Here is a 56037-nt window from a genome sequence, read left to right as displayed (position 1 = left end):
GGGCTGCCATTCCGGTTACTACTACTCTTCTTCTTTGCATTAGTTCTCTTTGTTTGTTAAAAATTAGTAAAAGCTGCATACCGGTACCTCCATTTCCACCGGGGAAAAAGTAATCCCGGGGTGTTCCGGTGTACTGCTTCTAACAATTATTAAATATATAAATCCTCAACCTGTAAATTTAAATCTTTTTTTCATTCTAATCAAACCGGGCAGCATTAAAGATCAACTTATCTTCTTAAAACTCCCACATTCCAAAAAGAAATTCCTTGTCGAGTGGAAGATTCACCGATTTCAGTGTGACCACTATCTGACCTCTGTGATGTGCCTCGTGCGAGACAAGATATACCAGAAAAGAGTTTATCCCTTTTGGATATCCCTTCACCTTCATGTCCGTTCTGATACTCTTCTCTATCAGACCGCCAAATCTGTCAGATGAAATCCTCAGTGCTTCCGATATCTTTGTTTTGTAGGTTTGATCATCCTTCTGAAGTTTTATCAGACCCTCGGGTTTGGCTGTGCCTATTGCCATTAACCATTGAACCCTCACATTATTTATGTGACAGAATTGCGAACCGACACTTCTTCCACCGTATGACGGTTTCACATTCAAATAATGCTCCGGTATTTTTTCAAGAAGATCCAAGGTTATTTTGTTGGATGCATCCCACGATTCTCGAAGACTTAAGACCATTTTATAACTCTTATTTCAATTTTTGGTAAATTGCAGTCAGTTTTTTTTAATTGATCACAAAATACGGTAAATTTTATGAACATCAAAGGAAAAATTGTATTTATTACGGGTGCCTCTTCCGGAATCGGACTGGAAACAGCCAAAGCCTTCGCCCGTGAAGGATGCAATCTTATTCTTACTGCTAGAAGAATCGAAAAACTTCACTCCCTCTCTTCATCCCTTTCATCTGAATTTGGCATAGAAGCCCTGCCTCTGCAACTCGATGTCCGGAAAAGGAAGGAAGTTTTCACTCTAATAGAGGGACTGCCCGACAAATGGAAAAAAATTGACATCCTGGTTAATAACGCCGGTCTCGGAAGAGGGCTCTCGCCCATCCACGAAGGAGATGTCGATGGTTGGGACGAAATGATCGATACAAATATTAAAGGACTCCTCTTTGTTACCAAAGCTGTGGTACCCCTGATGATCGCAAACGGAAGCGGACACATTATCAATATCGGTTCTGTTGCCGGGCGTGAAGTGTATCCTAACGGAAATGTTTACTGCGCTACAAAATTTGCGGTTTTTGCTCTCTCCAAAGCATTGAGACTGGAACTGTACGACAAAAACATCAGAGCCACAACGGTTGATCCGGGAATGGTCGAAACTGATTTCAGCATCGTAAGGTTTCGCGGAGATAATGAACGGGCTGCAAATGTTTACAAAGGCCTGACACCACTTCATCCCGCTGATATTGCTGATACCGTGGTTTTCTGTGCAACCAGACCTCCTCATGTAAATATTTCCGAGATTGTAATCTATCCTTCGGACCAGGCAAACACTACAACAGTAAAAAGAGTCTAAACACCAAAGAGATATGCCCGACAAACTTAAAGGCGAAATTGAACGCATAACCTTTTATAACGAAGATACCGGATTCGGGGTCGTAAGGCTCCGTTCCGGGAAAATAATTACGGGCACCCTTCCAAAACTCTCCGAGGGGGACAGGGTTGAAGCTGAAGGTGAATGGACAGTCCACCCCAAATTTGGCTCCCAGCTTAAGGTGAGCAAAATTGTTATCATGAAACCTGAAGGAAAACTCGCCATATTGAAATACCTCTCCTCAGGCGCTCTTAAAGGTCTCCCAAAAAATTCGGCTAAATTCATCGTCGACTACTTCGGCGAAAAAGCACTCGAAATTATTGATAAAGACCCGCAAAAACTCCTGAAGGTTCCGGGTATCTCTGCTAAAAAACTGCAAAGAATTCTCGAAAGCTGGAACGAACAGAAAAACCTTCACAAGCTCGTCATCTTCCTTCAGAACTACGACATCCCCCTGACTCACGCCAATAAAATACTGCAAAAGTATGGCGACAAAGCTGAAACGGTTATTCTTACCAACCCCTACCAGTTAATTTTTGATATCAGAGGTGTCGGATTCAAAACGGCTGATACCATCGCTCAAAAGATCGGTCTGAATCATGATTTCCCACCGAGAATCAAAAGCGGTGTGCTCTATATTCTCGAGAATGTGGCAAACAGCGACGGACATGTTTACCTTCCCTACGATCAATTGGTCACTCTCTGTCAAAAAAATCTTTCGGTCGATCTCACTTCCTATGAAAAGCAGTTCAATGAACTGATTGCCGAAAGAAGAATCCTTGTGGTTAATGATAATGTCTATCTTCGCGAGGTTTATGAGTCAGAGAGAATTATCGAGACTAAAATTCTTGAGCTTTCCCGTCCAAAACACGATGACACCACCGATTTTTTCAAAAACTTTGTTCATACTCTGAAACACTTTTCGGAAGAGCAACTTGAAGCGGTAAGATACAGCACCGAGAATGGTTTCCTCGTCCTCACAGGTGGACCGGGCACGGGAAAGACAACCACTCTAAAAGGAATTATCGATCTCTACAAGAAGTGTAAATTGAAAATTGCCCTCGCTGCACCGACCGGAAGAGCCGCAAAAAGAATGACTGAAGTCATCGGTCTGGAGGCCAAAACCATCCACAGGCTTCTGGAATACGATTCTCAAACAGGCAAGTTTGTACATAACAAAAGCAATCCGATAAAGGCGCACCTCCTCGTTATAGATGAAGTCTCGATGATTAATACTTTCCTTATGGCATCTCTTCTCTATGCAGTTGACAGTGAAACCACGGTAGTTTTTGTCGGTGACAAAGATCAGCTCCCGGCAATCGGACCGGGAAACATCCTCCATGATATCCTCGAATACAATCAGATTCCGATTATCAGATTAAACAAGATTTTCCGTCAGGCGGAACAAAGCAGAATCATCACCAATTCACACAGGATCAACCAGGGACTCATGCCCGATCTCTCAAACTCGAAGGAGAGCGATTTCTTCTTTATGGAAGAGGATGACAGCAACAAAATTCCCGATCTGCTTCTCGACCTCGTAAAGAACCGCCTCCCTGCGAAGTATAATTTTAATCCTTTCACGGATATTCAGATTCTTGCACCAATGTACAAAGGAAATGCAGGTGTCGACGCAATCAACAGCCTGTTACAGGAGGGACTGAATGAAGGGAAGGTAATCTATACAAAGGGTGATGTTTCATTCAAGTTGAAAGATAAATTCATGCAACTCGTAAACGATTATGAAAGGGACATTTACAACGGTGACATTGGTTATCTGACAGGTCTGGATGATGAAGAGGAAGAACTGATCTTCAATTTTGGAGAACGGGAAGTGAAATTCAGCAATTCATCCCTCGATGATGTTACCCTTGCATATGCTTGCACCATCCACAAAAGTCAGGGCTCGGAATACCCCTGTGTAATAGTGGTTCTCACAAATGAACAGTATTACATGTTGAAAAGAAACCTGATTTATACCGCCATTACCAGAGCTGCTGAATTGCTGATAATCGTGGGAAGCAAAAGAGCTGTACAACTGGCGGTTTCTAACAATGCGGAACAAAAACGCTATACCTCTCTCTTCAAATTACCCGGTCAGACCGAGACAACCCTTGCCCCAACTTACATGTTCTAAGTGGGCCTGCTCAAAATATAGACCATCTCATTCGGAAAGACTAAATCTGTCTTAACCAGCTCCATCCCCTCAATCAGGCCGTCAAGAAATACTGCATAGTTTTCTGCCATCCCTTTTTCCCTGCCACCAATTGATTTCGACGGAAAACTTACCACCACATGCTTTGCGGCCAGTGCATTTTTAAGAATCAAGGCGGCACTTCCCTTTTCCTGCCTCTCGATGCAAGATAAAGTCTTGAAAAGAAACACGACATCATAATCAGCAAAATTGATTTGATCCACCGTCAAATCCTTGTTCTCACTCGAAAAATTAACCAGTCCCGCATCGCAAAAAAATTTATTCAAATTATCATTCAAAACCACATCAATGTCAGAACAGTGATACTCCCCAACCCAATCCTTAAAATATCCCGCCGAAAAAGGATTGAACCCGCAAGCCGCATCATAAATTTTATACTTCCTCTCACCCCCCAACACCCCGAATATTCTCCCGTAAAATTCCTCATAAAACCCCGTCCTCTCCGCCGTCGATACATGCCCCTTCAGTATTTTTTCAACATCCAACGACCCGTTACCATCCACTAATAACTCATAATTCATAACTAATAACTGATAAGCTCCATAAATCTGATGCAGCTTTTTCTTCACATTTTTTTCAATCTCTTTTTCCTTGCCGTAGCGGGTGATCATCATGTCGATTATCTTCCGGACCGTCCCTTCATAGACATTGGAATATTTGCCCGATTTTTTGATCGAGGAGTAAATCTTTTCCGAAAGAAGCTGTTTATCCATTTATCTGCCGCAGTTTGTCGGTCAGTCTGGTGTAAAACCGGAGATTGTGAATTGTAGCGAGTCTGTTGGCGAGAGTATCCCCAATTCTGAACAAGTGATGCAGATAACTTCGGGTGAAGTGGCGGCATGTATGACAGTCGCATCCCTCCTCAATCGGTCTGAAATCCTTTATGTGAATGTCATCCTGCATATAAAGATATTTGTAAAACCCGTCTGCAAGATCGTCTATATTTTCTATCGAATCGTAGTTTTTGAATGTGTATAGCCTTTTATGCCGGGCATCGCGGGTTGGAATCACACAATCGAATATTTCATAACCGGCTATAAATGCCCTTACAAGATTCTCCGGCTTCCCGATTCCGAGTGCATGTTTCGGGTAGCCTGCTCCCACAAGTTCAGCTACGAATCCCACCATCTCAAGAAGTTTTCCTTCATCGTCAATGGGCCAGCCACCAAAACCATAACCGTCGAATCCAATTTCCATTAGCGCATCGACACACTTTTTCCTAAGCTCTTTACTGTTGCCCCCCTGAACTACCCCAAAAATCAGCGGTCTTTCCTCATCGGAAATCTTCCTGATTTTAATCTGATTTTCATACTCTTTTTTGCATCTTTTTGCCCACTTAATGGTGAGCTCAACGCTCTCAATCTGGGTTTCATCGGGTGCCGAGGGATGGGTGCAGTAGTCGAGGCAATATATTATGTCCGCACCTATTCTGAACTGGTGCTGAATGCATTTTTCAGGAGTGAGTGTCTGTTTCTCTTTTTCCTGTTCAAGTTTGTAGGTAAAACCGTCTTTGTGAATTGTCCCCGCCTTCGATTCCGTAATCAGGGAATAGACCTGAAAACCACCTGAATCCGATATCACCGAATGATGAAAATTCATAAACTCGTGGATGCCCCCGATTCCGTTCACGGTTGTCAGTCCGGGCTTTGTGGTCAGGTGAAGTGTATTCACAACAATAGCCTCGATTCCACAGGCTTCCAAATCGGATGAATCAACACTTCTTACGATTCCTCTGGTACCATCGGGCAAAAACACGGGGAAATGCATCTCACCGGAACGGGTTTTAAGACTCTTCATCTTCCTCCTCACTCTCCATTTTTTTTAATTTATATTTTGAAACCCGTTTCTTTTCTTCGAATTCTTCACTCTCAATTTCATCGGGATCTTCAAATTCTGAGTCATCCTCCTCATCTGTGAATTTTGGATTCGCACCCGCTATCAGAGCGGTTATCTCTCCCCGTAAATCACTCTTTTCCAACATCTCCCTCATTTCTGATAGAGGCGCCCTGATAATTGTTTCATACTGCTTGGTAAGTTCAAGACAAACAACCGCTATCCTGTTGCCAAGCACCGCATATGCCGATTCCATTGCCTTGATTATTCGGAATTTCGACTCAAAAAATATGATAGTATGCGGAAGGTTCTTCTCATCTTCAAAAAACTTTCTTCTTTTTCCCTCTTTTCTCGGAGGAAATCCCTTGAATGTGTAGCTCGAAAACGGCAGTCCCGAAGCTATTAGCGCAGTCTGAACCGCGGAAGCCCCCGGCGCAACTTCCACCTTGAATCCCTCTTCAACTGCGCGGGAAATTACCCTGTAACCGGGATCGCTGATTCCGGGCATCCCCGCATCCGAAACCAGCCCGACATCAATACCCGAGCGTAAAAGATTGAGCATCTTTTCCGTCGCTTTTATCTCGTTATGCTCATGGTATGAAAAAAGATGGTGATGCAATTCTATTTCAAGTTTTTGCATCAATGACCTCGTTGTTCTTGTGTCCTCACACGCTATGTGTTCGAGAGTTTTAAGGAGCCTCAAACTCCTCAGGGTAATGTCCTCAAGATTTCCAATCGGAGTGGAAATCACATACAGCGTTCCGCTCATTTCCCCTCCCCCGTCACCGGTTCCTTGTCAACCACTACCACAACTTCATTTTCAAATTCGATATATCCCAGCTTCCACCCAAACTCCTCGGCACCTTTTTTAAGGTCCTCTTCATGGTTTCCAAGAATGTCGGTTTTCTTTGCAACCAGATTCAGAGTCGGGAAGGAAATTAAAACCTTGCGGGCAGGAACATTTTTAACGACTTCAAGTCCCGCTCCCGTCAGTCTGTGCTCCAGACAATAGTACATCTTAAATAAAAACGCAACATCTACCGGTATCTCAGGGGGACTCGAATAAACATCCCTTTGTATTCCCAGTGGTTCCAATCCCTCCAGTTCAAAATAAAAATTGATCAGATCAATAAACTGCTCATTTACATCATAGGCATAAAATTTTACGGAATTGTCCAATCCCATCCATCTGAATGACAATGGATTCAGCGCACACGCAAGATCTGCTATCGATTCAGGTTTCCCCGTCACATCAAAAAGTCTGTTGTAATATTCCCCCAATAAAAGATTCCTCTCACGGGTTGAGGCATGTTTCGAAAATATCGACCAGCAAACTCCCCTAATCTCTTCATCGTCATTCTTTTCAAAAGCAACAGACAGCGCCTCTTTCACCTTTTTGTAGTTCGGCTCCCCCAGATATTCCGCACGAATCCTGTGAAGTTTCTTTTTCGCCGCCTCCTCTGCAATCTTCAAACTCTTGTGTCGTTCCAGTTCCTTCACAATCACATCACGGATCGTCTCTTCAAGAATAATCTTATACTTTTTCGAGGCTTTTATCTTCTTTACAATGTCGTCTATTTTCTGCTGCATCTCATTTTTCATTTTAACACTGCAAATTTAACGATAATATTGCGAATTTGGGGACGATGATGGAAAATGGAACGCGGATGGAACGGATTGTTTTTGAAGGACGCAGATACACGCAGATTAAACAGATGAACGCAGATGAAAAAATGGAACACGGATGAAACGGATGCAACAAAGATTTCCACGGATGGGAAAAAGCCCTTGCGGCGACATATGGGTAGAACCTAATTCCGCGCTACGATCTTCCCCCCACCTTTATAAGGAGGGGGGTTAGGGGGGCGGTACAGAAGGAGGGGCAAGGGGTCTGTATACCAGAAAGAAATAATCTCACCCCACCAACTCCATAAATTCACCGTAATTTGTGGAGTACTATTCCATAAATTTACCGTAATTTGTGGAGTACAACTCCATAAATTCAGCCTAATTTATGGTATCTATATCCATATTTTTTACTATATTTGCGGAGTTAAACTCCATAAATTTACCGTAATTTGTGGAGTATGAATAACCATTATCTTAAAACTGATATGAAAACCTATTTAAAACGAAAACTGGACTCCCCTGCACTTCTCAAACCGAATAAGGTGCTTGTGATTTACGGACCCCGCCGTGTCGGAAAAACGACTCTGATGGACTCCCTTATCAGCGGAGTAACGGGCAGGATAAAACGGGTTACGGGCGATGACATTTCCGTGCAAAACACTATCGCATCGCGTAGACTGGATGTACTAAACCCGTTTCTTTCGGAGATTAACCTTCTCGCTATTGATGAAGCACATGAGATAAAGGATGTGGGAAAAGGACTTAAACTGATTGTTGATAATATTGAAGGCATAACAGTGGTTATTACAGGCTCATCCTCTTTCAATATCGAACAGGCAACAGGCGAGCCTCTGGTAGGAAGAAAGACCGTTGTAACTCTCTACCCTTTTGCGCAACAGGAGCTTTTGGCTTTACATCAAAACGCCTGGGAGCTAAGCCGGAAACTGCCCGAATACCTTGTTTTTGGTTCCTATCCCGAAGTGGTGCTGGCTAAAACTGTCCGTGAAAAGATGGAAATCATCCATGGAATAGTAAACTCATATCTGCTGAAGGATATTCTTGCATTCGCCAATCTAAGAGGCTCGTTGCCGATATTTAATCTGCTGAAACTGCTGGCTTTTCAGGTTGGAAGTGAAGTGTCGATGAACGAACTTTCGGACAAGGTGGGAATAGATGTTAAAACGACTCAAAGGTATCTCGACCTGTTGGAAAAATCTTTCATAATCAAAAGATTGACTCCATATTCAACCAACAGACGCCGTGAGGTTACTTCCAAAAACAAATACTATTTTATCGATAACGGTATAAGAAACGGAACAATCTCACAGTTTAACAGTCTCGAAAACCGAAATGACATCGGCGCCCTTTTTGAAAATTTTATCGTGATGGAATTCTTCAAAAAGCAGGCGAACAACCGAGACTATGGTGAGTTGTATTTTTGGAGAAATTATGATAAACAGGAAATAGACCTTCTCCTGATCAAGGATGGATTTATTCAACCTTTTGAGATTAAATATAATCCCAAAGCGAAAATAAAAAAGACTTCATTCACTGACAGTTACCATGAAGTGTTGCCTGTGAAAGTCATTCACTCCGAAAACTACCACGAATATCTGCTGGATTGATATCCCTTCCACGGGGTATCAATCCCGGCGATTCTACCCCCCGAACTCCACTGCCTTCTTCACCATTTCGTCATACCAGAACGGCTTTCTGGGGCTCTCCTTTAATCCCTCCATATCGAGATGATTAAAAAGCAGTTTAAATTCATCAGCGGAAAGATACGGTAATATGGTGGTCGGGAGATTTAAAATTTTCTTTGAGGAAAGCACTTTCTCAACCATATGCGGAAAAATGTACCCCAGTTGCTTCAATTCACCAAAGACAAAAAGCAGGTCGTAAAGATTTGTAACCCCCTCCTCAAATTCCCTGAGCAGCACATCCACCAAACCGGGAATTTTCTCAACAGGAATCTCCTTTACCTCATACCAGATATTATCAACCTTCCTCTTGCCGTCAGGTCGCTCCTTTGAAGTGAAAAAGAGGAAAAAATCGCCCCGCTTCAGCTTCGTAAGCTTGGCAAGCAGTTCTTCCCTCTTTATCTGACTGAAATGAAAAAAAACATCGTTCCTGTAGTGCAGACTCTTCAGAAATCCGTAGCCCTTTTCATCTATTTTCTTTACCCGGCAAAAATCCACGGGTTCATTTATTGCTGTTCTATCTGGCAAGTACAATCCTTTTCGCTTTATATAACGCCTCCTGCATGTGTCCCATAGTAACTCTTATCGAGGCAATTCCTTCCCTCAAATCCCAGGCATTTGTGTAAATTACAAGAGTCACATCAGTCACAGGATCATGTATCATCTGAGAAAGATATCCCTCGTGCGCTCCTGTGTGTCCATACCCGAGCATATTGATGCTGTTCACTCCGCAACCGTAAAGAGAAAGGCTGCCCGGTGCTGTCGGCGGACAATTCAACATTGTGGAATAAACAAGATTGGAGCTTAAAACACCTTCTCCTCTCAAAAGTTTTCTGATAAAAAGTGACAGGTCTGCAGGTGTCGTGACTAGGTTCCCCTCGGCTACATTTCCTGAAACATTTGACATCGAAACATTCTGAATGCTTCCTGGAATATGAACAAATCCGGGTGCGAACGGAGCAGGCAACTGCTGATCACTCCCCTGATCAGGCATCGAAGATGAGGTCATCCCCATCGGTTTAATAATCTCATCTGTAATGAACTGACCGTATGATTTTCCAGAAACCCGCTCAATTATTTTACCAAGGATTGAGTATCCCGTATTGCTGTAATGAAAATCCGTTCCGGGTCTGAAATAATAAAGCCCTGTTGTGGCAACAACTCCAACAAGCTCATCAAATGTGAATGTATAATTGGGATTTGTAGCCTTCACATGTTCCATATACCAGTCACCTTTATAGGGAACGGGTGCACTCACCGTATCAGGAATCGGATCATTAGCCACATCAAACACCCCCGCACGGTGCTGCAACAACTGCAGAATGGTAATCTCGTTTTTGAATGGAATGGCATAATTTTGATCGCCGGGCACATAAGTGATATTTGTTCCGGGAATAGTGTCGGTTATTTTATGATTGATGTTCAGCTTCCCCCTCTGATGCAAAAGAAGGATAGCGGCAGCAGTGAGTGTCTTCGTGTTGCTCGCAGCCCTGAAATGTGTACCTGTAGTCACCGCATTTGTGAAACCCGTCTGCTGAAATACCTGTCCTCCGGGATATATAACCTGAAGCGCCAGTCCTCCGGGAAACTGCGGGTCTGCCCTCCTGATCGAATCAAGAGCCACATCCAGCACCTTTTTGATTTCATCAGAATAATTTTTGTGCATCGCTTCATTACTGTTCTCATCCTTGCAGGAAACCAGCAACATGGAAAGAATCAACGACATTACAACCAAAAGTAACCTCTCAGTGTAATTGCGTGTTCCTCTAACGGATTTTAAGATCGCCATACAATCTCCGGTCAAAATGTTTAATAGTGGACATCTATTGCGATTAAATACTTTGTAACATCATTATTAAAAACTGTACCTTCAAATTAAAATTAATTCCATTAATAAACAAATAACCACATCACATTGCCCCGAAATAAAAAAAGCTGCCCCGTTTCCGGGACAGCTTTTTTTTAATTATTAGGTATTAGGGTTTAGGTATTATTTTCATACCTCAAACTTCTTACCTCAAACTTCAAACATCATTGCATTACTGCATTACTGCATTATTGCATTACTGCATTATTTATTAAGTATCATCTTCTTTGTTGATTTGAAGTTTGAACCGTCAACGCCGGCAGCTTCAATGGAATATACATATATTCCGGAAGTCAGGTTGGAAGCATTGAAATTCAGATTATGTGTACCGGCAGCATAAGTTGCGTTGGCAAGTACACTTACTTCCTGACCAAGTGCGTTGTAAACTTTCAATGTCACTTTTGAATCAACTGCGAGATTGAAGCTGATGGTTGTAGAAGGATTGAAAGGATTCGGGAAATTCTGAGCAAGACCGAACTGTGAAGGAGCTGTAACATCAACTTCAACTATCGAAGAGAATGCATAGCTGCCGTCAAAATCGATCTGACGCAGACGGTATGAATTCTGACCGTTTGGTACATTCTTGTCAACAAATGAATAGTTGTGAGGATTCAGTGTGGTACCGTTACCGTTGATGTAACCAACTGACATATACTCGCCATTTCCTGATTTTCTCATAACTTCAAATCCCTGATTGTTCTTTTCTGTAGCGGTTGACCAGCTCAGAAGAACATCATTTCCATTTGCAGCAGCACTGAAAGATGTAAACTCTACAGGAATTGTTGCATTTGGCAACTGGTAACCTGAAAGGGCGAGGTTCTGGAAGTTCAAAAGAAGAAGTCTCTGTCCGTTCACGATACTGATATCTGCACCACCGGCAATTCCAATGCTGGCACCGGGAAGTGTGAAAGAATATGAAGCTTCTTCAAGTCCGGTAGCTACATTATATTTGTGCAGTGTATTTAATGTGGAAGCCTGATTCCAAGCCCATACATAAGCAGGCTGTCCGGGGATACTGTCGAAAGCAAGACCATATTTACCGGTAAGTGTACTGGTAATTGTCATCATTAATGCACCGGTAGTGTCATGAAGGAAAATGTTTCCTCCAAATCCGGTGTTCCAGAATCCTTTTCTCGTAGCGTCCCATGCAATTGCTCTTGTGGATCCGCCGGTGAGGGTGTAGGATTTAACGGTTGTACCGGTATTAGGATCGATTTCGATAATTCCTGTCGCAGCATTTCCGCCCCACAGTCTTGTTCCGTCAGATGTAAGATCACGAATTGATCCTGCATAAGTGAGTGAATCGAATACAGTACCCGGCCCGTTACCCGGTCCGTCAGGATTGTAACGGTAGATGGCAGTACCATTCCAACGGTTGAAGTAATACTTCCCGTTAATGAACATGGCACCAACGGTACCACCGGTCATGTTTGGTGAAGTTACACCGGTATAGTTGAAGTTGAACTGTTTGGGTAATGGGAAATCAACCGGTGGAATTGTGTCCATATGAACACCACCCAAGGGGTTTCTGGGTGCCATATCAACCTGACCATAGGTCAAGGTAACAGCAAAAAGAAAAACGAACAAAAAAGAAGCAAGTTTCATGGCGAGATCTTTCTGATTAAATTATTATTACGGGAGATTATTAAAGAACCATCTGCAAGATAGGGAATGTTTTTTTTAATTGCAAATGGTTTTTTATTTTTTTTAATTTTTTTATCGAAGTGTTGTTTTGTTGTTAACTCCGTTTCCATTAACTTCGCATTTTAATCGAAAATCTTTTCCCAATCCATCCACGAGGAACCACATGAAATACAGCAGCGAAATAGAAATCAATCTCCCTGTAAAAAAAGTTGTTGAACTTTTCGACAATCCCGATAACCTGAAACACTGGCAACCAGGTCTGCAAAGTTTCCAGCACCTCAGCGGAACTCCCGGTGAACCGGGAGCAAAATCAAAACTCCACTTCAAGATGGGGAAACGGGATATCGAAATGATTGAAACCATCACCGTCAGAAACCTCCCCGAAGAATTCTCCGGAACCTATGAAGCAAAGGGTGTCTGGAACGAAGTGAAAAATCACTTCATCCCCCTCGACGAAAACCGCACCCTCTACCGCTGCGAAAACGAATTTCAGTTTTCAGGTTTCATGAAAATCATCGGTTTCCTCATGCCCGGTGCCTTCAAAAAAGAAAGCATGAAGTATCTGCAACAGTTTAAGGAATTTGCAGAAAAAGCGGGGTGAATCTTTTTTTTGATTTTGGTAAGAATATAACTACATTTCCATCGTTACTGATAAAAACTTTTCCATCGAGGTTAACATGGATCGTAATTTATTTTTATCATTATTCTTCCTCGCACTCTCTACAACAATCCTGGGCCAGACCCGGTTTAACACCACCTCCGACTACAACACTTCTCCGTCAAAAGGAAGGGCTACTTTTGCGGCGATTGCCGTTGACAGAAATGGCGACAATGTGATTGTGGGTGCCGTTACCGATTACAACAGCCTGCCCGAAGCGTGTGCAAGAGCAGAGGAACAGTGCAAATTGCGTGGCGGTTACTACCCGACTGTGGTACTTGCCTGGGAAGGCGGGGGCTGTGCCTACATCGTATTTCAAAACAAATTCGCAGGCATCTACTCCTGGTCTCTGAGAGAAACCGAAGCACAAGCTAAATCCGAAGCAGTAAACGCATATTTGAAACTTACGGAAGGAACTGCCTCTGATATCGGTGCCGGAGTCTGTAACGGCGGATATATCTCCAATCTGAAAATTCACATCAGACCAAACGGAGGTTTCTGACCTAGCTTAGGTTTCCTCGAACTGTAAGATTGTCAACATCCACCGGCAATTGAACAAATTTAGCTAAATTCGTTCAATTCATTGAATGAATTTGCGTGAATTGGTTGAAAATTGGGGTAAAAGTGTGAATTGTGTTCAGTAGTAACAATGATATTCACATCACAAATTCATGGTAATTCTTAACCGATATGACACGAAACTCCGAATCAGGATATGCAGTTGAAAACGCAACGGGAAATTTTGCTTTCTCCTTGTTGAATTTGAACTCATACGCAAAAAGTTTACCTTCTCTTTCTTCTATCCAGTCAATCTCCTGTTTGTCATAGGTGCGCCAGAAAAAGTTGTTCGACAGGATATCATTATATTCCTGATACTTGACTCGTTCACTTATAACAAAATTCTCCCAAAGACTGCCCGTATCGTTTCGAAGTTCGAGAGGATTAATATTTGCCACCAGAGTATTTCTTATCCCGTTATCGTAGAAATACCACTTTGCATTCTTGGTGATTTCCTTCCTGAGGTTCCTGGAGAAACCCTCAACCTTGAAAATCACATAGACCTTCGATAAAAGATCAAGATATTTTTCTACTGTGTTTCTCGAAATCCCAAGATTTGATGCCAGTTCACTCATCGACACTTCCGCTCCTGCCTGGAAAGCTACAAGCCTCAGAAGATTTTTGATCACCCCGGCATTTTTTACACCCTCAAAAGACAATAGGTCACGCAAAAGATAATCATTAACCAGCTCTTTGAGATACTTTGCCTTCGCTGCACTCCCCTGAAGTGAAATAACTTCGGGATAAGAACCAAAAACAAGGCGTTCCTCAAGTGCAGATCTTTTCTCAACAAGTCCATAAAGGGGATCAAGTTCCTGCTCGCTTAACGGAAACAGACGAAATGTCTGGTTTCGGCCTGTGAGGGGCTCCCCAAGTTTTCCGGTCAGGTCAAATGCCGATGATCCGGTAACTATTACTCTTAAACCGGGTATTGAGTCAACCATCAGTTTCAATATTTTCCCGATATCAGGTATCTTCTGAGCCTCATCAATCACCAAAAGTCTTGAAGTGCCGAGAATCTTTTCGTAGTTTGCCACCGTTCTGTTCTCTAGCAACCTCTGTACTTCAAAATCCTCACCGTTAAAGAAAATGTACGGCTCAGAAACCATCGAAACGATTTTGTTCAACAAAACCGTCTTTCCCGTCCTCCTTGCTCCAAGTAGGATTACCACCTTTCCCGGAACAAGCGACTCAAGAATATAAGACTCAATTTTTCGGGCTATCATAAATTTCTCCATTCAATTGAACAAATTTAGCTAAATTCGTTCAATCTATTGAATGAATTTGGGTAAATTGGTTGAAAATGGTGATTAAACATGAGGTTAAAAGTAAAAGTGTGCAAAAAAAATATTACCAGTCCTGCCTTTTAATTCTTATATTTTCTTGTCTTCAAGTAGAACTCGAGTTATTTTTTTAATACGATGAAAAACAGAATAAATACTGCGGACGAGAATATTATACTCATTACAAACATGATAGTTTTAAAACTGCGCAAGTAATTATCCTGAGATTCTATCCTCTTTTTTGTCTTGTCCTCAATATCAATAAGTTGATTTTGAAGTTTCTGATGATTTTTCTCAACAGTTCCGGAGACAGATTCAAGTATAGACTTCAGACTAATAATTTCACTATCAACCTTTTCCAGAATATCCTTATTCTCAATAATGTGGGAATCAAAATCATCTGAGATTTTTACAATATTGCTCTGAATAGATAAGAACTTTTGATCAACCATTGAGTTGAGTTCGGTGATATCTTGCTCTTGTTTTAGAAATAGTGAAACTATCGATTCATTTTTCTGATTTATTTCATTTTCTAAAACTGTTAGTACCTTTTTTAGATTTTCGACAGTCTGGATCACTTCATACCCGCGAGAATATTCCTGATGTATTGTCTCAATATCTGTTTTTAATTTGGTAACAGAATTGTTCAGTCCGTCTTTTGAGGTATTAAATTGTTCTATCTGACTACTTTGTGACTCTATTTGAGTATTTATTCGCTGAAGAGATTCCCTTACTTCTTGAATTTCTTTGACAGCATTTATGGCAAGTTCCTGAATATTTACGGCAAGCAAAGCTACATCATATTTGTTCGCCCTGGCTTTTTTGAGTTCACTCTCAGCTTTTGCAATTTCTGTTTTCATGATAGTTGTTTCCGTTTCAAGTATTTCAATTTTTTGATTTATTGATGAGAGTTTTTCAATCCAAAAATCCTTCTCCGCTTTTAGAAGATTGCTTATCTTTTCAAATCTTTCCATGCCACTCAGGTCCTGAAAAAGGTCATTATTTAAAGAATCACTTAAAGCTTGAATCTGGTTCTTTAAATTTTTTCTTTGAGCCAAACCTTTGAAGAAATTCAAGATTGCACCGACGCCTATCATCTCATTCCTTTTGGTGGTGGCAGTAAACCAAAATAGGATGATGAATTATCAAGCGCCTTAATTCGCTCTTTTAGCAAAGCTGCTGGAAATCCTTTTTTACAAAGTTGCGTTATTTCCTCCCTCTGCAACTTGATTGTCATAAGTCGGGTGACCCGATTCCTCTCTGCTTCGTTATAAATGCTAAAGATACCTTTGACTGCTTTACCCAACAGAATACCCAATCCCAGAGTGGCAGCCCCATCCAAAATGTCACCTATATCGGCTATCCAATCCCCTGCATCCGCTACATTATGTGCTGCCTCGACACCGTTCAATAAAGTATCAGCCAAAATCAATTTGGTATCAAAACTTGTATTTAACAGATCGCCAGCTACTTCCATAATCGATTCGTTCAAAACTAATTCTGTAGAGACCCCGGCAACAAAAGTTCCAACACAGATTTTTCCGGCAACTCGAATGACTTTTCCTGAAATATCTTTGACTTTTTCGCTTGCAGATTCTGAAACAAAGTTATATTTCTTATTGACATCTGATGCAACTTTAATTGCCATGTATCCTACTAAGAGAGGATTATCGTCGACAATACCTTCAACACCTGCGATGGTTTGAACAGCTACTCTCAATTTAGGATTATTATTCAATTTTTTTTCGATCAGGTTCAACGCTCCTGCTGAAAGCCCGAGTGCTAAAACATCTGTTGCATCTACAGCTAACCATTCGACTGCTTCTTGGTAGTCCATCCCTGTTAGGTTTTGAACAAACTCCGCTCCTGGTAGTGGTAGGCCATCATGGGAAGTAAAATCCTTCATCATATGATCGAACCAGGAGGTTATGCCCTCTATACCATCTATCTCAAAAGACTCAGACAATCCCTCAAAGTTATGTCCGAACTTGATCCTGTGTCCAAGTCCTGACACACTGTCAATATAGTCATTCACTTCAGAGCTGTTTTTAATTCCTTCGAAAATCAAGAAGTTATCATGACCGAGTTCGTGGTATTGCTTGGTGAAATCAATTAAAAAATCTTTGAGCATACTTTTATCTTATTCTAATTTCTTTTTTGATTAGATATGTAAGTTTTTCAAATCCATCTCGTTCAATCCATAAATCCCAGACAATTAACAACTTGTGCTTATAAACTGAAATAATAGTTTTTCATTTTCTGAGCCATAAGTTTTCTGCGTTGTTCAAGGAATTCTCCATAATTTTCAACCGTCATCTCAAATATTGACTCCGGGATACAGTGTGTTTTTAAGTTGTTCATTAATTCAACCATATTATCTATTCCTCCGTATTTCAAAGCGATTTCACCAGAGCATTGTTTTTTTAATTCATTGAAATAAATATCCGGTGATTTGGCGCCGATACTAATATTGATCTCCTGCTGCATTAACACATAGTTTGCTATTTGGTTATACTCGCCTCGAGATTTATTATTGTTTTTCAGATAGTTCTTTGGAAATATGTGATGTATATCGCCATGGTACAAAATAATATCTGCTACTGTTATATCCCGGGAGAGAAAACCTTTGTCATTCCCTTTAACCATTGAAGCTTGAAAAACATTGAAAATGGGACTGCTTGAAATAGCAGTATTTAACCTCTGAATAAGCCCAACTTCCCAAAAAGCATCAGATAATTCAGCGTTCTCAACTGCTTCAAAATATTCTCCAAAAGACTTTGAAGATAGTTGTTTTATATCGTAGTCGAACACAGATTCGGGTGATCCACCATAGCGGCTTGTAAGCACAGAAAAAACAAACCATCTGGAAACATGCCTGGCTATCTTATGCTTCTCAACGCCGGATTCTTTCAGTTTAAGGTAAAGAATATAGGCAAAATTTAATGTATTTTGTGATCGGATCATTTCAGAAGAAATGAAACCAGCAGACCGGATAATCATAACAAATCTCTTAAAGTTTGTCATATTCATCAACGAAATAAGTGATTTTTTCATCCTGGCAAATGTATCTTCCGCTATACTTTCTTCATATTCGCGTGTTTGGAAATTTCTTCCTGATAGTAAACTTACCAGATCAGAGAGCCTTCCCCTTTGGAACTCACTTGTAAATGCCACTCTGAGGACATCAGTGTAACTCGGGTCATATAGGTCATCCTTCTCATCCTTAAGCCAAGTCATAGCCTTAAAATAGTCTGTTTCCGAGAACTCTTTGTCGTGCCCTTTGATATGCTCAAAATAATGTGGTGCCACAGCAAGATGACAAAAGTAATCGATGGCTTTACGAAGTTTTGGCCCGTCGAATCGCTCATTCGATGCAATTTTACTCATCGCAAAATCCGCTTGTGATAACTCTACACCCTGCTTATTTATTCTTATAAAAATTGTTGTGACGGTTTCGATGTCCAAATCATGCGCAAGATCAATTGTTCCTATCTGTTTATTCTGAATATCCAGAAGTCTTGTTATGCTTCTTTCAATAATGTGTTCATCAATATTAGAATTCTCAGCTGAATATCCTTTTACAGTTTGTATTATGCTTTGGTTGTTGAGTACTTCAGAAATATCAGATATCCAAGTTTTGTCTTTTAGAATCGCCGGATTTTGGACTTCAAATGCTTCTGTAATTGGGTTAAATGCTATCTTTATTTTTACTTTATCATATTCTTTGTTTACAACATCCTCCCCCAGTACAGCAGCCCGGAGAGCAGTAATTCTCTGCTGTCCATCAATCAAGATCTTCTTTCCTTCAGATAATCGACCGTCCTTCAACCTTACATTTGGGTTTTGCCATGTAATGACATATCCTATTGGATATCCTCTGTATAAGCTATCAATCAAGTCCCTCACCCGACTAGCATCCCATACAAAAGGTCTTTGAACTTCGGGTATAGCTATTTGACCATCTTTAACGAATGCCAAAAATGTTGAAATTTGATGTTGGTTTACTGAATATTTTTGTGGGTTCATAAGTGGTTCTCAGCTGATTTTGGTTTTAGTTATAAAAAATTTGTTTTTACAAGACATTTTATGTAGCTCATTTTCCCCTCTCATAATCCGGATAATACCTGGAATTTCTTTTTTCTTTTTGAGCTTGAAGAGTATTAACTTTTTGAAACCGAAAATTTGGCTCTCCTGGGTATTTCCATTCTTCAAGAGCAAATTTGATCATGTTGGTTTCGCGGCTATCAAGAACTCTTTGTAAAATTTCTCTTCTTCGATTTAGTGTATTCTTATTTTTGGAAAGTATATCTTTCTCAATGTCCAAGTACAATTTTACTACTTCATCGAGTTGATACAGGTTCTTTCTGAGATTGATGTTATCCCGAATTTGCATGATTTTCTCCCAAGGTGCTTTTTTACTAAGACTTGAATTTATCGAACTGGGGACTAACATCATATTGCCTAATCTTCTCTTCTCAATGGAATCTCTTCCTCCGAAGACTTCCTCATTTTCTATGGCAAGGAAATGTTCCTTCGTTAATTTATTCTTTCCGTCCATCATTAGAAGAGTTTCGAAGTCCCATTTGGGATCATTTTTATGTAAGTGTTGTTCATACTTAGCAAGAAAGAAATTCAAGGATGCCCATCCATAGTAATTCTCAATTTCACCTGAATCGAGAGTTAGTGCTTGAACAAATTTTCGCTCCGGACAATACTTCTCAATGAACCTAATGAGTTTCTCCTGTATTTTATGATAGTACTCCTTGCTGTACTTATTTTTTTCATTGATTTCATCTACGAATTCAAGTTTTTCATTAAAGCTGTAACCATAGTATGTATTATATGCCATAGCATACATGAATGACCGTTTTGTATCCGTTCTAAAAAATATCCGCGGCAGACAGTAAACCCTAAAATTTAAAACTTCAACAATTTTAATGGTCTCAGCAATAGTACTCCTTATCTTCGGATATTTAAAATAGTTGTCCATTAATACTAACAACAGAGGGATTACATTATCAGAGGAGCCGTGATTTCTAAAGTTCTTAAAGATTACTTCAAGATCTTCAGTAATTTCTTGCTCACTATTTTTTCGTTTTGTCCTATCAGTACAAAAAATCAGTGCGTATGTTTTAGCTGCACTTAAAAAGAATTCAAAGTAGCCTGTCAGAGTTTTTTCCAAGGCACTTTGATTCTCTGAAGAGTTGGTTTTTTCTTTATCAGAAAAGTGACTCCGAACACTTTTGTATAAATCATCTTTTTCTTTCCACGACCACCAAAATATCACTCCAAATGAATTCCGCACGAACCGGTTTTCAAGAGAAGTTGTAGTTAAACTTGCATCCTCCAAATGGGATAATATTTCACCCCAAGCCGAACTTATTTTATTTGATAAATCCATAAAATCATACAGATTGCATAAATGGATAAAATAATTCTTAAATTTTTCAAGATCTGAAAGAGCCTTTCCACGATTGTTAATTACCTCAAACATTGTCGTTGTTTCTCTGGCCGAGGAAGTTTCAAAAAATATAAATCCCAGTTGAGATTTCAGACATTCAAACATTTTCTCAGTATCACGACCTTCTCGTCTCAGCCAATCTGTAATTGTGGAATAACAAATAGACAATCGTTTGTTAGAAGAAGTTACAATCGGAAGATATTTCTGATTCAGAATATTTCCCTCAAAAAAATCGTTGTCATAATCACTTAATCGCAAGGCAGTTTCATATCCTGATGGTGTCTTTTTTAGTATCGATTCAATCTTTGGTAATTTGGTTGGATCAATTTCCACAATTGCCCTTAGTATCATCACACATGTCACAAGCCGTTGTTGTCCATCAACGATTTGATATACATCACCGCCATTTGGGCGCTCAACAACAATTGTTCCGGTAAAATGCTTATGACCCGATTTGCTGTTGTGCATTTCGATGTCGGTCAGGAGATCGAGAATTTGTTCCTCATCCCAAGAGTACCCTCTTTGGTAATCAGGTACCTCAAATTTTTTTCCTTCGAATAATTCCAGTAGAGAAATTAGTTTTGTCGGTTGTAAATTATTGGTTGCCATTTTTAGTCCTGTGTTTTTCTTTATTTTATTTGAATTTTTATTAATACATCTTCATTGTTGTTCTTTATTCAATATGTCACCCAAAGGACTCTCTTAAAATTTGTAACCGTGATTCTACCCATATGTCGCCCGAAGGGCTCCCTTAAAATTTGTTACCGTGATTCTACCCACATGTCGCCCGAAGGGCTATCCTATTAATCTTTCCCATTCTGAGAATCGTGTTCAAAAAATTTCTACCCATATGTCGCCCGAAGGGCTCTCTTAAAATTTGTAACCGTGATTCTACCCATATTTCACCCCTGCGGGGTAACGAAAACTCATAATTCAAAACTAATAACTCATAATTCCTTCTACCCATATGTAACCACAAGGGCTCTCTTAAAATTTGTTACCGTGATTCTACCCATACTTCACCCCTGCGGGGTTACGAAAACTCATAATTCAAAACTAATAACTCATAATTCCTTCTACCCACATGCCACCCATAGGGCTCAACTGCATCAGATTATAGTTCATAGATCAAAGTTCATAGCTTTTTGTGTCGCCATAAGGGCTCACACCCTCAAAAGGTGAATCCTGAAAATCCTTTAATCCTGTGAATCCTGATTCAGACACCCTCTCTGCGTTAATCCGTCAAATCTGCGTGTATCTGCGTCCCCTAAAAAATTTCTCCGTGATCTCCGTGGAACCATTAATTTGTCGATAGGACAATCGAGGACGATTGTCGCTCCTTTTCCGAAAATTAAGACTCACGACAACTCATAGTTCATTGATCAAAGTTCATAGCTTTTTGTGTCGCCATAATAGCTCTCTTGGGATTGGTCGATACATTTTCTACGAACATGCCATTCGCCCAGGCGAATTCTCACATCCGTGGAACTGCGTCTATTAAATTTATTCTTAAGTTTTCTGTTGAGTATTTCGGCGAGGAAATTCCCTGTACCGCATGCGGGTTCAAGGAATCGTGATTCGATTCGTTCGGTTTCCTGTTTTATGAGGTCGAGCATGCCGTTCACCTCCCTCTCGGAAGTGAATACTTCACCATGATCAGCTACCCGTTTTTTTGATTTTACCTGTTTGCTTTTCATTATATGTCTCTGCCTTGCTCCCGTGTGGCATTAAAAATAGAAATGAATGACAACATTAAATTAAGAAAAAAATATGAAAATTTGAGGTTTGAAAAATAAAGGGGACGCAGATACACGCAGATTTAACAGATTTTCGCAGATTGTGTTAATGGTTCCACGGATTTCACGGACTTAACACGAATTTCACGGAAGGATTTTTGTCAAACCGCAGAGAACGCAAAGATCGCAAAGAGAGCCCTTGTGGCGACATGTGGGTAGAAATCAGATTACCAAACCAAAAAGAGCCCTTGTGGCGACATGTGGGTAGAAATCAGATTACCAAACCAAAAAGAGCCCTTGTGGCGACATATGGGTAGGGGACGCAGATTAAACGGATTTACGCATAGAGCCCTTGTGGCGACATGTGGGTAGAAATCAGATTACCAAACCAAAAAGAGCCCTTGTGGCGACATATGGGTAGGGGACGCAGATGCACGCAGATGAGGCAGATTTACGCAGATGAGGGCTGAAAACGATAGCCTGTGGTTTTAACCACAGGGAGAGAAAATTTCCCAAAAGCTGTCGGCAGGACAATCGAGGACGATTGTCGCTCCTTTTCCGAAATTCAAGACTGAGAATAGCTCATAGTTCATAGATCATAGCTTTTATGTCACCAAAAGCTCAAGAGCAAAGGAAATTGCCGGTATTTTCATACCAAAATATAAGGGGAAAATTACCTACTTCTGCCTAAGTTTTTTTATTTTTATGCCCGCGTTTGTAGATATATCAACAACATAACCGGAACCTTTTAATAAGATATAAGAGTTTCCAACCTCTCTTTCAACTTTAAGTCCGGCGTTTTTGCATTGGGTTATTATCTCCGCACGCCGTTCTGTCGATGGGCGCGTTTCAGTGTAATAGTATGCTTTACCATCTGCCTCCGGTAAAAGTTGAAACAACTCCTCACCTTTCTTCCATTCTTTACCTGTTTTGCTTTCATAACCCCACTCTTTCAGAGTTGCTCTCATTTTGTAATTATTCTGTGTGAGCAAAAGGGTGATATTTTCAAAAGAAATGTATCCGGTCCCTCCATCCTGTGAAAAAGCCATTCCGGTTAAAAGAAAAACAAAAAGAAGAAGTGTTTTTGTACGCATTTTGTACCTCGATTAAATTTAGGTGATCATTAATATTTCAATTGGAACAATGAACCGCTACTTAAGTTTTTCCATCACGAAATATCCCTTGGAAATACTTACCTGGAAGCCTCTTCCCTTTAATTCGTACTCGCCCCTGGAATTTTTGGTTTTGACCACCAATCCATACTCAAGGGCGTCTTTAAGCAATTCATCATATCTCGCCTTGTCATCGATTGACTCGGAGTAAGTAAATGGGCCTTTGTCGGTTACAGATGTGATTACAAATTTGTGATTCTTATTCTGGAAGTTCACTCCATCCATATTTTTGTAGCCTGATTCTTCCAAATAGGTTTTAATACTCTCGATATGTTGCAATCTCAGAATTACGGTGATCATCGAGAAATCGATCCTCTCCTTACCACCCCCCTGCTGAGAGAAAGCCATTCCGGTTAAAAGAAAAATAAACAATAGAAGTGTTTTTGTACGCATATTATACCTCGATTAAATTTGATGAATAAGTTTGTGTCGGGTAGCCGGGTGATTAGATCGCGCCAATTCCCTCAATATTCCGAAATGCATTCCTAAAGGAAAGCCGCTTTTACTTCTTGTTATATATAATTCTTACATTGCTTTTGCCCTTCTGCTTACCCTCTTTTTGCAAAAATGTCCAAGGCCACTTGCTCATCGAAATTTCTGATGGTCGGCTCCCCAAATCTTCCTTGAGACCTTCGACTTTAACTTCAGTGAGAAGGTCCGGCTTCCTGATGATTCCGTATTTGTCGATAGTCTCGTCGTAGATCACCAGTGCGTCGCTGGATGAGAGCGTGAATTGGAATCTGCCATTGGAGAATTTCGTCCCTTTATCACTGATCGCTCCGGTAACCTCAAAACCTTTATTCAGAGATTTGACCTTCTCGACAAGTTCGTTGATGTCAGTGGAGGATGACATTACTTTTTTGATCTCAGACCAGTAAAGTGGTTGGGCGGGTTGAGCAAACAGATACGAACCCATAAATAAGAAGAAAAGAAGAAGTGTTTTTGTACTCATATTATACCTCGATTAAATGAAAATTCAAGTGAGAGCCTGCAAAAGCATGTAGCTGCCGGTATTACAAACAAACCAAATAAAATATTTTCAATGGGAAAAGCCTGTTATTTCTTCAATTTTCTGATGATTATACCCGGCCCCCGCCTGATCGAAACTGAGAAGCCGTTCCCTTCCAGGATTATGAGTCGGCCGTCATCATTATTTACAGTTTCTTTAAGCCCGGCTTTGATGGCCTGAGCTCTCATCTCCTCGCGCCGGGAGCTAGATGCATTACCTTCAGAGTAGTAGTAACCCGTTCCATCTGCTTCAGGTATTATTTTAAATATTTCAGAACCTTTCTTAAAATCAGTCGCAGTAATTCTCTCGTAACCCCATCTGGCTAGATCGGCCCACATCGATTTTTCAGATGAACTTGTTAATAACCATTTGACATCGTCAAAAGTTATTCTCCCGGTTCCTCCCTGCTGAGAGAAAGCCATTCCGGTTAAAAGGAAAACGAAAAGTAGAAAAGTTTTTGTGCGCATATTATACCTCGATTAAATTGAATATTAAAAATCTAAATTCCAAAGATAAAAACCTTTGATTATCTTAAACAAAACAAATTAGATTTTGTTTCAATTTTTGAAGATGGCTGAATAACGAAGGCTGAATAGCGAAGGATGAATTGCGAAGGCTGAATAGCGAGGGTTGAATAACGAAGGCTGAGGGCTGAGAACAATAGCCTGTTGGTTTCAACCACAGGGAGAGAAAATTTAGAGGGACGCAGATTTACAACATTCTGCATCCCTCAAAAAAAGTTATAATTTAAGTCTGAGGCCTGCATTTATTCCGAGGTATGAACCTGATGAAGAGGAATAGGAAACCGTGTTACCCGTTGTGGTCATCTGGCTGAATTCCTGTCCGAGAAGTGCATAGCGGATATTAACATCGATATCGGCTACAATTCCTACACCGATAAGAACACCAACACCTGCAGCGAGGTACTGTTTGGTTTCTGATTTGTCTTCGGTCTTTATTGACATCGAGTTTCCGGAACCCTGGAGGAAAACATTTTTCAAAGAAGCGATGCCGATACCGACATTCACTTCACCATATGGACGGATGCCGATTGGGGTCATGTAATATCTCGCATTTACCGTCAATGGAATCAGATTCAACGGAGCATCAACATCAACAACGGGCGTTGAGCCTGTGTAGGTTTTCAACTGGGTTGCAAAATAATCGTTGTTAAATTTGAATGAGTAGTAACCAATCGAAGCGGAAAGTTCCACAGGAATTGGTAGTGGTAATACAAATGTGACACTCCCGCCAACACCCGTTTTGTAGATGTCGCCCATATCACCGGAAGGTATTGCTACTCCGCCATTAATTCCCAATCCAAATTTTGGCACTATCTGACCAAATGTTAACGGCACTAAAGCTAATATGAAAAGAAGTGTATATATCTTTTTCATGTCTGTTCCTTTTTTTGTGAACTGTTTTTGTTTTATTCAACAAACAATATACAAAATCTTTACACCAAACAATGTGATATGGAATTTTCCCTCCCGTCGTTGAAACCACCAGGCAATTGATTTTTCAGCCTTCCCTCCCGTCGTTGAAACCACAGGCTATTGATTTTTCAGCCTTCAAAGTAATAACTCATAACTCATAACTCATAACTCATAACTCATAACTCATACCTCATACCTAACCTTTCTTCATCGTAAAAAAGAATCTGCTCCCCTGTCCGATTGTGCTTTCGATCCATAACCTGCCGCCATGTTTTTCGACAAACTCTTTACAGAGAAGGAGACCCAGGCCACTGCTTTTTTCTCCGGCAGTACCCAATCTTCCGGTTTTTTCTTCAATCTTGAAAAGATTGTTCAAAATAGCCTCCGGAATTCCGATTCCCTGATCCTGGACCATCACTTCGACAAAGTTATCATCCCTCAAACCGGATTTAATCAGGATTGTGCCCCCTTTATTACTGAACTTGATGGCATTGGAGAGCAGGTTGAGAACTACTGAATTTAACATGTTCCTGTCACCATCGACCACAACATCGTCAGCCAGATCAGTGGTTATAGTAATCTCTTTTTGGCTCGCCTGCCCATTTTCCAATTCAACATGCTGCAGAATTAACTCATTAAGCTGAATTTTTTCAGAGTTGAAAGTCAGAATCCCTTGTTGAAGTTTCGACCACTCCAAAAGATTGTTGAGAAGGTTGAACAGGTTTTTTGCACTGTTGTTCAAATCCCTGCTCAATCGTAGCATCTCCGAAACCTTAAGCTCCTCCCCTTCATAAGCCATTATCTCGGTAAGATTCAAAAACGCATGAAAAGGATTTCTCAGATCATGGGCTATGATCGAGAAAAACTTGTCTTTCAGAGTTATTTGTTTCTCCAGCTCCTCCTGCCTCAGTTTCAACTGATATTCCACTTCACTTCTTTCGAGTTCTCCCGCTGCGCGTGTAGAAACAAGATTTAGAATTGTTTCCGCCAGGTGATGATCTTCCAGAGGTCTTTCACCTATCACAGCGATCAATCCAATCGGTTTGCCGTCAGAACTCCAAAGTGTGGTTCCCACATAACTCTCTGCAGACATATCCTGCAGAGCCTGATCGTAAGGGAAAAGATGCCGGACTCCCTTTGGATAAAAACAGATGTTTTTGCCAACGACTTCCCCGCACAGTGTCTCTTTAAGGGTATATTCGATATTGTCGTCAAACTTTCCATTGTAATACATCGCCAGAGTTCTTGCTGCAAGATTCCCGCCGATGAGTCTGTCAATACATACGAACTCCATACTCAAACTTTCAGAAAGGAACCGGGCAAGCGATTCGAAAAATGTCTCCCTTTTTCCGAGGTATCTGCTGTTGATTAAAAAAAGCTGGGTGTCCTGAATAAGTTTTTGTTCAGTAATATCCTGAATTGTACCGTAGATCATCCCCGCATCAATGTCAGTTCTCCCAATAACCCTTACCTGTTTTCTGACTCCCTTCGCTGAGATCAGTTCCAGTTCCAAATCGAATATTTCGCCTGTCTTTGCCGACCGTGCAAGAGCCTCCTCCACTATCGCTCTCGATTCCGGAACATAAAAGTGTAATGCCGTTTCCAGCCCGGGTTTATAAGACATGTCAACCTCATGAATCATCCTCACCTCATCGGTCCAAAAAACCTCGCGGGTGTTGGTGTCAACCTCCCACAGTCCTATTTTTGTGAGTCCTCCCAACTCTTTCAAAAGGGTTTCATGCTTCCTGTGGATTAAAAGTTCCTTCCGGTGCTCCTCCAACATTTCTTCGTTCCTTTTCAGAAGCCGGTCAAACTTTTCCTGAAGTGAGTTCAATTCTGTTGACATTTCATTCTCTTGCATTTCTCTCTCCTGTATGCAAAACGAATTGAATAAATTACAACGATCCGGTCAGGTATCAACCTAACAAAAAAAGCCCCCAATAACATTGAGAGCTTTCCTGGTGCACCTTGCGGGACTCGAACCCGCGACCTGATGATTAAGAGTAAGAAAAAGCCTCATTATAGCCCAAAATCGCATTTTTTTGGAATTTTTACCCACTATTTACGCTCGTTTTAATTGCCGTCTGTTATACTTCTGTTATACCATCTTCGAGAGAATTTCGAAGAAGTTTGCTCATCTTCATTTCCTCATCTAAGACTTGTCTAACCAGTTCGACATCATAACGAATGTAGTTCCTCTCAGTCACTTTAACATCTGAATGATCAAGAAGTTTTTTTACCCGGTAGATATCGAACCTTAAATTATTAATGAAGTAGGACGCCGCAGTTGACCTGATTTGTTTGAGTGTATATTTTTTCTTGATGTGTCCATGCTTTGCTAATGTATTCATTAGCCGATCCCAAAATCCAAGCGGTGATGTGTAATCCAGTTCGTTAATCTTGAAGTGACCGAACAACCTTCCAGTATCTCCCGGATTGACGCCCATCTCTTCTCTAAGTAGAAATTCGAGCTCCCCATAAAGTGGGAACAAGTAAATCTCTCTCCCCTTCCTTCTTCCACTTTTGACATTCTGAATCTTGATCACTTTCTCATTGAAATCGATGTTCTCCTTAAGCTGGACCATTGCACTGGACACCCTGCAACCGGTAAGAAATAAGAACCTGATGATTGCATAAGCATTTGGATAATTTGAATTATTCTTTAGCTGACTCAAAATACGCCACATGTCGTCCAAGGGGATCGGCTCAGGATCCGCATCTTCAACTCTTAGATTTTCAAAAATCTGCTCCCTTGCAAGTCCTTTTTTGAGAAAGTGCGCCCACAGAGATTTTAGAGTTCTGACATATATACTTCGAGTCGTCTGACTGAGCAACTTAACTGAGACAGTTCCGTCCTTCTCCTTAATCCCCTTGAATTTATAATCCTGAAAATAGTGTAGTAACTTATGAAAATCTTCTTGAGAGTAGGTATGAACTTCCCTATCTCCGCAAGCTGCAATCAGATGTTCAATCGCAATACCATAATTGATTATTGATCGTTCACGCAGTTGATCTTTTTTCCCGGGGATGGAACGCTCGGTAACAAACTCCTTATATGCATCTGATAAAAGCAGCTGGTATTGCAGTTTCATCTTTAACCGGTTCTGTACCCAGATTTCATGGAGACCTTTACGAAAAGCATCCGCAAAAGCTCGTACTTCGGGAGTTCCTTTAAGTACTGGACGGGTATTTTGAAGAGCAGCTTCCTCGATCCTTCGAAGATCTGCACTTGATATTTCAATTTTAGTGCAGATCGACTTGGATTTTTTCTTCGGGTCGGGCTCCAGTTTATCATAATATCGCAACCAGTAGAAAGGACTCCGTTTTTGTATGTAGAGTCCTCGTATTTTCATTTGCGTTTTCTATTGGGCAAGAATTCGAGATTGTCGAGTTTCGAGCTTTCGATCGCTATTTGCTCATCGAGATCATTCAGCATCTCGAGAAGTTCCTCAACGGAAATAATATCACCATCTACTTCCACGACGCCACCAAGTTTTTTGGCAATGTCAATCATTGTGCGTATTTTTTCACGCTGAATTCTGAGTTCTTTAGGATTCATCATTGTTGTATTCCTTATAGTTATAGTTTAGCCCCCGTTGAGATTTGGCCGTCCGAGCGGGGGTTTTTTATTTGGTTTTAACCACCATGTTGCCAGCAATAATTAGATCCGGCTTTTGCATTTCTCTTACATTGCTTTCCCTTTTTAGTTGTTGCTTGGCATTGCCCACCACCTGTTTTTTCCTTTGGTGCCGTTTTGTCTTTAGGTGTTACAGTTGAACCGGTCTCAGAGTTTTTGACAAGTTTACTCGCATCACAGATTGAACAGGCAGTGCGTGATCCAACATCCTTTAAATCAACTGCCGTCGCATTCTTAGCATACCTGCCACTCTTGTGTATGATATTTCCCCCCTGATTTTGTGACATAGACAGTTTGGGAAAAGGCGATAAAGCTAAATAGGATAAAAATTATGAATGTTTTCATAAGTACCTCCCGTTTTTGTTGATTTGTCCGTTACTTGAAATTATTAAACTTATGCAATTTTACTTTAAATTAATCGGAGATACTTTGATAATTAGTTTAGCCGCTAAATTATCATCTGTTAACAACATCGATAGATTGCTATGGGCATTAGTCCAATTACAGACTTTTGAACACATTCCGAACACTAATGCGGTACCATAAAACTCAGGCATGTCTGAATATAATTCTTCCACAGAATTGTTTTTCCAAAGTAGTTTGCACCATTCACGCTTAAAAGATATCGCATCTATGATCGATGTTAACTTTTCGAACACTCTGAAATAGTCATTAGCATCCGACTTGGAAAGTTGTACAGTTATCCAGAACTCATTAAATTTTTGTTCTTTGTCAAAACAAAAATTATAGGTTGCCTTATATTCCTCAAGTAGGAAAAAATACTTACCATTTAGCGACCCATCGGAAAGAGAAGTGAGTTTAAACTTTTCCTTTTTCTTAACCGTTGCAGGTGAGTCACCCCATTTTGAGTTGCACATTTCTATCTGAGGAATCACATCAGTAAAGAAAACGATTATAAAAAAAAGAGTAGCTGCGACTAACCTCACTTTGTCCTCCTTGCTTAGTTCAACTTTTCATAAATCGCTTGATAACGAGCTAATTTTACGTTATCAAAATGACGAGCCGGCGGTAAATTTGAATACATATCAATTGCCTTTTTGACGACTCTAATGGCGTTATTAATGTCATTCCTATCTCGATATATTTTGATTAAAGAATCGTAAGGGAAACTGCCATCAAAATTGTCCGCAACATTTTCTTCAAAGTATCGAATAGCTGTTTCCAAATCCCCGTTTTTCTCTGCTTCCATTCCGTTCTTATTCCGCTCATACTGGATACGATGTAACTCTCTTAAGCGTTTATTGTTTTCGATTAACTCTTTGTAGTCAGGTTTATCGAGTATGCTTCCTTCTTCCGGATCCAGTGACATTTCAACTTCAATAGACAAGATAGGTTTTGCTCCCTGCAGATGATGAGGAATATCGACTGTTACAGGTTTAGGAACGGTAACAGGAGAATTCTTTGGAATAGGCTTAAATTTCACCTTTTTCTTTTGAGGATATTTACCATTTATAAGATCTGTTAGAAATTTCAAAATTTTCATTTCGCCCTAATAATATTATTTTTTTCGCCCTTTTGGCTGATGATAAACCACCCTGAACATGTATTCTATCTGGTTTGCCTCAATATAAATAATTGGATGTTTTGGATTGTAACTGTGAAGTTCCACCAAATCATTTTTGTAAAAATATTGCTTCACCATCTGTCGCTGTTCTGATGTTTTAATAATAATAAGATCGCCTTGCATAGGGGTTTCTGAAGGATCGATTAATAAGTTATCTCCCGGATTTATAGACTTATCAGGATCATCACATTGCATGCTATCCCCTTCAACTTCGACTACAAAACAATTGTTCTTTGGGTAGTCAAAATAGACCATATCAATAATATTTTCATCATAGACATTATTGGAATAATTCCCAGCTGTTACCCGGTAAAGCTTTGGGAAGAATTTTGCATTTACAATTTTTACATTTCCTACAAGTTCAGATAAATTACTCAGAGGTGGTTTATAAGTTGACTCTTCACCTCGAGCCAGCCAATCCAAAGAGACTCTAAATAATTCCGCCATGACTGTTAATTTTTTAATATCCGGCAGATTCACTCCACTCTCCCAGTTAGTCACAGTCGTACGAGATACATCGAATATTTTCGCCAAACCGTCTTGACTTAGTCGAATGTTTTCTCTACAGTTTTTAATACGAATTCCAAGATTTTCTGACATATTTAAAATATTTCTGACAATAATGTCATTTTTACTTGACAATGTTATTTTAGATGACTATATTAACGATAGAGTTATTAAAAATTATGGAGAACTTAAAGACAATGTCAAAAATAACAAAAACGCAGCAAACAAGCAAGCCTGAGAAGTCCTTTAAGATACTCTGGGTAGACCCGGAGACACATCAAAAAGCGAGGATACTCGCCGCGAAGCAGGGCGTTTCCATAAAAGAGATTATCTCTTTAGCAGTTCAAAATTATACTATCGTTGTAAACTAAGCAATTACAAGCGGTAAAAAATGAACGAAGCAATCTTAAGCCTGAAAAAGGCTATTGAAGAGAATGAATTAAAAAAATCTGAAATAGCTCTTGAGATCGGGTGGGACCGACAAAGACTTCATGCACTACTCGATCACGGGAAACGCATCGATGTTGAGGACTACTGGAAAATCAGGAAGGCAATTGAGGATAGAGGCGTAAAGATCGATGGACTCGAAACAATGTCTATTACTGGTCTTGCGGCTTACATAAACACAGAGTCATCAAAGCTGATTGAGGAGTGTGTTAAATCTTTGGAAGACGGTTATCTCACCATTGGAGAAAGGAAGACCCTGACCGGTTCAATTGACTCAATGCTTGAAAAGCTATCCTATTTGAAAGTGAGATTGAAGGGATGAGAACACCTGCAGTGATAACCTTTTCGATGCTTTGGCAAGAGCTTCAGGAGGTGAAGAAACTTCTTCAATCAGTCGCCAAAGAGTCCTTGGATAACAGTATTCAGGAAGTTAGCGTAAACAAAGCTTCACAGTTGATGAAAGTCGGAAACACTACCGTTTTGGAATTGATCAAAAGTGGAGAGCTTAAAGCGAGAACCTACAAGAGCAACGGACACACCAGGTACAGAATCCGCATCGCAGACATCAGGACTTTTCAGGAAATGAAAAAACGGGAAACCGAATATGTCCTGACCCAACCAACCAACAATCATCAAAAAACAATGCAAGAGGTAATAGCAAATGCATACGCAAAAGCAGGTATCGACCCTAAGAAGCCTAAAAGGTCGAGAGGTAATCTACTTTGATATTCGTCCTAACGGGCGATTTGAGTTCACCGGTGAGGCTTTTATAGCACGGCTACTCGAAGTGGATGTAAAGAAACACACAGCCAAAATTGAATACAAAATGCAGTGGGGCGAAACCAGAACCGAATGGGTTGATATCGAGTGGATAACCACAGTTCGACAATTCCGTGAAGAGATGAAGCTTCTGAAAAAAAAATTGCGGGTCGACAGGAACAGAAGAAAACATGAGAAGAAGAGTGAGTTACATAAGCCGAAAAAAGAAGGAAGCACCATACATAAGGTTGTCCGGGCAAAAACTGGCAGATGCAGGGTTTGGAATCGGCAACGAATTCAAGCTGACAATTGAGCAAGACAAGCTTATACTCGAAAGGATACAACAATGACTTATGACGAATTAATGAGTGAAATAGTAGGTGCCAAGCCGAAGTTTGAAGAACCCGAGGAGCTGATGAAGCTGATCAGGAGATTAATCGAACAGAATGAAGAGCTTCAAAAGCGAGTGAAAAATCTGCAAGAGTGGAACAGGTATTATAAACAAGCAAATGTGAAGCTGATGGAAGAAAATCACAACCTGAAATGGAGTAGCCAATGACAGGATTGGTGATAGGCTTCATACTCGGGTGGCTGGCGTGTGCTTTTAGCATAGCACGCAACAGAGATGATTACACATCGAAAATAGCAATGCTTAAAGAAGAAATAAACAACCTAACAAAAGGAGCAACAAAATGAGTAACGCTGTAACTCAGCCGGTTCAACACGGGCGTAGCAATCTCAGTTTAGTGAGAGTATCGCAAGAACTTATTGGCGATGCGAATAAGCTAAACACCATTTATCAGGAGCTTAAGGATCGGACGATCTGCTTAATTCCTGAAACGGCAAATTTCAGTGCAGACAGGAGCAAGAAGTTGAGTCTGACTGTGATCACGGTAGATACAAAAATGGAATCAGCTTTCGGAAATCAGGATATTTATAAGACCGATTCGGGTACCTTCGCTCTTCATCTGACAAAACTAAAAGAGATATTTCTTTCAGCTGGGGGCAATGTCATTGACAGTCGAATTCTGGAAAGAAAAGTTGATCAGGATGGCAGAGTTTTGTTTATCTCACACCAGCTTAAGGGAAAGATCCAGAGCATAGACGGGACCATCAAGGAAGCAGTTGCAACAGGGAAATACGATTTCATCAGAGATTGTGACCGTTTCCAGAAGAACGGGCAACCGAATATGGCGGCTGTAAACCAGAGAAGAAAACACGCAGAGGCATTGGCAGAATCAAACGCAATGCAAAGACTGATTATGAGTCTCGTTGCGAAACTGAAAGCCAGCTACACTATCCATGAACTTCAATCCAAACCGATCATAGTGGCATGCGTAACGGAAGATAAAGCCGGTCTTCTCGAGATGCTTCCCGAAGCCGAGAGAGCTTTAGTAAGGTCCGAATATGTGAGGGCAAAATTAGGGCTCGGTAATCCGATCTATGAGGGTAAACAGATTGAGCAAGCGATACCCGAGGCAAAAGAAGTGAAGGTAGTTGATGTCTCTCTGAGTGATGAAGAGTATGAAGAAATAGAGGCTGAGACTTCTCACACCGAAGATGTTTCGGAGACCTTATTCAGTGCAGACCCAAGGGATGTAGCCGAGATGTACAGAGATCTAACCCCAGACGACAGGACTGAACGAATCATGGGACTGGTCGAAAGCACCGGCTATGTTTCACCGAAGGGAGTTCCCATCACGCCAGATGCGATTGAGGCACTCTCATTAAATCAGCAGATATCATTTGTTGAAAGACTGCTTAAACTCAAAGCAGAACAGGAGGCGGTATTATGAGACGCGATTTGACATTCCTTCATACTGCGGACTGGCACGCTGACAGCGATCCCGTTAAGCAAGAGAAGCTGATCAAAAGCCTTGAGTTCATAACCGGTTATGTTGCCAAGAATGATGTAACGGCGATAATCCACGCCGGGGATATCTGGGAAAGGAAGCAGAGCTACACAGAAAACTCCGGAGTTCCGATTGTGATCGATTACTTAAGAAAAATGAGCAAGTATGTTGAGCATATCTTCATCACGAAGGGGAACAATCACCATGACGAGCCCGGTAGCGTTGCACTTCTTCACCAGATCGAACCCAACATTCACGCGTATGAAAGACCGGCTGTGTTGGCAGTCGGTAAAGATCAGGTGACAATGCTAAACGGTGAACTAAATCCCTACTTCCAACATCCTGAGTATCTGATTTCGCTCGTACCATATCCAACCAAAGCCGCATTGGTCGGCGATCAAAGCATTGATAATAATAACACAGAATTTCTTGAGGAGTTTGAAAACATTTTCGAGGCAATCGGGACCTTCAAGACGAGCTTCCCGACTCTTCCCCATCTGCTCGCATTTCATGGAAATGTGATGGGTTCGAGACTTTCATCAGGTCAGTCACTCCTCGGACAAGATATAATAGTCTCTCCCACCACACTTCGAAAAGCCAAAGCTGACTACTACGCACTTGGACACATTCACCTCGCCCAAAACATCGCAGAAGACATCAGGTATTCAGGCTCAATTTACAACAAGAGCTGGGGAGAGACAGAACAAAAAGGATTCAATATTATCAATTTTAATGAAATCGATCCTGATTGCTACGATATGTACATCGAGAGAGTACCGATACAAGGAGCCAAACCAATGATAAAAGTCGAAGGGAAGTTCGAAAACGGCGTCTGGATAATTGATAATTGCCCGCTGTCAGATGAGAATGTTGATTTCAGGTTTTGCTACAAAGTCAGAGAAGAGGACTTGAAGCTGATCACACCCGAGAAGATCCAGATCGTGTTCGACTTACTCAACAAAGATACGAGGATTGAAAGGGAAATCATTCCGATGGAGAGAGAGTCGAGGTCGGAGAAGATTATGACCTGCAAAAGTCTCTATGATGAAGTCCTCGAGTATGCGGCAATAGTTGATGTAAAAGTCAACGGAGCTTTGAAACCGAAAGTAGCGGAGATCGAGGCATGAGAAGCATATCTAATTCCTTTCAACTTCGCACTTGGCAGGCCAAGGCAAAGGAGCTGGTTAAGGTCCGTATTAATGCCGGTAAAAGGGACTTCCTCTGTGTGGCTACACCTGGTGGAGGAAAGACGAACCTTGCACTTGCATTTGCCCGCGAATCACTCGAAACAGGCTATGTTCACAGGGTTGTAATCGTGGTTCCGACAGAGCACTTGAAAAAACAGTGGGCACAGAATGCAGCTCTGAATTTCGGAATCGATCTCGATCCTTATTTCAAAAACGATGCGATGCGAGAAGCCCCAGACTATGACGGGGTGGTTATCACATACGCTCAGTTGGGAAAAGATCCGCAGGTTCACAAATACAACACGGAAAGAGTAAGCACCTTGGCAATCTTTGACGAAGTGCATCATGCCGGTGATTCACTCAGCTGGGGACAGGGAGTGTTAATCGGATTCGAGAATGCAAAATTCAGACTCGAGATGAGCGGCACACCTTTCAGATGTGACGACGCGAAGATCCCTTTTATCACCTATGAGAATGAAGTGAGCAAAGCTGACTACGAGTACAGTTATGAACAGGCGATGTTGGACAATGTTTGCAGACCGGTTTACTTCCCTGCTTATGACGGTAAGATGAAATACAAAGTTGGGATGGAAATATTCGAGCACTCATTCACTGACAGAATAGAAAAGGATCTCGTATCGAAACGGTTAAAAACGGCGCTTGCGACTGGTGGTGGGTGGCTAAGGCAAGTGATCAGCGAGGCACACGCCAAACTGGTGGAGATTCGCAAAGGTGAACACCCGAATGCCGGTGGTTTAATCTTCGCCATTAATCAGAAACATGCCAAGGACATTCAGAAAGTGGTTCACGCAGTCACCGGAACAATCCCAGAAATTGTGATCAGTGAGGACACTGACGGATCCAGAAGGATTGAAGGATTCACAAACAGTTATGAACCTTGGATTGTCTGTGTAAAAATGATTTCAGAGGGCGTGGATATTCCACGATTGAGAGTCGGAGTTTACGCTACGAATGTGAAAGCTGAGCTATTCTTTAGACAGGCAGTAGGTCGCTTTGTCAGGATGATTCAGGGAATCCGTCAGCAGGAAGCATACATTTACATCCCCATGGATCCGGACATTACCAAGATGGCGAAGGAGATCCAAGAGGAACGAGAACACAGCCTTGCCGAAGCAGAGAGAACGGCCAACACAGACCTATTCGGCAATCCAATCAGTGACTACATACCTGCCAGACAAGGAAAATTCATTCCTCTTTCATCAGAAGCATTGCAAGCAACGGTTTACCAGACCTCGGTAGAAATCGGGTCAGGTGCAAAAATGAGTGTGGTACAACAGACGGAACAAACCATATACGAACAAAAGAGAAGGTTAAAGGAACGGATTAACTCGATAGCAAAAAACCTCGCATTGAAAGACGCCCGGGAAATGAGACTTGAAAGACCTGATTTCCCAAGATACCACAGAATGTGGATCGACAATGGCGGAAAGAACATTGAGCTGGAGACACTTCCCGAATTGGAGAAGCGTTTGAACTGGCTCTTAAGACAACAAAACTAAAAGGAAGCAACAATGAAGATACACAGCTTGAAGCTCAGAGGAGCGATAGGAATCAGAAAGGGACTTGGCCAAGAAGAAGTCTCTCTAAATTTTAAGGATTTCGCACCAGGTCTGGTTGCGATTTCAGGAAGAAACGGCACCGGCAAAACAACGATCATTGAGAACCTGCACCCATACAGATGTATGGTATCGAGAGATGGAAGTCTGACAACTCAATTTTACCTGAAGGATTCGTACAGGGTGCTTGAATTCGAGTACAACGGAAAACAGTACGAGAGCAAGATCCTGATCGACGCGCTGACAGGAGCAAGCGAGGCCTACCTTTTTGAACAGGGCAAAGCGCTGAATGACGGGAAGCTGACGACATACGACAAAGCAATAGAGGATCTACTGGGAAGCAGGGATCTGTTCTTCAATTCAGTTTTTTCAGGGCAGAAGTCGAAGGGTATCGCGCAGCTGAAACCAGCCGAAATCAAGACGCTCTTTTTCGAGCTTTTGAACCTGAATCATTACGAAGTGTACTGCGAAAGGGCAAAAGAGAAGTTGAAGGAGAAGCAGTTGCAGTTGAGTTCGATCGAAGGAGAGATCAGGGTACTTATGGAATCGGTACTCGATGTTAATGAGGCAGATGTGCTCAGGGGAAGGGAGACACTTCAGTACCTCGAGGATGCGATTCTGACGAGCGGGAATGACCTTAGGAAGTCGCAAAACAGGAAAGACGAGTTGCAGACTGAGTTAGCCCGGACAGAGGCCGTATTTGCCAATTACAAGACGATCGAGAAGGAAATATTCGCAAAATGGGACAAGTTTCATGAGATCGACAAAGGGCTGGAGAGAGAACTCGAGAGAATGAAAACCGAGATGGAGAAGGAGATCGCAGAAGTCACGAAGTCTCGGAGTCACGGTGACACGGAGCTTGAAGTGATCGAGGCAAAGATCACCAGGGCGAGAAAGCTGATGATGAACCTCGAAACCATCAACGCGAACATCGCCAAGAAGAAAGAACTTGAAGCCAAGCTGAAGGGGATCAGGGAGAGCATCGACCGGGAATCGCAGATGATGAGAAACGGCATGGAACACAAACAGAAGCTGCTTGGACTTCTCCCCCTTGAGGAGATCAACACGCTGGAGAAGAATATCTTTGAGACGGAACTCCGCGAAGGTAAGCTCAAGAAGGACCTTGAAAAAGCGGAGATGGAGTACCGGTTGATTGATGAAGTACCGTGTGACGAAATCACAGGCTCGAACTGCCAATTCCTGAAGAACGCGCATCTGATGAAAGAAGCAATACCGGCCATCAAGAATGAGCTTGAATCACTTTACCCCACTCTGGAAGCTGACAGGAGAGCACTTGGAAGCCACACTTCCCGAAAGGCTGAGCTCGAAAAGGAGATCGATCAATTTGAACAGGTCACTCAGATAATCAGGGAAAATGAAAGGGAGCTGAGGCTGGAAGCGAGCAGGATCGAGACGGAGCTTGCGGATCTTGAGAGACATCCTTGGGAAAATCTTCTTCAGGAAGCTCAGAAGGCTGAGAGTGACATCAGGGTGCATGAGATGGAGATCGAGGCTCTCGCGAAAGAGGAGGAAGCCTACAGAAAGGAGCTCGCTACGATCAGGGAGCGGTACGCGGCGATTGAAGACGAGAAGAGAAGATCGGCGGCCGAGATGGCGGCCGAGATCAAGCAGGAGATCGAAAGAATGGAAGACGAGATCGATCCGACACTTGAGCAGCAGGTGAATTCAATCAGGTTCAAACTCGAGCTTACAGCAGGTGAGATCATGAAACACACGGGTGAGATCGAGCTTCTGAACACGAGACTGAAAGCTCATCAGGCGAAACTTCAAGAGCTTGAGTTAAGGGTCGAGCAGGCCAAGGCGACACAGGCCAAAATAAACGCCAAGATGACCGAGAAGGTGCTTGTGGAGACTGAGATCAATGAGTACGCATTTCTGGTGAAGGCATTCGACAAAACGGGAATACCGGTACTGAAATTAGAGAACTCGGGGATCGAGATCTCGTCACGGGCCAACGAACTGCTTTCGCTATTCGAGAATAAGTTCAGGATCGTTTTTGAGACCACTAGCTGGACCAAGGACAAGAAGAAACTGAAAGAGACCTTCCTGATCAATGTGGTAGAAGAAGATGGAGTATGCAACTTGAGTGACAAATCAGGCGGGCAACAGGTATGGTTGGAGACGGCAATCCAGCTGGCGATCTCGCTTGTGGTAAGACAACAAGGCCGCAGGATCGAGACCAGCTTTCTTGATGAGAAAGACGGTGCCTTGGATATCGAGAATGCTTACAGCTACATGCGAATGCTGGAAAAAGCACACGCTATGAGCGGCGTCCACAACACCTTCATCATTACGCACAGGCCGGAACTTTTAGAGCTGATCGGGCAGAAGGTGGTTCTAAAGGACGGGTTTTTACAAACAATCAATAACTGAGGAATAACAATGAAATCAATAATTGAACACCTTGAGGAAATCAAGTCACATTACTCAGGTTGGATATGCAGTACAGAAGGATTCATAAAGGATCTCGAAGAGAAGCAGTCTTCCCCTGATGAAAAAGTACGGTTGGAAGCTTATTACAGCAAAAACCTCACTGATTACAGAGCAAAGATAGTCGCTTTAGATATCGCAATTTTAGAGCTTAAAGGAGGCGCAGCATGATATATACCTGTAAAGATTGCGGTGGTGAAATGAAATCATTATTCGACGGGACACTCATTGAGTGTTCCGCTTGCCACCGGGTAGAAAAAACCTTAGGAAGTGAAGAAAGCAGAAAAACAAAATGCAGATCATGTGGAGAGGAAATTGTTTTCGTACCGACAAAATCCGGAAAGCTGATGCCGGTTAATGCGGACACTTACGACAATTCAAAGCTCTTTGACATCAAGAGACATATTGCTCATTTTGCCACCTGTCCCGATGCACAAAAGTTTAGAAGGGAGAAAAAGTGATGAACCCCAAGATAAAACGCAAGCTAAAGGTTTACAACGACCGGTATCGTAATTCAGGCGGTTTTAGGATGGAAATCTCTGAGGAAAATAAGACCCAAAACAATAAAGTTATTCTCTTTAGAAATTACAAAGATATAGAATTAAAGCTGTGTACACTCACAGAAGCTTTTGGATTATATCCATGTGTTTTAGATTTAGAAGATGTTATGATACCTCTGGTGAATCCCGGACCAATTCAAGACTTTTTGTACTACGGAATGGCGATACTTGAGGACATGAAAGGAGATCAAAAATGAAAATCGAATTAATAGACAGATTGGAAAATAAGTATGCAGAGATTCTTGAAATTCTCGAAGAGTCAGGTTATGACAAAACAATTAAAATAACCTTTGAAACAAAAAAGGAATTACAATCTTTCAGAACAGGTTTTTACGGTCAATTAAAAAGAACAAATATTAAAATAAAAAGTTGGGTTGATGGATTGTCGCTATTCATCAATAAAAAATTGGAGGTTGAAAGATGAAAACAATCAACTATTTCAATTACGAAAAAGAACTAACAAATGAAGATATTATTCGTTACGCGAAAATAATAGCACAGGCTTCGAAGGAAATCAGTGAGATTGAGGAAGCCAAGAAACGACTTCGCGACCTGAAAGAGACAATCGAGCGACATTCAAAATATATCCAAGAAGGAAAGATCGTATCGCTTTATCAGGGTGAATTTGAATGGCACAAACCAGTTCAAAATTGCGTAACAATCAGTTCACCTACTGGACGCTTCCCAGCATTTTTAAGGGATATGACACCGGAAGAAATTAAGGAACATAGCCAGTTGGAGATTCCTTTTGATAATACGGTAGAGCAGGTTACCGATATGATTGTAGAAGCCGCCAAGGAGGCTGGATTTGATACTGTGATGAAAGATGAAAAAACCAACTCTGAGGATGAAGACGATATATTCTTGGACAATGCCGGTGAGGAGGAATTCACAAAGCAAGGTGACTATTATATCAAAGGGCCACAAGGGTTTCACAGCCCAATGGTATGGGATGTATTAAGACATGACGGGCATGGAAGAATGCCCGATCACATTGGAACATTTTACAGTCACTCTGATGCCAAACGGAAAGTTAGAGAGCTCCGAAAGGAAGCTGAGGCACAAAAGGAGCGGATAAGAACAGATCAAATCCCTGTTTACAAAAGTGAAAAAGATGGAAGTTATTTCCTTCTTGATAACGAGGGTAATCGTTTACCCTTGGAAGTGCTTATCGATGCGGATAAAACGATAACTTTTATTGATCCATTTGATAAAGGTCAGTTCTTAGTAAAAAGCCCCGAGGATATTCAACTTCGTGACGAAGAACCAGAGCAGTTAAGCAAAGTGAAGGTCTGGAAAGCCTTGAATGGTGGTTATTTCGTTTTTAACGAACAACAAGATCCAGTACCTCTGAAAGTCCTGAACAGCTTAGAGAATGTTGTATTTCTTGAACAGGAAGGAGTTGAAGGAGTGATTCTCAAAAGGCACTCTGAAATTATTCCAAGCGGGATTTACTTATGAGACCAGACACTCTTATATCTCAATTTGAAAGGCAGTTCGACCCTTACACTGTAAGGGTTCTGCCTGACAAAAGTGTTGCACTTGCCACCATCCATAGCGACGGAAAAATCACCGTACATTTCAAGGTTTTGGGCAAAGATTCAGAACCAAAATTACGCATCGGTTACGGTATGCCGTGGCACTACTCTACACAAATGTTGACAGATTTTTTCAAAGTTTCTGAAAAAATTCTGAAATATTTAGAAAATTCCTCGCAAAAGGAGAAAAAATAAAATGGCACGACCAATCAAGGAAGGAGCAGATTATTTTTCGCACGATGTAGATGCAAGCGCAGACCCTAAGCTGGAAGCTATTGAAGCTGTCTATGGAAATGACGGGTACGCAGTTTACTTCAAATTGCTCGAAAAAATCTACCGAAGTTCGGATTATAGCATTAGTCTGAGACTCCCAAATATCTACATAATCCTTGCAAAAAGGTGCAATGTGACAGAAAAACGATTCAGGGAGATACTAAACTTCGCATTTGAGTTGAATCTATTCAGTAAGGAAGAAGAGGAGCAAAATAAGAGAATAACCAGTACAGGTATCATCAAAAGAGCAGGAAAAATAACCGAAGAACGGGAGAAAAAAAGGAGGTTTTTCCTGGAAAAACAGAGGGAGAAACAGGAGGAGAAACACAGGGAGAAATCAGGGGAAAACAAAGATGAAACACAAGGAGAAACTACACAAAGTAAAGTAAAGGAAAGTAAAGAAAAGAAAAGCAATATATATAATAACCCCCTAACCCCCTTAGAAGGGGGAACAGTGACGCCACAAAAAGATGATGCCAAACCTGACTGGAATACTACCCTGCTAAAGATATTTCAGGAAGAGTTTGAAGTATCTCGAGGATTCCCCTATGCACTAACCAGCTACAAAGGAAAAGAGGCAAAAGAGATCAACGATGTTTACAGGAAATACCTGCAGATGAAAGAATCAATGGGAATTATCCCGAACACAGAGCAGGCACTTCAGGACATGAGAAACTTTTGCAGAATCTCAATGAACATCAAAGACAAATGGATCTACGACAACATGAGTCCCGGAGTTCTATCAACAAAATTCACAACTATCGCAACAATGATGAAAGAGAATCGAAATGGAACACATCAAAGATCAAATCTCACAGATGCAGATATTGCCGATGTTATCAGAGCAACAGGATTGCAATGAGAAGACTTCACAGGGAATGATTGTAAACTCAGGAAACGAGCTGGTACCGAGGAAAGAAACTTTCAGTGCAAGGACATTTGCAGAAGTTTCAAAGACTCTTCAGGTGGCATTTCCGGTGGTGAACAAAGACTGGTTGCTATTGCTTTCAACGATCCTCAAAGACGAAGGTTACTCGGATGCTGATTTGAAGAAAGCGGTTTTGAAGGTCATAAAAGAGGAGACTTTCAATCAGGTTGTACCGGCAATTGCGAAGTTTTGTAACCAGGTGAAGAGAGTTAAACTCTACAGCTATTACGATCTCGAAGTCATAACTTCCCAAGGCAAAGACACTTGGAAAAACTACGGAATGGTTCACCGGGGAAAGAACGGCATTCTTTGGGCAAAGCGGGCTGACATTGAAAAATACGGTATTGAGGAGATACAACCAACGAAGATTTATGAAGTCACAGCGATTGTGAGCAACGATCATGAGTAAAGTAAGGTTACCATATGCTTTGGTTGTTGATCGTGTCTCTAAAGCGTTCTTTGTCGATTGTTGTCGTTAACAAGGAGCAGATTTGAAGAAGAAAACAGATAAAAATCAGAAGGAAATTGTTACGGTCTTAAGACAGGTCGGAGCCGATGTTTTGGATCTTTCTGCTGTAGGTGGCGGGTGTCCTGATCTGGTGGTAGCATGGAGAGGTGAGAACATTTTTGTAGAGGTAAAGAACCCCAAGACATACGGCAAATTGAGAGAGAGTCAGAAGGAGTTTTTTGAACGATGGAGAGGAAAAAAGATCGTGGTTTATACCGTTGATGAAGCACTCGAAAAGTTAGGAATCCTGCAATGAGGGTTAGTGAATATGAAGTCACCACCGCACTTAAAAAGCTGAAAAACAGGATAGCAAGCAGGAACGAAAGACACGGCGACCAGCCACACTTTAGCCGGCACGAAAGTGTTGCTATCTGTGATGAAGAGATGACAGAGATAAAGCTCGCGGTTCATGCCAAGGCATCAGATCAGGAGCTCGCAGACGAATATCTCGATCTCGCATGTGCGGCACTGTGGGCATTTCTGAGTGTCGATAAGTACCAAGGAAGCAAGTAACCTAAAAACATTAGGTTGATTTATACATTTTGAAAGGTTAATATTTCGACATGGAATCGGCATTAATTCTGGATTTATTAGAAGTTTTGGAGAAACACAATGTGATTCCTGCTCATATCTTGCGAAAAGAGCGAATCAAAGTGGAGTACCGACAAATGCGAGAAACCGGGCTTTCTTGCAAAAAAGCAAAGGAAGAATTAAGTAACCGGCACAATGTGTCAATAAAGTCAGTAGAGGTGATTGTTTATGGCAAAGATGCCAAATAACTTGGGCGAGCTCAAAGAAGCTGATTACAACCCAAGGCTTATCAAGGATAAAAATTTCAAAGGTCTGAAATATTCTCTGTCAGAATTCGGGGATATTTCAGGGATTGTGTTTAATTCGAAAACGGGAAACCTGGTCTGCGGACATCAAAGAGTGCGAGCTCTAAAAGAAGAATTCGGAGACCTGCAGATAGATGGCGACAAGGTTGTTACTCCTGCCGGTGAATTCAGAATTCGCATCGTGGATTGGGACCCAGACAAGGAACGAGCCGCAAACATAGCGGGCAACGCAGAGACTCTTCAAGGCGAATGGACAGAGGCAGCTCGATTACTGATAGAAGAAGTCAGGCTCAATGCACCTGATGCATTCAGCTCGCTTCACCTTCAGGATTTGAACTTGTCGGTCACTGAGGAGACGATCGCAATCGAAGGACAATCGAGCGATATAAGCATCCAGCAGAGAATGAAGCTGAGATTCGGTGAGCATGAAGTGTATATGACAGATGATGAGCTTAACGGATTGATAGACACCTACGAACGGTATGTGGAGAAACACCGTGTGAACTCAGGTTTTGTAACATATCTGATCGAGGGCAAATGAAATTCATAGAGCAATACCCAATCAAAGATCTCCGACCTGCAGACTACAACCCTCGAAAGATCGCGCCCGGGAGCTTCGAACGGCTGAAGGAATCGATCTCACGATACGGAGTGGTTAAACCTGTAATCCTGAATGGGAACGGCGTTCTTACTGCCGGTCACCAGCGAATTAAAGCCATGAAAGCTTTGGGAATGAAGACGGTCCCTGCGATCATGTTGCGTGACATCTCCCTTCATGACGAGATCAAATTCAACTTGTTTCACAACTCCATCGAGACCAACAAGAGCTACGCGAAGATACTTAATGCTGATCAGCTTCCTTTTGGTTACAGCTTTGTGGAGTTTGACAATTATGAAGTGGGCGAAAACCTGAATTCAACAATCGTGAAAAGCATTAACGATCTCTATATCAGATACGGAAACTGGGGTTCTGTCGTCTGTGATGAGGAAGGAAGGGTAATTCTCAATTCGGATTATGTCCTCGGTATGGCCCGGTTCAAAGAAAAGGTGCTGGTTTACAAAGTTCACGGTGACGGTCTGGATCTGTGCAAGTTGCTGAATGAGAATTACGGCAACTATTGCTATGATGCTCTCGACATAAAACCATGGGTGCAACATCATTGCCAAATGAGTAGGGTCAAGAACGACGAGAAAGAAGCTCTGCGTTCTACTTTGTACGAAACTCATGTACTTCCCTATCTCAAAAAACATCATACGACCGTTGACTTTGGTGCCGGTAAGATGGCGTATGTGAAGTTCTTGCAAGGGAAAGGATTTCGTATTGTCGGTTATGAACCTTACTTCAAAAAGACCAATTCAGAAATCCTGATCTCAAAAGTTGTTGCTGATATTGAGAGCGTTTATCAGTCACTGGTAAAGTTCGGTTTGTTTGATGTGGTGATACTTGACAGTGTGATCAACTCCGTAACTTCCCTTGATTATGAGCGATTTGTGATGACCACCTGCAATGCTTTAATGCATCCCGACGGGACTTTCTTCATGGCGACCAGGTGTAAAGAATCTGCGGACAGCCGGTATAAACTGACAAAAAGCACTTCGAAAGGGCGCATCATTGAGTTCCTTGACGAGAACAATTTCTCAGCCACATTCCGCCAAAAAGTGTGGACTATGCAGAAGTTCCACAGTAAGGAATCCTTCCTTATATTAGTTGGAACTTATTTCGACACCATGGAATATTCCGGGAGCAGTAGTCAGCATTACGCCGTTGCCAAGGGTCCGAAACAGTTTCCAGAGGAAGCTTACAGAGAGGCATTGGAAGTGGAATTCAATATGGAATATCCTGATGGATTCAAACACAACAAACATCAAAAATTAGTAGATTTACTAATTAAATTAGTAAGGGAGCGATATGCAACCGACAATTCTTGAACTTGAAATAACAGGCAAATTCAGATACCTTTGGCTGAAATATGTAAGAGGCGTGAACCTGAATGTTCACTGTGGAAGGTGCTTAACAGGTGATTACAGCACCATTGTTGCATCTGATATAACGATCTACGATCCATTCGATCTAAACGAATTTCCTGCAAAATACTACTACCTCTGTGGAGTAGCTACTCCACCAAAGTGGTCGAATAATTTTCATCTCGCATTTAAGTATGCCCCCGGGAAACTTCTGGAAATTGAGCGAAATGGAGTACATACGACAATCAAAGATGCTGAAGAAATTCCGATAAAATGGATCTCTCCTTCAGGTAATTCAGATATTCCCCAGTGGCAAAAGAATCTTGCCAAGCAGAGAGGACCATCCTATTTCACTTGCCGTAACTGGCAGTTTGCTTGCATGATTGCAGAGGAGTTTGGACATGGCAACTGAAAGAATACCTGAAAAAATAATCTGGTCACGGGTCGATGCTGTAGTAAACCTGATTCTTGAAAACACGAGGTATTTGGACGGCAAACGCCAAAAGGAGTTATCAGAGCTCGTTTCAGCAAAATATAAAGTGTCTATACGGACAGCACAAAGATATATCTCTGCGGCTAAATTAGACATCCGCAACATGACGACAGCGAAAACCGAAGCAGCTCTTGAAAGGGCTTTGATGGATCGTGAGCTTTTACTCGTTAAAGCAAAGGGTTTGTGGAACGATGAAAAGAAGGAATATGATGTAGCCCCTGATTACTGGCTCTTCCTCGAAGCGGCTAAAGATCGGGATAAGCTTCTTGGTCTCTATGTCGACAAACAGAAATCCGAAACGATCACAAAGAACATCGATATGAGCCGGTTCACCGAATTTGGGTTAGAGGAATTGGCAAAAGGCGTAGATATTCAGGTCGTTATGTTGGACCCTCGGGCATATCGAGTTATGAATGAATGAGCAAACTTACACTGATGGCAATTGCCGAGCTGGAACTTAGAAAGAGAAAAGAAGCCCGAAGGCAGTTGGATAATGCACGGCGGGAAATATACCAAAAGGATCCTCTTGCCTATTTTGAAGAGAGGCTGGGCATCAGGCGGGAAACGATTGACTGGAGTTTGATTCCTGAATATGAGGGGCACAAGTGGGACGGAACTCCAAACCCGTTTAAGGCTGTAGCTGATGCACTTGTGAATAACCGATGGGTAGGCGTTGAATCTGCAACAGGTACAGGAAAGACCCACTTCGGGGCTTTGGTAGTGTTCTGGTTTTTAGAGTGTTTTGAGAACAGCATTGTCGTAACAACAGCACCAAAGCAAGATCAGCTTATGTTGCACATATGGAAGGAGATCTCGAAGTTATATCCGAAGTTCGGAAAGGGAGAATATACTTCACTAAAGCTAAGAATGAACCCGAGGCAGGACGACTGGCTGGCGGTTGGATTTGTTGCCGGTGTTAAGGCGAACGAGGAATCGAACACTAAAGCACAGGGGTTCCATGCTGAGCATATGTTGATCATACTCGAAGAAACTCCGGGTGTTCCGTTACCGATCATAAACGCCTTTGAGAATACAAGTGTGGCTCCTCATAACCTGATTCTCGCATTTGGGAACCCTGATCATCAACTGGATTCACTTCACAGGTTTTGTATGTTGCCAAAGGTGGAGCATATCAGGATAAGTGCATACGACCACCCAAACATTGTTCTGGGGAATCCATTGTACATACCGGGTGCGACAAGTCAGGAAGGTGTAAACGGGATTATCGACAAGTTCGGCGAGGGTTCGCCTATGGCACTCTCGAGAACCAGAGGTATCTCCCCTGCTCAAGCTTCAGACGCATTGATCAGAATTGAGTGGTGTCTGCAGGCGGTGGACAGGTTCGCGGAAAAACTTGAGATTGTTACAAAAGATGGTGGAGAATATGCAATGGGCGTGGATGTTGCGAACAGTGAAACAGGTGACAAGGCTTCAATTGCCTTGGGGATTGGAAATGTTTGCATCAGTGTGGAAGATTTCCAGTGTCCGGATGCGAATCAGCTTGGTCACCAGGTGTATTTGCTGATGAAGGAAAAAGAGATTTCAGAAAAGCGTGTTGGTGTCGATGGAGTTGGAGTTGGTGCCGGCACGGTGAATACATTGCGGGAATATGGTTTGCGTTACAAAGGGATTAATATTCAGTCGGGTAATGCACCAGTGAAGCTGAAGGACAAAGCGGAGCAGTTCAATAATTTGAGAAGTCAGATGTGGTGGCAATGTCGTGAGGATCTTCGAAGTGGAGAAATAGCAATGCCAAACGATACCGAGTTGATAGCAGATCTCTCGGCACCAAAGTTTGAGACGAACAACAAAGTGATAGTAGTGGAATCTAAAGAGACAATCAAAAAGCGATTAGGGCGGTCACCAAATAAGGGAGACTCATTCGTTTATTGGAACTGGGTACGAAAGAAGAGGGGCGGAGTCGGCGAGGCAAAAGCGGTGTTAGGTATTAGGTATTAGGTATTAGGTATTAGGTATGACTGATTATTGGATTAAAAAGAGGCAAAAATGAACAGTAAAGATGTTGTGAAGATGATTGAGAACTATGGTAACGAAATTAATCATCGGGTAATTATGGATTTGATAGATGAGCACAGACCGGTCAGGGATAGAATGATCCGGGATTACAACGAATATGCGGGTAATGTCCCGATAAATTCAAGGGTTTTTGACAATCCGAACAAACTGAATAACAAGCTTAATAACGATTTTAGGGGAGAGATCATAGACGGAATAACAGGCTACATGTTTGGGAAACCGATCACCTGGAAGATTGACGACACAACATATTCAGAAGGTGACAAGAAAAGGATTGAGAAAGCTATCAAGGATTTCAGAAAAAGAAACAATGTCGAGGATCTTGATTCGATAACCGGTGAATTTGCATCAATCTGCGGATATGCGGCCCGGCTTTGCTGGATCGATGGTGAAGGACTCGAAAGAATAATGAATCTCCACCCATGGGAAGTGATCTTCGTTGAGGATGTAACGATTCAGGATGTTGTTTACGCTCTCATTTACTACACTGTAACCGAAAAAACAGGAAATACAACCCGGGAAAGAACGGTTGTTGAGTGGTACGACAAGACGAATGTGACCTATTTTGTGACAGATAACAACGGAAAGTTTGTCCCTGATAATTCGGGATTGTTCGGGAAATCGGGTCCGCATCTGTTTGATTTCGTGCCGGTTATTCGCTTCAATAACAACAATCTCCAAAGCTCTGATTTTGAGAAGGTTCGATCCTTGATAGATGCTTATGACAGGCTGATGAGTGATGTACAAAATGAGATTGAGGAATTCCGTTTAGCTTATCTTTTGATTTTCGGTGCTGAGATTACTCCGGAGACACTTCAACTCTTAAGACAAACGGGAGCGTTGGGTCTGGCTGAGGGTGAAGATGCCAGATTTTTGACCAAGCAAGCGGATGCCAATTTCATCGATCTTCATAAGAAAACACTTTCGGAAAACATTTATAAATTCTCGAAGAGTGTTGACATGTCAGACGAGCAGTTTTCGGGTGCCAGCCAGTCGGGAGAGAGTCGAAAGTGGAAGTTGTTGGGGTTAGAGTTTAGAGCGATTACGAAAGAACGGAAGTTCAAGGCGGGATTAGATCAGATGATGAGAGTAATCTGTTCGGCATGGCAAAAGAAACAGGTGCCACTTCAATACGAAGATATCGAATTTGTGTTTACAAGAAGCTTGCCTGTGGATATGCTCTATCTTGGTGATGTTGTTCAAAAGCTTAAGGGCATTGTGTCAGATGAAACACTTCTCGGAATGTTACCGTTTATTACGGATGTATTGAGAGAGCTGGAGCTGATCGAGCAGGAACGATATCAGTATGGAACAGGGATGCTCTCAAAAGTCCCTGTGGAAACCAATACTGATCAAGAGGCTGCATGAGTCCTAACCAACGGATATTAAAGCTTCTGCAGGTCTCTGATCTTGAGGCGGAGAAGCTTATTCTTGGATACGAAAAGGATCTGATCAAAGCTTATAGTTCGGCATTGAAGGACATTAAGCAGATGATTGCGGAGATGTTCGAGAAATACGGTGATCAGGTGACCTACAAGGATATGGTTGCATATCAGAGGCTTACCAATCTCGAACTGGGCATTGCCAAGCAGATCAAAACGCTTACCGGCAAGGGCAAACGGACTGTGGAAAAAGCCTTTAGAGACATTGTTTCAGAGAGCTTTAGTGCAACTGGTACCGCTATTTCTAAGAGCTTGGAAGTGACGGTAGGCTTTGGAGTGATGAATGAGGAAGTGATTAAGACCGCAATTCTAAATCCTATGCAAAGGATCACCTGGTCTGATGCACTTCAGGAGAATTCCGCGAAATATCTTTCACAGATCAAGACGGAGCTTTCGCAGGGGCTTATTAAAGGTGAAGGTTATGCCAAGATTGCCAAAAGATTAGAGAAGTCTACGGAGATGTCTGCGAATAAGACGATTAGAATTGTGAGGACAGAGGGACATCGAGCGCAGAGTGTCGGCAGGAAGTTGGCGGTGGATAATGTCGAGGGTGCCGCTGATCGATTGGGTATCAAGATCAAACGGGTGTGGGTTGCCACCAGTGACGACCGCACCCGGGACAGTCACAAAGCCATGGATGGTAAGGAAGCTGATGACGATGGTCTCTTTACTTTGCCGAGCGGGGTACGCACGGAAGGACCCGGTATGTCAGGTGTTGCCGAAGAGGATATTAATTGTCGGTGTACGGTGAGGGTTGAGGTGGTGTAAAAAATGTGATTGTTAAAATATAACAAATTGTTAAAATTTATTAACTTAATAGGATTGATATTTTATTTTAATTGCCACTTCATTAATCGATTAAAAGAGCGTCACAAAATGGGAGAGAACGGTAATAATATCCTGTCGGAAAGTGATGTTAGTACATTGCGAAAAATCAATTCACAGCGAAGAAACGGGTTTTTAGTATTACTTGATATTAAAGATTCAACAATTAGAAAAATCCATTACAGTGAAAAATGGGCCACCCAAACTGGTATTTTATACTCTGCATTCCGCAGGTTTTTTGAGTCCTTTGCCGAAAAGATGGGAGCAGAGCAGGCGATTATTAAGTTTATAGGGGACGGTTTACTAGTTTTTTACCCTGGTACAATCGGTAAGGAAAAATTTAAAAATCAGGAATGCGATCCACAACTGGCACAGTTTTTAATAGATAATACTCTTGAATTTATTAATGCGATACATGAAGAAGACGAATTCTGTGGCTTAAAATTAAAATCTGTAATTGCCTATTTGACAGGTATTCAATTGATCGATACAGGAGCAAGTGGTGCGAAGGATGTATTGGGACGAGGCATTGACTTTGCTTTTAGATTAGAGAAATTTGCTGATACCACCCACATTGTTCTAAATGAGATGATAGCGAATGCGATTAAGAGAACTCAGAAAATTTCAGAATCTCAGCAAAAATTTGAATTAATCAGTTGTCGAAGGAAAATGCGAGGATGGGACGATGCCAAAGGTGAAGTTTTCTACTTATTAACCGGCAAGCAAATGATTGCTGATAATATTACCGCAATAATTCCATCTATTTATAGTGAAAATGTCACTAATGAATTGTTTAGTTTTTTTGTAAAAAAAAGGCCATCAACAAATGCGTTTTCAAGTGTTGATCAGCTAATCCAAAAAGCATTAGAGAATTTGGAAAATGGATTCTCAAAAGGAGCGAGTGATGAGCATTGATATTGAAAAATTTTCGGTTTTAACTCTTTTATACACCAGCAAAAGAGCAATTAAGAGGACAAGTCTTAATAAATTATTGTTTTTCAGTGATGTATTTCATCTCATACAGTATAACCAAGTGATAACTGCGGCGAAATATTACAAAATGCCATACGGACCTGTTCCTGAATACATTGATGAGGTAAGAAGGTTCTTAATTGAGAAGAACTTCTTAACTGAAGAAGAGACAGTCGAGTATTCTAACTTTGTGTACAACTATCGAAGTACTCTTGATGCGAATCAATATCGATTTTTCATTGATAATTTTTTCGACGAAAAAGAACGCGAGACCATTAAGTTAGTCAGTTGTAACCTTATCCATTGGAATGCCTCTGATCTGTCACGGAAATCTCATGAATTTGAACCGTGGAAAAGCGCAAATTGGAATGAGGAATTGGATTTAACGAAGTGTCAGAATGACAATAAATTATTGGAATGGGCCAACACCATCATCAAACAATAGAAACCCTCAGATTCTTAACAAAACGAGGCTGTCTCGATACTGCACTTGGAATCGAATGAAAATAGTTTATCCTCGACCCGTTCTCGTAACGGGTTTTTTATTCCCCCTCTTTTCTAACAAACTCCTTGCTACTGAAAATCAGCTCGCCGTAACAGACCTCGTTATCCATTAAAAACCAAATATTCATCTCAATAACATCTCCATTGGCAAGGTTGTATCTATTTTCGTATCTACTCCCTTTTTTAAGATAAGAGATAATTTCAGGTTTTGTGTACTTTCGCCAAAATCGACCAGTATCGGTGACGATAAAGGGTTGTGGAGTGGTTGTATATAACCAAAGTAAACCTTTATTATGCTGATCAGCTAAATAAAATGTACTATCAAGATTTCCACGATATGTGAAGGTGAACTTTTTCTGATGTAAGCGGTCGTTAATGAAAAGGTAGGAGGAATTTCGCAGACTATCATCTCTTCCAGTCAACATGAAATTATAATAGATACGATCATTTAATGTGCCGATCAAGTAATTGGTAGTATCGAATTTGTCGGTGGCCCAAGTCTGGCTCGGTGAGGTGTAAAACTTCGGGTAATGCTGATACTGAGCAGAAAGTAACCCTGAAAGAACAGCTAATAAAAGAGCGATTCTCATATATAAAATTCCTTGCAAAAAATATAAACGATGATGTTTGAAACTATGAAAATAATTTCAATTGGCAAAGAAGAAACCCCAAAATCTGGGGTTTTCTTTTAGGAAGGGATTAAGGTGGGGTTAATCTTATTCGAGGTTCTGGTTCATTCTTTTCATTTTATACCACCAGTGGTTTAAGGTTTGTTGATGTTCTTTTGTGTGTTTCGAGCATTTCGTTGTAACCTTCTATCAAAAGCTCCAGCTCGATTTCATATTCCACTATTTCCCTTTGATAGTCCATGTGATCTTCTTCATTACCCTCCTCGATTGCAGTGTAGAGAAGAGGTTCGAGTTCACTGATTCGGATTTTCAGACCGGCTATTCTTGTGAGCATTGATGCCATTTTCATTAACCGGTTTGCCTCTGTGCTGATCGTCTGTTGAAGATTCATTTTGATTCTCCTTCCTTTTTATTAATGGTAAGCATTGAATTCTGCAGAATCTGGTTCAATTCGTCTATGACTTCTGTAAATCCTCTTTTGGCTTCGGCTAACTCTTGCTGGTATCTGCTTCTCTCGAAAGTAAAAGGTTTGCCGCTTTCTGGTTCGAGTTCGTCTAACTCTTTCAGATTCCTTTCGAGCCTTGCTATTTCCCACTCATAGTCTGACATTCTGCCTGTTAATGCTGAGAGCTTATTTAAGTTGTCAATTGTTTTTTTTGTGATTGGTGTCTCTAACATTTTGTATCTCCGTTTTATGAAGGGCGGTTGGTCCGCCCCCCGGTTTTGTGTTTATTGTATTCTTACTATTGTATTGTTCCACTCTTCTTTCAGAACTTCAATCGCTTTTTTTGCTTCTTCCAACTGTGCTGTAAATTTGCTTTTCCAGATCTCGAAACTTTCATTGGCTATTTCATTCTGTGAAAACAACTCTTCAGCATCTTTCAAATTTTGTGTTGCTCTTTCTATCCTCAACTCTTCTCTCCAGATGCTATCTGCAATTTTTGTCAGCTTATTGGCGATTTCCTGAGCTTTGATTCCGTTTGTGTTTTGTGTGTTTGTCATTTTTATGTCTCCGTGTTGTAATTAATTTCTTATGATTAATATAGGATTGCAGTAATACGGGTCAAGTTTTTTGCGAATTATTTTAGAGAAAAATTTATCTCTAAACCTTTGCATTATAAAGACTTATCACAAAACTATTTCAATATTTTTCGAGTAACCTAAAAAGTTTAGGTTGATTTCACTTCCTGCCTGACATAAAATTCCCCTAAAGATTTTTGAAAATGTTGCACTGATGAGGCATGCACTCACAGGGCACGCAAAAAGGAGAAGAGAATGGACTTGGAGAAATTGATTGCGTTTTTGAAGGAGAAGGAAGCTGGCGAAGAGGTGTTGAAGTTTGTGGAAGGACTTAAACCGGTTACGAGTGAAACGGTGAAGGACTATGTAGAAAATACCGACGAAGGTAAGAAGCTTCTGATGAGCCTGACGGATGCAAAGGTTACGAAATCGATTGAGAGCTGGAAGCAGAATAATCTGCAGAAGGTGCTTGATGATGAGATTGCCAAGAGGTACCCACCCGAGAGTGAGGACGCAAAGAAGCTGAGGGAACTGGAGAAGAAGCAGAACGATCTGCTGGCAGAATTGAAGAGAAAAGATCTTCTTAATGCCGCAATCAAGGAAGCTACTGTGAAAGGTTTACCGGTCGATATTGTGGACAGGTTTTTGGGTGATGATGAAGAAGGTACCAAGCGAAATATAAGTCTGTTCGAGGAGCATTTTAAAAGGGCAGTTGAAGCTCAGGTAAGCGACAAGTTTAAGCAGAATGGAAGAGAACCGGGGGCAAACGCTTCTGCAGCTCCACCTCCTGCCGGGACACAAAGCGAACTGACGAAAGCACTGCTCGAATTAGTTTAATTTTTTGAATTTAGAGGTAGAATATGTCTATTATAACAGGCGTAAACAACAGTGCAAATGCGGTAGCTGCCAATCAGTTACCCGATAATGAAAAGGTTTTGGCTCTGGTGAAACCTTACCAGACTCCCCTTTTGCAGTTACTTTTTTTCTCTGCGGTTTCAAAAGCCAAGGAGGTAATCAATCAGATGGGAAAATTTGCATGGTTTGAGGACGCTTTTATGCCGCATCAGACCACAAACAAAACTACCATCTCGGCTCTCGGAACTCCTGCAACAATCACTCTGAATGCATCGAACTGTAACGATATTTCAATCTTTACACTTGATGACATTGTGTTGATTGAGGAAACTGATGCCATGGCATATGTTTCTTCGAGGTCAACAAATCAGGTGGTGCTGACCCACATTGACGGCACTTCTAACCTTACATCGCTTCAAACCGAAGGGATGTATCTTAAGGTCATAGGGAGCAGAAACCATGAGTATTCAGGTGTGAGAGGAACCGGCAGGAATGCAGAAGTTGAAAAGTTCAACTACCTGAATATTTTCTCCGATTCTGTGGCTTCTACAGGCAGGTATCAGGCAGGACAGAATTACACTGACTCTGTCGATCATGCTTCGCTGGTGATAAAAAAGATCGAGGAGTTAAAGCTGCAAGTTGAAAGGTATTTTCTTTTTGCACCGGCACAGGGATATGCCAGTGTTGGATCTTACAGAACCACTTGGGGACACGGATTTCAGGGAAGAATCACTTCAAATGTGAACAATTACACGACACTTGACGAGGACACTTTTGACGCACACCTTATGGAAGTGTTTGCAAAGGGTGCCGGCAGGAAAATCCACATGTGCGGAAGCGGACAGCTACTTGAGATCAACAAGTTCATCAAGAACCGGTACCAAATCAATCCGAAT

At 41.5% G+C, this 56037-nt stretch carries 67 protein-coding genes and 1 pseudogene (2 of these 68 only partly in view); 37 read left to right on the top strand and 31 right to left on the bottom strand.

Annotation, left to right across the window (positions count from 1 at the left end; genetic code table 11):
- On the bottom strand, positions 1–40 hold the start of the coding sequence (gene fabF, locus J0L60_06935) for a beta-ketoacyl-ACP synthase II (protein MBN8545852.1). The gene continues 1214 nt to the left of window position 1, outside the view; only the first 40 of its 1254 coding nucleotides appear in the window; its start codon is at positions 38–40; the stop codon falls past the left edge of the window.
- 195 nt (positions 41–235) lie between these two features.
- A complete protein-coding gene (locus J0L60_06930; GenBank protein MBN8545851.1) occupies positions 236–691 on the bottom strand; it encodes a DinB family protein in 456 nt (151 codons plus the stop codon).
- Positions 692–766: 75 nt separating this feature from the next.
- Between J0L60_06930 and J0L60_06925 the strand changes: the two genes are divergently transcribed.
- Both J0L60_06925 and J0L60_06920 read left to right on the top strand, forming a co-directional pair.
- Entirely contained in the window at positions 767–1534 is a 768-nt protein-coding gene (locus J0L60_06925; protein MBN8545850.1) for an SDR family NAD(P)-dependent oxidoreductase, read from the top strand.
- Between the two features lie 13 nt (positions 1535–1547).
- Positions 1548–3689: an ATP-dependent RecD-like DNA helicase gene (locus J0L60_06920; GenBank protein ID MBN8545849.1), complete on the top strand. Its 2142-nt coding sequence runs from the start codon at positions 1548–1550 to the stop codon at positions 3687–3689.
- Here the strand turns inward: J0L60_06920 and J0L60_06915 are convergent.
- From J0L60_06915 to J0L60_06900, 4 genes are read right to left on the bottom strand one after another with little or no spacing between them, the layout of a single operon-like run.
- A complete protein-coding gene (locus J0L60_06915) occupies positions 3686–4480 on the bottom strand; it encodes a hypothetical protein (GenBank protein ID MBN8545848.1) in 795 nt (264 codons plus the stop codon). The two genes, J0L60_06920 and J0L60_06915, sit on opposite strands and share 4 nt — an antisense overlap.
- The gene (locus J0L60_06910) at positions 4473–5564 is read right to left on the bottom strand and encodes a queuine tRNA-ribosyltransferase family protein (protein ID MBN8545847.1); all 1092 of its coding nucleotides are present in this window, start codon (positions 5562–5564) and stop codon (positions 4473–4475) included. Before J0L60_06910 ends, J0L60_06915 begins: the two co-directional genes overlap by 8 nt.
- Positions 5551–6369, bottom strand: coding sequence for a 16S rRNA (cytidine(1402)-2'-O)-methyltransferase (gene rsmI / locus J0L60_06905; GenBank protein MBN8545846.1), 819 nt, complete (start codon positions 6367–6369; stop codon positions 5551–5553). The genes J0L60_06910 and rsmI overlap by 14 nt, the downstream gene beginning before the upstream one ends.
- Entirely contained in the window at positions 6366–7202 is an 837-nt protein-coding gene (locus J0L60_06900) for a hypothetical protein (GenBank protein MBN8545845.1), read from the bottom strand. The genes rsmI and J0L60_06900 overlap by 4 nt, the downstream gene beginning before the upstream one ends.
- Before the next feature lie 512 nt (positions 7203–7714).
- Between J0L60_06900 and J0L60_06895 the strand changes: the two genes are divergently transcribed.
- Positions 7715–8854, top strand: a complete 1140-nt coding sequence (locus J0L60_06895) for an ATP-binding protein (GenBank protein MBN8545844.1) — start codon at positions 7715–7717, stop codon at positions 8852–8854.
- A 33-nt stretch (positions 8855–8887) separates the two neighbouring features.
- Here J0L60_06895 and J0L60_06890 read toward each other — a convergent pair whose 3' ends face one another.
- The 3 genes from J0L60_06890 to J0L60_06880 all read right to left on the bottom strand — a co-directional run bounded on the left by J0L60_06890 (position 8888) and on the right by J0L60_06880 (position 12401).
- The gene (locus J0L60_06890) at positions 8888–9457 is read right to left on the bottom strand and encodes a cold shock domain-containing protein (GenBank protein ID MBN8545843.1); all 570 of its coding nucleotides are present in this window, start codon (positions 9455–9457) and stop codon (positions 8888–8890) included.
- Positions 9447–10718 carry a beta-lactamase family protein gene (locus J0L60_06885; GenBank protein MBN8545842.1) on the bottom strand — a complete coding sequence of 424 codons (1272 nt, stop codon included), beginning with the start codon at positions 10716–10718 and terminating at the stop codon, positions 9447–9449. Before J0L60_06885 ends, J0L60_06890 begins: the two co-directional genes overlap by 11 nt.
- Before the next feature lie 282 nt (positions 10719–11000).
- Positions 11001–12401 carry a T9SS type A sorting domain-containing protein gene (locus J0L60_06880; protein MBN8545841.1) on the bottom strand — a complete coding sequence of 467 codons (1401 nt, stop codon included), beginning with the start codon at positions 12399–12401 and terminating at the stop codon, positions 11001–11003.
- Between the two features lie 202 nt (positions 12402–12603).
- On the opposite strand from J0L60_06880, the gene J0L60_06875 reads away from it, so the two are divergent.
- Positions 12604–13041 (top strand): SRPBCC family protein, encoded by a 438-nt coding sequence (locus J0L60_06875; GenBank protein ID MBN8545840.1) that lies wholly within the window; start codon positions 12604–12606, stop codon positions 13039–13041.
- Between the two features lie 76 nt (positions 13042–13117).
- A complete protein-coding gene (locus J0L60_06870) occupies positions 13118–13600 on the top strand; it encodes a DUF4189 domain-containing protein (GenBank protein ID MBN8545839.1) in 483 nt (160 codons plus the stop codon).
- 154 nt (positions 13601–13754) lie between these two features.
- Here J0L60_06870 and J0L60_06865 read toward each other — a convergent pair whose 3' ends face one another.
- The 6 genes and pseudogenes from J0L60_06865 to J0L60_06840 form a co-directional block, all read right to left on the bottom strand.
- Positions 13755–14894, bottom strand: a complete 1140-nt coding sequence (locus tag J0L60_06865; protein MBN8545838.1) for an ATP-binding protein — start codon at positions 14892–14894, stop codon at positions 13755–13757.
- Between the two features lie 167 nt (positions 14895–15061).
- Positions 15062–16036, bottom strand: coding sequence for a hypothetical protein (locus J0L60_06860; GenBank protein MBN8545837.1), 975 nt, complete (start codon positions 16034–16036; stop codon positions 15062–15064).
- Complete coding sequence (locus J0L60_06855) at positions 16033–17070, bottom strand: hypothetical protein (GenBank protein ID MBN8545836.1); 1038 nt, start codon at positions 17068–17070, stop codon at positions 16033–16035. The genes J0L60_06860 and J0L60_06855 overlap by 4 nt, the downstream gene beginning before the upstream one ends.
- A 98-nt stretch (positions 17071–17168) precedes the next feature.
- The gene (locus J0L60_06850; GenBank protein ID MBN8545835.1) at positions 17169–18965 is read right to left on the bottom strand and encodes a DUF262 domain-containing protein; all 1797 of its coding nucleotides are present in this window, start codon (positions 18963–18965) and stop codon (positions 17169–17171) included.
- A 67-nt stretch (positions 18966–19032) separates the two neighbouring features.
- Positions 19033–21009: a DUF262 domain-containing protein gene (locus J0L60_06845; GenBank protein ID MBN8545834.1), complete on the bottom strand. Its 1977-nt coding sequence runs from the start codon at positions 21007–21009 to the stop codon at positions 19033–19035.
- Between the two features lie 902 nt (positions 21010–21911).
- Positions 21912–22097 (bottom strand): annotated as a pseudogene (locus J0L60_06840) (SAM-dependent DNA methyltransferase).
- A gap of 197 nt (positions 22098–22294) precedes the next feature.
- On the opposite strand from J0L60_06840, the gene J0L60_06835 reads away from it, so the two are divergent.
- The gene (locus J0L60_06835; GenBank protein ID MBN8545833.1) at positions 22295–22453 is read left to right on the top strand and encodes a hypothetical protein; all 159 of its coding nucleotides are present in this window, start codon (positions 22295–22297) and stop codon (positions 22451–22453) included.
- Positions 22454–22813: 360 nt separating this feature from the next.
- Here J0L60_06835 and J0L60_06830 read toward each other — a convergent pair whose 3' ends face one another.
- The 12 genes from J0L60_06830 to J0L60_06775 form a co-directional block, all read right to left on the bottom strand.
- Positions 22814–23230 carry a hypothetical protein gene (locus J0L60_06830; GenBank protein ID MBN8545832.1) on the bottom strand — a complete coding sequence of 139 codons (417 nt, stop codon included), beginning with the start codon at positions 23228–23230 and terminating at the stop codon, positions 22814–22816.
- A 57-nt stretch (positions 23231–23287) separates the two neighbouring features.
- On the bottom strand, positions 23288–23701 hold the full coding sequence (locus J0L60_06825; GenBank protein ID MBN8545831.1) for a hypothetical protein: 414 nt from the start codon (positions 23699–23701) through the stop codon (positions 23288–23290).
- 109 nt (positions 23702–23810) lie between these two features.
- Positions 23811–24260 (bottom strand): hypothetical protein, encoded by a 450-nt coding sequence (locus tag J0L60_06820; GenBank protein MBN8545830.1) that lies wholly within the window; start codon positions 24258–24260, stop codon positions 23811–23813.
- A 104-nt stretch (positions 24261–24364) separates the two neighbouring features.
- A complete protein-coding gene (locus J0L60_06815; protein ID MBN8545829.1) occupies positions 24365–24784 on the bottom strand; it encodes a hypothetical protein in 420 nt (139 codons plus the stop codon).
- 273 nt (positions 24785–25057) lie between these two features.
- Positions 25058–25714: a hypothetical protein gene (locus tag J0L60_06810; protein MBN8545828.1), complete on the bottom strand. Its 657-nt coding sequence runs from the start codon at positions 25712–25714 to the stop codon at positions 25058–25060.
- A gap of 235 nt (positions 25715–25949) precedes the next feature.
- Positions 25950–27614, bottom strand: coding sequence for a hypothetical protein (locus J0L60_06805; GenBank protein MBN8545827.1), 1665 nt, complete (start codon positions 27612–27614; stop codon positions 25950–25952).
- A gap of 226 nt (positions 27615–27840) precedes the next feature.
- A complete protein-coding gene (locus J0L60_06800; GenBank protein MBN8545826.1) occupies positions 27841–29106 on the bottom strand; it encodes a site-specific integrase in 1266 nt (421 codons plus the stop codon).
- Positions 29103–29315, bottom strand: coding sequence for a hypothetical protein (locus J0L60_06795; GenBank protein ID MBN8545825.1), 213 nt, complete (start codon positions 29313–29315; stop codon positions 29103–29105). Before J0L60_06795 ends, J0L60_06800 begins: the two co-directional genes overlap by 4 nt.
- A gap of 74 nt (positions 29316–29389) precedes the next feature.
- Positions 29390–29677 (bottom strand): hypothetical protein, encoded by a 288-nt coding sequence (locus J0L60_06790; protein ID MBN8545824.1) that lies wholly within the window; start codon positions 29675–29677, stop codon positions 29390–29392.
- A 117-nt stretch (positions 29678–29794) separates the two neighbouring features.
- Entirely contained in the window at positions 29795–30337 is a 543-nt protein-coding gene (locus J0L60_06785) for a hypothetical protein (GenBank protein MBN8545823.1), read from the bottom strand.
- Between the two features lie 14 nt (positions 30338–30351).
- Positions 30352–30894: a hypothetical protein gene (locus tag J0L60_06780; protein ID MBN8545822.1), complete on the bottom strand. Its 543-nt coding sequence runs from the start codon at positions 30892–30894 to the stop codon at positions 30352–30354.
- A 15-nt stretch (positions 30895–30909) separates the two neighbouring features.
- Complete coding sequence (locus J0L60_06775; GenBank protein ID MBN8545821.1) at positions 30910–31617, bottom strand: helix-turn-helix transcriptional regulator; 708 nt, start codon at positions 31615–31617, stop codon at positions 30910–30912.
- 62 nt (positions 31618–31679) lie between these two features.
- Here J0L60_06775 and J0L60_06770 point away from each other — a divergent pair, with 62 nt between their 5' ends.
- From J0L60_06770 to J0L60_06630, 29 genes are all read left to right on the top strand, one after another.
- On the top strand, positions 31680–31853 hold the full coding sequence (locus J0L60_06770) for a hypothetical protein (GenBank protein ID MBN8545820.1): 174 nt from the start codon (positions 31680–31682) through the stop codon (positions 31851–31853).
- 20 nt (positions 31854–31873) lie between these two features.
- The gene (locus J0L60_06765; protein MBN8545819.1) at positions 31874–32251 is read left to right on the top strand and encodes a hypothetical protein; all 378 of its coding nucleotides are present in this window, start codon (positions 31874–31876) and stop codon (positions 32249–32251) included.
- On the top strand, positions 32248–32655 hold the full coding sequence (locus J0L60_06760; protein MBN8545818.1) for a helix-turn-helix domain-containing protein: 408 nt from the start codon (positions 32248–32250) through the stop codon (positions 32653–32655). The genes J0L60_06765 and J0L60_06760 overlap by 4 nt, the downstream gene beginning before the upstream one ends.
- On the top strand, positions 32591–33001 hold the full coding sequence (locus tag J0L60_06755) for a hypothetical protein (GenBank protein ID MBN8545817.1): 411 nt from the start codon (positions 32591–32593) through the stop codon (positions 32999–33001). Before J0L60_06760 ends, J0L60_06755 begins: the two co-directional genes overlap by 65 nt.
- A gap of 33 nt (positions 33002–33034) precedes the next feature.
- The gene (locus tag J0L60_06750; protein ID MBN8545816.1) at positions 33035–33247 is read left to right on the top strand and encodes a hypothetical protein; all 213 of its coding nucleotides are present in this window, start codon (positions 33035–33037) and stop codon (positions 33245–33247) included.
- Positions 33244–33384, top strand: coding sequence for a LapA family protein (locus tag J0L60_06745; protein ID MBN8545815.1), 141 nt, complete (start codon positions 33244–33246; stop codon positions 33382–33384). The genes J0L60_06750 and J0L60_06745 overlap by 4 nt, the downstream gene beginning before the upstream one ends.
- On the top strand, positions 33381–34484 hold the full coding sequence (locus J0L60_06740; protein MBN8545814.1) for a hypothetical protein: 1104 nt from the start codon (positions 33381–33383) through the stop codon (positions 34482–34484). The genes J0L60_06745 and J0L60_06740 overlap by 4 nt, the downstream gene beginning before the upstream one ends.
- Positions 34481–35668, top strand: coding sequence for a metallophosphoesterase (locus tag J0L60_06735; GenBank protein MBN8545813.1), 1188 nt, complete (start codon positions 34481–34483; stop codon positions 35666–35668). The genes J0L60_06740 and J0L60_06735 overlap by 4 nt, the downstream gene beginning before the upstream one ends.
- Positions 35665–37248, top strand: a complete 1584-nt coding sequence (locus J0L60_06730) for a DEAD/DEAH box helicase (GenBank protein MBN8545812.1) — start codon at positions 35665–35667, stop codon at positions 37246–37248. The genes J0L60_06735 and J0L60_06730 overlap by 4 nt, the downstream gene beginning before the upstream one ends.
- A gap of 12 nt (positions 37249–37260) precedes the next feature.
- Positions 37261–39699 carry a hypothetical protein gene (locus J0L60_06725; GenBank protein ID MBN8545811.1) on the top strand — a complete coding sequence of 813 codons (2439 nt, stop codon included), beginning with the start codon at positions 37261–37263 and terminating at the stop codon, positions 39697–39699.
- A gap of 9 nt (positions 39700–39708) precedes the next feature.
- Positions 39709–39927, top strand: a complete 219-nt coding sequence (locus tag J0L60_06720; GenBank protein ID MBN8545810.1) for a hypothetical protein — start codon at positions 39709–39711, stop codon at positions 39925–39927.
- A gap of 29 nt (positions 39928–39956) precedes the next feature.
- Positions 39957–40217, top strand: a complete 261-nt coding sequence (locus tag J0L60_06715) for a hypothetical protein (GenBank protein ID MBN8545809.1) — start codon at positions 39957–39959, stop codon at positions 40215–40217.
- On the top strand, positions 40217–40513 hold the full coding sequence (locus tag J0L60_06710; GenBank protein MBN8545808.1) for a hypothetical protein: 297 nt from the start codon (positions 40217–40219) through the stop codon (positions 40511–40513). The genes J0L60_06715 and J0L60_06710 overlap by 1 nt, the downstream gene beginning before the upstream one ends.
- Entirely contained in the window at positions 40510–40740 is a 231-nt protein-coding gene (locus J0L60_06705; GenBank protein MBN8545807.1) for a hypothetical protein, read from the top strand. The genes J0L60_06710 and J0L60_06705 overlap by 4 nt, the downstream gene beginning before the upstream one ends.
- Positions 40737–41777, top strand: a complete 1041-nt coding sequence (locus J0L60_06700; GenBank protein ID MBN8545806.1) for a hypothetical protein — start codon at positions 40737–40739, stop codon at positions 41775–41777. Before J0L60_06705 ends, J0L60_06700 begins: the two co-directional genes overlap by 4 nt.
- On the top strand, positions 41774–42049 hold the full coding sequence (locus tag J0L60_06695; protein MBN8545805.1) for a hypothetical protein: 276 nt from the start codon (positions 41774–41776) through the stop codon (positions 42047–42049). The genes J0L60_06700 and J0L60_06695 overlap by 4 nt, the downstream gene beginning before the upstream one ends.
- Position 42050: 1 nt before the next feature.
- Positions 42051–42989: a DUF4373 domain-containing protein gene (locus J0L60_06690; protein ID MBN8545804.1), complete on the top strand. Its 939-nt coding sequence runs from the start codon at positions 42051–42053 to the stop codon at positions 42987–42989.
- A complete protein-coding gene (locus J0L60_06685) occupies positions 42961–43464 on the top strand; it encodes a hypothetical protein (protein ID MBN8545803.1) in 504 nt (167 codons plus the stop codon). The genes J0L60_06690 and J0L60_06685 overlap by 29 nt, the downstream gene beginning before the upstream one ends.
- A gap of 82 nt (positions 43465–43546) precedes the next feature.
- Complete coding sequence (locus J0L60_06680; protein ID MBN8545802.1) at positions 43547–43819, top strand: VRR-NUC domain-containing protein; 273 nt, start codon at positions 43547–43549, stop codon at positions 43817–43819.
- On the top strand, positions 43816–44076 hold the full coding sequence (locus J0L60_06675) for a hypothetical protein (protein ID MBN8545801.1): 261 nt from the start codon (positions 43816–43818) through the stop codon (positions 44074–44076). The genes J0L60_06680 and J0L60_06675 overlap by 4 nt, the downstream gene beginning before the upstream one ends.
- A 246-nt stretch (positions 44077–44322) precedes the next feature.
- The gene (locus J0L60_06670) at positions 44323–44940 is read left to right on the top strand and encodes a hypothetical protein (protein MBN8545800.1); all 618 of its coding nucleotides are present in this window, start codon (positions 44323–44325) and stop codon (positions 44938–44940) included.
- Positions 44937–46328, top strand: a complete 1392-nt coding sequence (locus J0L60_06665; protein ID MBN8545799.1) for a ParB N-terminal domain-containing protein — start codon at positions 44937–44939, stop codon at positions 46326–46328. The genes J0L60_06670 and J0L60_06665 overlap by 4 nt, the downstream gene beginning before the upstream one ends.
- Complete coding sequence (locus J0L60_06660; GenBank protein MBN8545798.1) at positions 46309–46776, top strand: hypothetical protein; 468 nt, start codon at positions 46309–46311, stop codon at positions 46774–46776. Before J0L60_06665 ends, J0L60_06660 begins: the two co-directional genes overlap by 20 nt.
- The gene (locus J0L60_06655) at positions 46766–47278 is read left to right on the top strand and encodes a hypothetical protein (GenBank protein MBN8545797.1); all 513 of its coding nucleotides are present in this window, start codon (positions 46766–46768) and stop codon (positions 47276–47278) included. Before J0L60_06660 ends, J0L60_06655 begins: the two co-directional genes overlap by 11 nt.
- Positions 47275–48816 (top strand): hypothetical protein, encoded by a 1542-nt coding sequence (locus J0L60_06650; GenBank protein ID MBN8545796.1) that lies wholly within the window; start codon positions 47275–47277, stop codon positions 48814–48816. Before J0L60_06655 ends, J0L60_06650 begins: the two co-directional genes overlap by 4 nt.
- Positions 48817–48864: 48 nt before the next feature.
- On the top strand, positions 48865–50262 hold the full coding sequence (locus tag J0L60_06645) for a phage portal protein (GenBank protein MBN8545795.1): 1398 nt from the start codon (positions 48865–48867) through the stop codon (positions 50260–50262).
- Entirely contained in the window at positions 50259–51104 is an 846-nt protein-coding gene (locus J0L60_06640; protein MBN8545794.1) for a hypothetical protein, read from the top strand. The genes J0L60_06645 and J0L60_06640 overlap by 4 nt, the downstream gene beginning before the upstream one ends.
- A 108-nt stretch (positions 51105–51212) precedes the next feature.
- Entirely contained in the window at positions 51213–52076 is an 864-nt protein-coding gene (locus tag J0L60_06635) for an adenylate/guanylate cyclase domain-containing protein (GenBank protein MBN8545793.1), read from the top strand.
- Positions 52066–52578, top strand: coding sequence for a SocA family protein (locus tag J0L60_06630; protein ID MBN8545792.1), 513 nt, complete (start codon positions 52066–52068; stop codon positions 52576–52578). Before J0L60_06635 ends, J0L60_06630 begins: the two co-directional genes overlap by 11 nt.
- A gap of 97 nt (positions 52579–52675) precedes the next feature.
- Here J0L60_06630 and J0L60_06625 read toward each other — a convergent pair whose 3' ends face one another.
- From J0L60_06625 to J0L60_06610, 4 genes are all read right to left on the bottom strand, one after another.
- Entirely contained in the window at positions 52676–53227 is a 552-nt protein-coding gene (locus J0L60_06625; GenBank protein MBN8545791.1) for a hypothetical protein, read from the bottom strand.
- 157 nt (positions 53228–53384) lie between these two features.
- Entirely contained in the window at positions 53385–53657 is a 273-nt protein-coding gene (locus J0L60_06620; GenBank protein MBN8545790.1) for a hypothetical protein, read from the bottom strand.
- Positions 53654–53944 carry a hypothetical protein gene (locus J0L60_06615; GenBank protein MBN8545789.1) on the bottom strand — a complete coding sequence of 97 codons (291 nt, stop codon included), beginning with the start codon at positions 53942–53944 and terminating at the stop codon, positions 53654–53656. The genes J0L60_06620 and J0L60_06615 overlap by 4 nt, the downstream gene beginning before the upstream one ends.
- A 51-nt stretch (positions 53945–53995) precedes the next feature.
- Entirely contained in the window at positions 53996–54268 is a 273-nt protein-coding gene (locus tag J0L60_06610; GenBank protein MBN8545788.1) for a hypothetical protein, read from the bottom strand.
- A 273-nt stretch (positions 54269–54541) separates the two neighbouring features.
- On the opposite strand from J0L60_06610, the gene J0L60_06605 reads away from it, so the two are divergent.
- The gene (locus J0L60_06605; GenBank protein MBN8545787.1) at positions 54542–55123 is read left to right on the top strand and encodes a DUF4355 domain-containing protein; all 582 of its coding nucleotides are present in this window, start codon (positions 54542–54544) and stop codon (positions 55121–55123) included.
- 23 nt (positions 55124–55146) lie between these two features.
- Positions 55147–56037 carry the 5' portion of a DUF5309 family protein gene (locus J0L60_06600; protein ID MBN8545786.1) on the top strand. It continues 297 nt past the right edge of the window, so 891 of the gene's 1188 nt are visible here — the first part of the coding sequence; its start codon is at positions 55147–55149; its stop codon lies beyond the right edge, outside the window.

This window comes from Ignavibacteria bacterium (genome assembly GCA_017302895.1).
Taxonomy (GTDB): Bacteria; Bacteroidota; Ignavibacteria; order Ignavibacteriales; family Ignavibacteriaceae; genus UTCHB3.
This window is presented reverse-complemented; position numbering and strand designations above follow the sequence as displayed.

Excerpts from the sequence above, each read along its gene's own strand:
- J0L60_06715 (MBN8545809.1), top strand. The coding sequence starts at position 39,957 with ATGAAATCATTATTCGACGGGACACTCATTGAGTGTTCCGCTTGCCAC.
- J0L60_06790 (MBN8545824.1), bottom strand. The coding sequence starts at position 29,677 with ATGTCACAAAATCAGGGGGGAAATATCATACACAAGAGTGGCAGGTAT.
- J0L60_06735 (MBN8545813.1), top strand. The coding sequence starts at position 34,481 with ATGAGACGCGATTTGACATTCCTTCATACTGCGGACTGGCACGCTGAC.
- J0L60_06640 (MBN8545794.1), top strand. The coding sequence starts at position 50,259 with ATGAGTCCTAACCAACGGATATTAAAGCTTCTGCAGGTCTCTGATCTT.
- J0L60_06755 (MBN8545817.1), top strand. The coding sequence starts at position 32,591 with ATGCATACGCAAAAGCAGGTATCGACCCTAAGAAGCCTAAAAGGTCGA.
- J0L60_06645 (MBN8545795.1), top strand. The coding sequence starts at position 48,865 with ATGAACAGTAAAGATGTTGTGAAGATGATTGAGAACTATGGTAACGAA.
- J0L60_06870 (MBN8545839.1), top strand. The coding sequence starts at position 13,118 with ATGGATCGTAATTTATTTTTATCATTATTCTTCCTCGCACTCTCTACA.
- J0L60_06620 (MBN8545790.1), bottom strand. The coding sequence starts at position 53,657 with ATGAATCTTCAACAGACGATCAGCACAGAGGCAAACCGGTTAATGAAA.
- J0L60_06930 (MBN8545851.1), bottom strand. The coding sequence starts at position 691 with ATGGTCTTAAGTCTTCGAGAATCGTGGGATGCATCCAACAAAATAACC.
- J0L60_06865 (MBN8545838.1), bottom strand. The coding sequence starts at position 14,894 with ATGGAGAAATTTATGATAGCCCGAAAAATTGAGTCTTATATTCTTGAG.
- J0L60_06805 (MBN8545827.1), bottom strand. The coding sequence starts at position 27,614 with ATGCAAGAGAATGAAATGTCAACAGAATTGAACTCACTTCAGGAAAAG.
- J0L60_06860 (MBN8545837.1), bottom strand. The coding sequence starts at position 16,036 with ATGATAGGCGTCGGTGCAATCTTGAATTTCTTCAAAGGTTTGGCTCAA.
- J0L60_06630 (MBN8545792.1), top strand. The coding sequence starts at position 52,066 with ATGAGCATTGATATTGAAAAATTTTCGGTTTTAACTCTTTTATACACC.
- J0L60_06800 (MBN8545826.1), bottom strand. The coding sequence starts at position 29,106 with ATGAAAATACGAGGACTCTACATACAAAAACGGAGTCCTTTCTACTGG.
- J0L60_06910 (MBN8545847.1), bottom strand. The coding sequence starts at position 5,564 with ATGAAGAGTCTTAAAACCCGTTCCGGTGAGATGCATTTCCCCGTGTTT.
- J0L60_06920 (MBN8545849.1), top strand. The coding sequence starts at position 1,548 with ATGCCCGACAAACTTAAAGGCGAAATTGAACGCATAACCTTTTATAAC.
- J0L60_06610 (MBN8545788.1), bottom strand. The coding sequence starts at position 54,268 with ATGACAAACACACAAAACACAAACGGAATCAAAGCTCAGGAAATCGCC.
- J0L60_06815 (MBN8545829.1), bottom strand. The coding sequence starts at position 24,784 with ATGCGCACAAAAACTTTTCTACTTTTCGTTTTCCTTTTAACCGGAATG.
- J0L60_06625 (MBN8545791.1), bottom strand. The coding sequence starts at position 53,227 with ATGAGAATCGCTCTTTTATTAGCTGTTCTTTCAGGGTTACTTTCTGCT.
- J0L60_06895 (MBN8545844.1), top strand. The coding sequence starts at position 7,715 with ATGAAAACCTATTTAAAACGAAAACTGGACTCCCCTGCACTTCTCAAA.
- J0L60_06885 (MBN8545842.1), bottom strand. The coding sequence starts at position 10,718 with ATGGCGATCTTAAAATCCGTTAGAGGAACACGCAATTACACTGAGAGG.
- rsmI (MBN8545846.1), bottom strand. The coding sequence starts at position 6,369 with ATGAGCGGAACGCTGTATGTGATTTCCACTCCGATTGGAAATCTTGAG.
- J0L60_06725 (MBN8545811.1), top strand. The coding sequence starts at position 37,261 with ATGAAGATACACAGCTTGAAGCTCAGAGGAGCGATAGGAATCAGAAAG.
- J0L60_06665 (MBN8545799.1), top strand. The coding sequence starts at position 44,937 with ATGAAATTCATAGAGCAATACCCAATCAAAGATCTCCGACCTGCAGAC.
- J0L60_06825 (MBN8545831.1), bottom strand. The coding sequence starts at position 23,701 with ATGCGTACAAAAACACTTCTATTGTTTATTTTTCTTTTAACCGGAATG.
- J0L60_06795 (MBN8545825.1), bottom strand. The coding sequence starts at position 29,315 with ATGATGAATCCTAAAGAACTCAGAATTCAGCGTGAAAAAATACGCACA.
- J0L60_06850 (MBN8545835.1), bottom strand. The coding sequence starts at position 18,965 with ATGAACCCACAAAAATATTCAGTAAACCAACATCAAATTTCAACATTT.
- J0L60_06635 (MBN8545793.1), top strand. The coding sequence starts at position 51,213 with ATGGGAGAGAACGGTAATAATATCCTGTCGGAAAGTGATGTTAGTACA.
- J0L60_06830 (MBN8545832.1), bottom strand. The coding sequence starts at position 23,230 with ATGCGTACAAAAACACTTCTTCTTTTTGTTTTTCTTTTAACCGGAATG.
- J0L60_06810 (MBN8545828.1), bottom strand. The coding sequence starts at position 25,714 with ATGAAAAAGATATATACACTTCTTTTCATATTAGCTTTAGTGCCGTTA.
- J0L60_06660 (MBN8545798.1), top strand. The coding sequence starts at position 46,309 with ATGCAACCGACAATTCTTGAACTTGAAATAACAGGCAAATTCAGATAC.
- J0L60_06730 (MBN8545812.1), top strand. The coding sequence starts at position 35,665 with ATGAGAAGCATATCTAATTCCTTTCAACTTCGCACTTGGCAGGCCAAG.
- J0L60_06615 (MBN8545789.1), bottom strand. The coding sequence starts at position 53,944 with ATGTTAGAGACACCAATCACAAAAAAAACAATTGACAACTTAAATAAG.
- J0L60_06710 (MBN8545808.1), top strand. The coding sequence starts at position 40,217 with ATGAACCCCAAGATAAAACGCAAGCTAAAGGTTTACAACGACCGGTAT.
- J0L60_06685 (MBN8545803.1), top strand. The coding sequence starts at position 42,961 with ATGTTATCAGAGCAACAGGATTGCAATGAGAAGACTTCACAGGGAATG.
- J0L60_06670 (MBN8545800.1), top strand. The coding sequence starts at position 44,323 with ATGGCAAAGATGCCAAATAACTTGGGCGAGCTCAAAGAAGCTGATTAC.
- J0L60_06675 (MBN8545801.1), top strand. The coding sequence starts at position 43,816 with ATGAGGGTTAGTGAATATGAAGTCACCACCGCACTTAAAAAGCTGAAA.
- J0L60_06780 (MBN8545822.1), bottom strand. The coding sequence starts at position 30,894 with ATGAAAATTTTGAAATTTCTAACAGATCTTATAAATGGTAAATATCCT.
- J0L60_06750 (MBN8545816.1), top strand. The coding sequence starts at position 33,035 with ATGACTTATGACGAATTAATGAGTGAAATAGTAGGTGCCAAGCCGAAG.
- J0L60_06925 (MBN8545850.1), top strand. The coding sequence starts at position 767 with ATGAACATCAAAGGAAAAATTGTATTTATTACGGGTGCCTCTTCCGGA.
- J0L60_06700 (MBN8545806.1), top strand. The coding sequence starts at position 40,737 with ATGAAAACAATCAACTATTTCAATTACGAAAAAGAACTAACAAATGAA.
- J0L60_06690 (MBN8545804.1), top strand. The coding sequence starts at position 42,051 with ATGGCACGACCAATCAAGGAAGGAGCAGATTATTTTTCGCACGATGTA.
- J0L60_06605 (MBN8545787.1), top strand. The coding sequence starts at position 54,542 with ATGGACTTGGAGAAATTGATTGCGTTTTTGAAGGAGAAGGAAGCTGGC.
- J0L60_06855 (MBN8545836.1), bottom strand. The coding sequence starts at position 17,070 with ATGCTCAAAGATTTTTTAATTGATTTCACCAAGCAATACCACGAACTC.
- J0L60_06820 (MBN8545830.1), bottom strand. The coding sequence starts at position 24,260 with ATGAGTACAAAAACACTTCTTCTTTTCTTCTTATTTATGGGTTCGTAT.
- J0L60_06875 (MBN8545840.1), top strand. The coding sequence starts at position 12,604 with ATGAAATACAGCAGCGAAATAGAAATCAATCTCCCTGTAAAAAAAGTT.
- J0L60_06740 (MBN8545814.1), top strand. The coding sequence starts at position 33,381 with ATGAGTAACGCTGTAACTCAGCCGGTTCAACACGGGCGTAGCAATCTC.
- J0L60_06770 (MBN8545820.1), top strand. The coding sequence starts at position 31,680 with ATGTCAAAAATAACAAAAACGCAGCAAACAAGCAAGCCTGAGAAGTCC.
- J0L60_06880 (MBN8545841.1), bottom strand. The coding sequence starts at position 12,401 with ATGAAACTTGCTTCTTTTTTGTTCGTTTTTCTTTTTGCTGTTACCTTG.
- J0L60_06705 (MBN8545807.1), top strand. The coding sequence starts at position 40,510 with ATGAAAATCGAATTAATAGACAGATTGGAAAATAAGTATGCAGAGATT.
- J0L60_06745 (MBN8545815.1), top strand. The coding sequence starts at position 33,244 with ATGACAGGATTGGTGATAGGCTTCATACTCGGGTGGCTGGCGTGTGCT.
- J0L60_06915 (MBN8545848.1), bottom strand. The coding sequence starts at position 4,480 with ATGGATAAACAGCTTCTTTCGGAAAAGATTTACTCCTCGATCAAAAAA.
- J0L60_06765 (MBN8545819.1), top strand. The coding sequence starts at position 31,874 with ATGAACGAAGCAATCTTAAGCCTGAAAAAGGCTATTGAAGAGAATGAA.
- J0L60_06900 (MBN8545845.1), bottom strand. The coding sequence starts at position 7,202 with ATGAAAAATGAGATGCAGCAGAAAATAGACGACATTGTAAAGAAGATA.
- J0L60_06760 (MBN8545818.1), top strand. The coding sequence starts at position 32,248 with ATGAGAACACCTGCAGTGATAACCTTTTCGATGCTTTGGCAAGAGCTT.
- J0L60_06695 (MBN8545805.1), top strand. The coding sequence starts at position 41,774 with ATGAGACCAGACACTCTTATATCTCAATTTGAAAGGCAGTTCGACCCT.
- J0L60_06650 (MBN8545796.1), top strand. The coding sequence starts at position 47,275 with ATGAGCAAACTTACACTGATGGCAATTGCCGAGCTGGAACTTAGAAAG.
- J0L60_06655 (MBN8545797.1), top strand. The coding sequence starts at position 46,766 with ATGGCAACTGAAAGAATACCTGAAAAAATAATCTGGTCACGGGTCGAT.
- J0L60_06720 (MBN8545810.1), top strand. The coding sequence starts at position 39,709 with ATGAAATCAATAATTGAACACCTTGAGGAAATCAAGTCACATTACTCA.
- J0L60_06845 (MBN8545834.1), bottom strand. The coding sequence starts at position 21,009 with ATGGCAACCAATAATTTACAACCGACAAAACTAATTTCTCTACTGGAA.